The following is a 56,725-nucleotide window of genomic DNA, read 5'->3' as shown; positions in this document are numbered from 1 at the left end:
GAAATTCACGCCGACCGCTGGCGTGGTTGCAGGTCTTATAGATAATTTCCTAAAAACTTGCCATACCCGAGCACAGTCAAAATCGGACATTTTTTGACCCCGCTGCAAGCCGAAACCAGGAAAGAGCCGACGCATGCATCTCACCGCCGAAAATCTGGCTGCAAGGCGCGGTGAGGATCTCATTTTCGTTAACATTTCCTTTCACTTGGCGGCCGGCGAGGCGCTTGTCCTGACCGGAAAAAATGGATCGGGAAAGTCCACTTTGCTGCGTGTCGTCGCCGGCCTCCTCAGGCCGGAAAAAGGCACTGTCATATTTCACGGCGAAGAGAGCCTGGGAGGCAGGGATCCCGGCGAGGTCAGCCACTACCTTGGCCATCGAAATGCGATGAAGGGTGAACTTACGGTTGCAGAAAACCTCGATTTCTGGCGCACCTTTCTCGGCGATACAGGCTCCGCCGCCCTTTCCGTCGAGGACGCCACTGACGCCGTCGGTCTTTCCGGCATCACCCACCTTCCCTTCGGTTATCTCTCCGCCGGCCAGCAGCGCCGGATAGCCTTCGCCAAGCTGCTCGTCGCCCACCGCCCCGTCTGGATCCTCGACGAACCGACCGCCGCACTCGACGCCACCGCCGACCGGCTGTTTGCCGATTTGATCATGACGCATCTGGAAAAGGGCGGCATCGTGCTGGCGGCAACGCATCAGCCCTTGGGGCTGAGGAATGCGCAGGAATTGAAGATGACGGGCTTTGCCGGCGTGGATGCGGGGATATGGGGTTGATGTATCTCGGTGTGGCTACCCCCCTCTGCCCTGCCGGGCATCTCCCCCACAGGGGGAGAGATCACAAGCTGCTCAGCTTTCCCGCCTCGCAACCGGATTGCCGATTTGGATGGCCGATTGTTTGGGGAAGCAAGAGCATCCAGCCGATCTCCCCCCTTGTGGGGGAGATGCCCGGCAGGGCAGAGGGGGGTGCCCCGTCCACCGCACATCTAGAGAGCCGCCCCGCATGACCGCCCTCTTCTTCCGCGACCTGAAACTCTCGATTCGCGCTGGCGGCGGTGCGCTGATCGGCGTGCTGTTCTTCCTGACCATCGTCGCCGTCATTCCCTTCGGCGTCGGTCCCGATCTCAAACTGCTGTCGCGCATCGGCCCCGCCATTGTCTGGATCGGCGCGTTGCTCGCCGCCCTTCTCGGCCTCGACCGCCTGTTCCAGGCCGAGCGCGATGACGGATCGCTCGACTTGATGCTGATGCAGGAAACACCGCTCGTCCTCACCGTGCTGGTCAAATGCTTCGCCCATTGGACGGCCACCAGCCTGCCGCTGGTCATCGCCTCGCCGCTGCTCGGCCTCTTCATGAACATGGACGAGACCGCGATCGGCGCGACCATACTGACGCTGCTAGTCGGCTCGCCCGCCATCACCTTCATCGGCGCCGTGGGTGCTGCCGTTGCCGTGGCGCTGCCCCGCGGCGGCCTGCTGGTCTCGATCCTCGTGTTGCCATTGACCATCCCGGTGCTGATCTTCGGCGTCAGCGCCACCTATGCCGCAGTCGAGGATCCCGCCCCCTTCCTGCCGCCCTTCCTGATCCTCATTGCGCTGACACTCTTCTTCGCGGTCATCGGCCCGGCAGCCGCCGCCCTGGCGCTGCGAAACACAGCGGATTGATGGGCCATTCGATTGCGGGAAAAGCCGGATCAAGGTAAGGAAGCGGACATGAGCGAAACGAGCCTTGCCATCAGCAAATTCAGTGATCTCGCCAATCCGACGCGGTTTCTGGCGCTGGCGGCGCGCGCCATTCCGTGGCTGGCCGGCATCACCGCTCTCTGTTTCGCGGTCGGTCTCTATCTGAGCTTCGCCACCGAAGGCGATTACCAGCAGGGTGAGACCGTACGCATCATGTATGTGCACGTGCCCTCGGCCTGGCTTTCGATGATGTGCTATACGATCATGAGCGTCTCGGCGATCGGTACGCTGGTCTGGCGTCATCCGCTGGCCGATGTCTCCGCCAAGGCCGCAGCCCCGCTCGGGGCCGCCTTTACCCTGCTTGCCCTCGTCACCGGTTCGCTTTGGGGCAAGCCGATGTGGGGCACCTGGTGGGTCTGGGATGCGCGGCTGACCTCCGTCTTCATTCTATTCCTGATGTATCTAGGGCTGATTGCGCTCGGCCGCGCCATCGACGATCCGTCGAAGGCCGCGCGCGTCAGCGCCGTGCTCATCCTCGTCGGCTTCGTCAACATCCCGATCATCAAATTCTCGGTCGAGTGGTGGAACACGCTGCACCAGTCGGCAAGCGTGCTGCGCCTCGATGGCCCGGCGATCGATCCGGAATTCCTGCGGCCGCTCTTCATCATGGCGATCGCCTTCACCCTGCTCTTCTTCACGCTGCACATCATGGCGATGAGGAACGAGATCTGGCGCCGCCGCATTGCCGCCCAGCGCCGCCTTGCCGCCCGCATGGCGAGCCGGGAGGATTAATCGTGACGCATGCCTTCTACGTCTACGCTTCCTATGGCTTTGCAGCCCTGGTGACGATCGCCGTCACGGCCTGGACCTGGGCCGACGGCCGCGCCCGCCGCAGGGAACTTGCAGCCCTTGAGGCTGCCGGCATCCGCCGCCGTTCGGCGCGCCCCAAGGACAGTGTGGGGGATGGCGAATGAACGACACGCCGGAAAGCACCGCCGCCAAGCCGCGCGGGCTGAGCCGCTACGCATTGGCGCTGCTGCCGCTCGTCGTCTTCGGCGGCATTGCGGCAACGGCCGCAAAGATGCTCTACGACCAGGATTTCCATGGCAAGAACATCGCCGAAATTCCCTCCGCCCTGATCGGCACCAAGGCGCCGGCGCTCAACCTGCCGCCGCTCGACGGCGCCAACCTGCCGGCGCTGACCGATGCGGCAATCAAGGGCAAGCTGACCCTCGTCAACGTCTTCGCCTCATGGTGCCTCCCCTGCCGCGATGAACATCCGGTCTTGAAAGAACTGGCAAAGGACGGACGGCTGAATATCGTCGCCATCAATTACAAGGACCAGAGCGACAACGCCCTGCGTTTCCTCGGCGAGCTCGGCAATCCCTATCAGGCGATCGGCATCGATCCGAACGGCAAGGCGGCAATCGACTGGGGCGTCTACGGCATTCCGGAAAGCTATCTGGTCGGGCCTGACGGCACGATCCTTTACAAGCGCGTCGGCCCCTTCGACGATATCAGCCTGAAGGAAGGGTTGTTTCCAGCGATGGAAAAGGCGCTCGGCAAGCCGACTTCCTGAGTGAGTGATCCACAAAAGACCCCTCCTCACAAGGGCGAGGGACTTAACGTGCGGCTCTTGCCGTGCGTCCTATCGAACATCCAGTGAGTTGGTCTGGTTTGCGAGGCGGTGCCACGAGTTAGTCCCTCCCCCTTGTGGGGAGGGGTCTTAACCCCCGCCCTGCCAGACCTTGATCGCCTCCACCGGCCAGATCAGCATCACAATGTTGAGCGTCAGGTTGTCGCGGATTATGTAGCCGGTAAAAATCTCGAAGAAGATGGCAATCGCCACCGTCAGCGCCACCGGCGCGCGCCGCGCGAAGAAGAAGCCGACGCACATGAAGATGGTGTCCATCGCCGAATTCAGGATGCTGTCGCCGTAATAATCGAGCGCGATGGTCGCCGTGCGGTAGCGGTCGATGATGAGAGGTGAATTCTCGAGCAGCTCCCAGCCGGATTCGATGACGAGCGCCAGCAGCAGCTTTGCCGCCAACGGCTTGCCGCGCAGGATGAGATGGGCGAGCCCGTAGAACAGGAAGCCGTGGATGATGTGCGACGGCGTATACCAATCCGACAGATGCTGCGAATTGCCACTGGTATTGACCCCGCCCTCCCACAGCTTGACATAACCGCAGGCGCAGATCGGCACGCGGCCCATCATAAATTCGGCAGCGATCTGAATGACCAGGACCACAAGGCAGGCGACGAACCAGAAGTTCTGGTGTCTTACGCGAGATTCTAAGTCGACAGCGCTCACTTCTCGCCTTCCGTTTCCAGGTTGACGCTATGCTTCAGCACCAGCGGCATCTGCGCCAGCGTGAAGATGATGGTGATCGGCATCGTGCCCCAGACCTTGAAGGCGACCCAGGTACCGTCGGAAAAATTGCGCCAGACGACTTCATTCAGCACGGCAAGGAAGAGAAAGAAGATGCCCCAGCGGATAGTGAGCTTGCGCCAACCCTCGGCATCGAGCTGGAAGGCGGCGTTGAAGACATAGCCGAGCAGCGACTTGCCGAAGGCCAGCCCGCCGAGCAGCGCCACGCCGAAGAGCGCGTTGACGATGGTCGGCTTCATCTTGATGAAGGTCTCGTTCTGCAGCCAGATCGACAGCGAGCCGAAGATGACGACGACGATGCCCGATACAAAAGGCATGATCGGCAGATGGCCGAGCACGATCTTCGAAACGATCAACGAGATGATCGTCGCCGCCATGAAGAGCCCGGTCGCGACGAACAGCGGTCCGCCCAATTCGGAAAGAGCCGGAAAGGTCTCCACCAGCCACTGGCCGCGCAGATTGGCGAAGAAGAAGATCATCAGCGGCCCGAGTTCCAGCGCCAGTTTCAGCAGCGGGTGATGCCGGTCGGCAGCAGACGGGGTGATATCGCTTTCGGTGCTCATGCGTTCTTCAAACCTGTTTTCCTGGAAACCTGTTTCCGGCCGTGCCTTGCAGGCTTTCGGCGGCATATCTGTGGCATCATTGCCCAAGTCCGGCAATGGCATGGGCAAAATCCTCGGCCTCGAACGGCTCCAGATCCTCGACGCCCTCGCCGACACCGATGAAATAGACCGGCAGCTTGTGCTTGGCGGAGATGGCGACGAGAATGCCGCCGCGCGCCGTGCCGTCGAGCTTGGTCATGATCAGCCCGTTGACACCGGCGACGTTGCGGAAGATCTCGACCTGGCTGAGCGCATTCTGCCCCGTCGTGGCATCAAGCGTCTGCAGCACGGTATGCGGCGCATCGGGATCGAGTTTGCCGAGCACGCGCACGATCTTCTCGAGTTCGGCCATCAGCTCTGCCTTGTTCTGCAGGCGGCCGGCGGTATCGACGATCAGCACGTCGCATTTTTTCGCCTTTGCCTGTTCGAAGGCATCATAGGCAAGGCCGGCGGCATCGGCGCCGAGCTTGGTGCCGATGAATTCGGATTTCGTCCGGTCGGCCCAGATTTTCAGCTGCTCGATCGCCGCCGCACGGAACGTATCGCCGGCAGCCAGCATCACCTTCAGCCCGGCGCCGGAAAGCTTTGCCGCAAGCTTGCCGATCGTCGTGGTCTTGCCGGTGCCGTTGACGCCGACGACGAGGATGACATGCGGCTTGTGCGAGAGGTCGAGCTGCAGCGGCTTGGCGACCGGCTTCAGCACCTTGGCGATTTCCGACGCCATGATGCGGCTGACATCCTCGCCGGTGACATCCTTGCCATAACGCTCGGAAGCGAGCGTATCGGTGACGCGCATGGCGGTCTCGACGCCGAGATCGGCCTGGATCAGCAGGTCTTCGAGATCCTGCAGCGTCTCGTCATCGAGCTTGCGCTTGGTGAAGAGCGCGGTGATCTGGCCGGTCAGCTGCGAAGAGGTGCGTGCAAGGCCATTACGCAGGCGCTGGAACCAGCTGAGTTTTGGCTGCAGGACAACGGGCTCCGGCTCGACGACCTTCGGGCCGGTGGCAAAGCCTCTGGGGAGGATGGGAGAACCAATCTCCGGTTCTGCCATGGGGTTAACCCCCTCCGCCCTGCCGGGCATCTCCCCCACAGCTGGGGAGATTGGCTGGGAGGGCGAATCCAGCTCTGCGTCATCCTCAGTCGGAATCTCTTCCGGCTCGGTCGGAACCTCTTCCGGACGCTTTTCGACGATCTCTTCGAGGTCAGCCGGCTGTTCCAGCGCTCCGGTCTCCACAGGATCTGCCGCCTCGTGCGGGAGATGTTCCAGAGGGACAGAAGCGGGTATTTCCGTAACGGTTTCGGCGACCGTCTGGCTTTCAGCCTCCGCCTCCGCTGCTGCCTCGGCTTCCAGCAATGAAAGCGGCACGACACCCATATCGCTCAGCTGGTCGGCGGCGGGCAGGATTGAGGGTTCGACATCATCTTCAGCAACCGGTGCTTCGACCCCGCCCTCGCCGATATCGGCAGCCGGTCCGCCGGCCGTATCCATTTCTTCCGGAAGAACAGGATCATCCGCGATTGGCAGATCTTCGTCGCGCGAACGTGGTTCCAGCTCCCTTTCCACGGCCGCAGGCACAGGTTCTTCAGCCGGCTTGCCGAAGGTGAAGACCTTTTTGATGAAACTGAGCGCCATGAGGATTCCGTGAAAGTCAGGCCGCGGCTGCGGCCGTCAATTGCATGTCGAGATGCTTGCCATTGTGGCCGGTGATCGTGACCGGCACAAGTTCGCCGGGACGAAGGCTAGGGGCCGCGACCAGCGTGAAGTTCTCCGTGTGCGCCAGGCCGTTGTTTTCAACAAGCAGCCATTGCCGGGTTCCGATCATCTGATCGAGATGGGATTGATGCAGCCTATGTCCAGCGGCGCGCAGCCTTGCGGCGCGATCCTTGACCAGCGACCGGTCGAGCTGCGGCATGCGGGCGGCCGGTGTGCCGGGACGCGGACTGTAGGGGAAGACATGCAGATGGGCGATGCCAGCCTCTTCCGCCAGCCTCACGGCATTCTCGAACATCTCTTCGGTTTCGGTGGGAAAGCCCGCAATCATATCGGCGCCGAAGCTCATCTCGGGGCGAAGCCGGCGCGCATCCTCGATGAAACGCAACGCATCGGCACGTAGATGCCGACGTTTCATGCGCTTCAGGATCATATCGTCGCCATGCTGCAGCGACAGATGCAGATGCGGCATGAAGCGGGGTTCGTCGGCAATGAGATCCATCAGATGGGCGTCGGCCTCGATGCTGTCGATCGAGGAAAGCCGCAGGCGGCGGATATCGGGGATTTGTTTCAGCAGCGTCTTCGCCAGAAGCCCGAGCGTCGGGGCGCCGGGCAGATCGCCGCCATAGCTGGTTGCATCGACGCCGGTCAACACGATCTCGCGATAACCGCCGTCGACGAGATTGCGGGCCTGATCGACGACGGCTCCCATCGGTACGGAGCGGGAATTGCCGCGGCCATAGGGAATGATGCAGAAGGTGCAGCGATGATCGCAGCCGTTCTGTACCTGGATGAAGGCACGCACATGGCCGTCGATATGCCTGACCATCTGCGGCGCCGTCGCCTTGACACTCATGATGTCGTTGACCCGGAGCTTCTGTTCGGCCGAAACGCCGAAATCCGGCAGGCTACGATAGGAGGCGCTGGTCAGCTTCTCCTCGTTGCCGAGCACGGCATCGACCTCCGCCATCGCGGCGAAGGTCTGCTTTTCCGTCTGCGCGGCGCAGCCGGTGACGATGATGCGGGCATGCGGATTGTCGCGCCGCGCCCGGCGGATCGCTTGGCGGGCCTGGCGCACGGCCTCGCCGGTCACCGCACAGGTGTTGACCAGGATGGCGTTGTTGAGCCCGGCCTTTTCAGCCTGCGCCTTCATCACTTCGGATTCATATGTGTTGAGGCGGCAGCCGAAGGTAATGACCTCGACGCCGCTCACTGCGCCTCCGCCTCTCGGGTACCATCGCGCGACCAGAGACCGGTCGAAGGATCGACCCTGCCCGACCATTCCCATTCGGCCGGGCCGGTCATGATGACATGATCGTCGCGCTCGCGCCATTCGATGGAAAGCGTGGCCGGCGGCTTGGCGCTTGCCACATTGATCGTCACCTTGCGGCCGGTGCGGCCGGTGCGTGCAGCACTGACGGCGGCGGAACAGGCAGCCGAGCCGCAGGCGAGCGTCAGTCCCGCGCCGCGCTCCCAGGTGCGCGTCGTCACCGATGTCGGCGACGTCACTTGCGCCAGCGTGATATTGGCGCGCTCGGGAAACATCGGATGGTTTTCGAGCAGCGGTCCGAAGCGGGCGAGATCATAGGACATCACGTCCCTGTCCACCCAGAAGATCGCATGCGGATTGCCCATCGACATTGCCGACGGCGAATGCAGCACCGGATTGTCGATCGGACCGATCTGCAACTCGATGCGGCGGGTGTCGTGGAATTCTTCCGCCAGCGGGATCCTGTCCCAATCGAAGACCGGCCGGCCCATATCGACGGAGATCGTCCCGTCCTCGTGCTCGACGGCGTTGAGGATGCCGGCAACCGTCTGGAAGGTGAACGCCTTCCTGCCGGTCTCGGCGGCAAGCGCCTGCACGACGCAGCGCGTGCCGTTGCCGCAGGCCTGCGCCTTCGAGCCATCTGAATTCAGGATATCGATGAAGGCATCGGTGCCTTCGGCCTTCGGATCGTGGATCGCCATGATCTGATCGAACTCAGTCTGGGGATCGGCATTGAGCGCGACCGCCGCCGCCGGCGTCACCTTGTCCGGCCGGCCGCGCATGTCGACGACCAGGATCTTGTTGCCAAGCCCGTTCATCCTCGCAAATTCGACCGTTGCGCTCATGGGTATCATTCCGTCTGTCTTTCCGCTGTATATGGCGGAAATGCGAAGGAATTACCAGTGGGTGAGTGCCGGGCAGGTGTTGCGGCCCGCTGACCCTTCGAGGCAGCAGTTCAGCTTTTACCGCTGTGCACCGTCGGGATCGAAGGACGCAGCATGGGCTTCGACAATAGCTGCGGTGATGACCTTTCTCAGCTCGTAGACCAGCGAGCGGGACCGCTTGCGATCCAGATCCTGTGCCGCCTTGGCAAGATTCAGGCCTTCGTTCAGGACAATATGATGGGCCCGCGCCAGCGCCCAGCTCTCAATATCAGCATTTAGCATTCGATATCTCCGCCGATTCATTCGGCATCAAGGATATTCACGAATCATTTTACAGGACGCACTTAAGTAGAAAGTAGAATCATAAGCAGAATAATTTGCAACTGGCGTTGACAGCGAATTCGGCCGCCGGAGTGCCAATATTTGTCGGCAAAACCTGAAGCGTTGGCGGATTGCGCAAGCCACTACATCACTTTGTTTGAGTATGTACTTTTGCTGCAACCGCTGGATGAGACACTAGCGCCCTCTCGTCACCTGGGTTTTGAGACGGCGGTCATGCGGTCATTTGTCCGCATTGCCTTGACTTTCGCGCGGCTTTCCTGTTTATCGCGCCCAATCCGCGACGAGCCACACGACTCCGAGCCGCCGACCGGGAACCTTAAGATCCCGGAGGTCAACACCCGACAGCGCGATGCGCCCTCGGGTGCTTTTTGGCTTTGCGTCTTGTTTTCGTCAAGGAAAAGCACGACGTTTCCGGGCAGGTAAGAACCCGCCCGAAACGTATCAAGGAAGAGCCGATGTTTGAAAACCTCCAGGACCGTCTTGGATCCATTCTGAATGGACTGACAGGCCGTGGCGCGCTTTCGGAAGCCGATGTTTCCGCAGCGCTGCGCGAGGTTCGCCGTGCGTTGCTGGAGGCCGACGTCGCGCTCGACGTCGTCCGTTCCTTCACCGACCGCGTGCGTGAAAAGGCCGTCGGCGCCGAGATCCTGAAGTCGATCAAGCCCGGCCAGATGGTCGTCAAGATCGTGCATGACGAACTGATCGAGATGCTGGGCGGCGAAGGCGTTGGCGTCGACCTTCATGCCGCTGCCCCTGTCGTCATCATGATGGTCGGCCTGCAGGGCTCCGGTAAGACGACGACGTCGGCGAAGATCGCCCATCGCCTGTCGACGCGCGAGAAGAAGAAGGTGCTGATGGCATCGCTCGACACGCGCCGTCCGGCAGCCCAGGAGCAGCTTCGCCAGCTCGGCGCCCAGGCCAATATCGACACGCTGCCTATTATATCAGGCCAGTCGCCGACCGATATCGCTGCTCGTGCCGTTCAAGCCGCAAAGCTTGGCGGCCATGACGTCGTCATCCTCGATACCGCCGGCCGTACGCATATCGACGAGCCCCTGATGGTCGAGATGGCCGACATCAAGAAGCGCTCGAACCCGCATGAAATCCTGCTGGTCGCCGATAGTTTGACAGGTCAGGACGCCGTCAACCTCGCCCGCAGTTTCGACGAACGCGTCGGCATCACCGGTCTGGTGCTGACCCGCATGGACGGCGATGGCCGCGGCGGTGCCGCCCTTTCGATGCGCGCCGTCACCGGCAAGCCGATCAAGCTGATCGGCGTCGGCGAGAAGATGAGCGAGCTGGAGGAATTCCATCCCCGCCGCATCGCCGACCGTATTCTCGGCATGGGCGACATCGTCTCGCTCGTCGAGCGCGCGGCGGAAAACATCGACGCCGAGAAGGCGGCCGCCATGGCCGCCAAGATGGCCAAGGGCAAGTTCGATCTCGACGACCTCGCCGACCAGCTGCGCCAGATGCAGAAGATGGGCGGCATGGGCGGCATCATGGGGATGATGCCCGGCATGGCCGGCATGAAGGACAAGATGGCCGCAGCCGGCCTCGACGACAAGCTTTTCGGCCGCCAGATCGCCATCATCCAGTCGATGACCAAGGCCGAGCGCACCAATCCCGACCTGCTCAAGCATTCGCGCAAGAAGCGCATCGCCGCCGGTTCCGGCACCGATGCCGCCGCCATCAACAAGCTTCTGAAGATGCACCGCCAGATGGCGGACATGATGAAGATGATGGGCGGCAAGGGCAAAGGCGGCATGATGAAGCAGATGATGGGCGGCCTTGCCGGCAAGATGGGCCTCGGCGGCGGCATGGGCGGCATGGGTGGCGGCATGCCCGATCTCTCGAATATCGATCCCCGACAGCTCGAGGCCTTGCAGAAGCAGGCGGAAGCGGCGGGGCTTGGAAAACCGGGTGGGGGCATGCCCGGTCTCGGCGGTATGCCGGGTGGTTTGTCGGGCCTCGGCGGCGCCAAGCTGCCGGGCCTTGGCGGTGGTTTCCCGGGATTGCCCGGATTGCCGAAGAAGAAGTGAAAGGATCGCTTGCCCCATGATTGATCCAAACGTCAAAGCCCAGCTCGCGAGCTATCGTCAGTCGATCGACAATATCGACGCCGCTCTCGTGCACATGCTGGCCGAACGCTTCCGCTGCACCAAAGAGGTCGGCGTGCTGAAGGCCAAATACAATTTGCCGCCGGCCGACCCGGCGCGCGAGGAATACCAGATCGAACGCCTTCGCCAGCTGGCGAAAGCCGCCAATCTGGACCCGGATTTCGCCGAGAAGTTCCTGAACTTCGTCATCAAGGAAGTCATCCGGCATCATGAGCAGATCGCTGCGGATCACGCTGAACAGAGCGCTGCAGCCCGATAACCCGTACCGCTCAAAAAAGCGGTCAAGAAAAGCCCAAGGAGTAAAGAACATGGCACTGAAAATTCGTCTCGCCCGCGGTGGTTCCAAGAAGCGCCCGTATTACCACGTCGTTCTCGCCGATGCGCGCAGCCCGCGTGACGGCCGCTTCCTCGAAAACCTCGGTTCCTGGAACCCGATGCTTGCCAAGGACGATGAGAAGCGCGTTCAGCTGAACGCCGAGCGCATCAAGCACTGGATCGAACACGGCGCCCAGCCGACCGACCGCGTTCTGCGCTTCCTGGATGAGGCAGGCGTTGCCAAGCGCGAAGTCAAGAACAACCCGGTCAAGGCAAAGCCCGGCAAGCGCGCCCAGGAACGCGCCGCCGAAAAGGCTCAGAAGGTCACCGACGCCGCCGCTGCTGCTGCAGACGCCGCGGAATAATCGCGACACCCCCTTCGAACGGGCGGCATGGCGACATGCCGCCCGTTTTCGTTTCCAATCGCACGCACTTCGTTTATGAGAAACCTGTCTTTCGGCTTCACATGAAGGAACCCATGACCAAGCTTGAAAACCCCGTTCTGATGGCGACGATCGGTGGCGCGCAGGGCCTCCGGGGCGAGGTGCGCGCCAAGGCCTATACGGCCGATCCCGGTGCGCTTGGCGACTACGGCCATCTGCACAGCATGGACGGCCGCAGCTTCGAAGTCCTCGAAATCCGCGAGATGAAGAATGTCGTCGTCGTCCGTTTCCGCGGCGTCAACGACCGCAATGCCGCCGAGGCTCTGAACGGGCTTGAACTCTATATCGAGCGGGACAACCTGCCGGACGAGGAGCTGGAGGACGACGAGTTCTACTATGCCGATCTCGAAGGGCTCGAGGCACGCGACGACAAGGGCGTCAGCTATGGCACCGTCACCGGCGTCTTCGATTTCGGCGCCGGCGACCTGCTGGAACTCAAAGGTCCGGGCAAGCGCCCGGTGCTGATCCCCTTCTCCGAAGCCTCGGTGCTGGAGATCGACCTCGAGGCCGGCACGCTGCTGATCGATCCGCTGGCGGCGGGACTGGTCGAGGATCCCGAAGAGCTTTCGAAATTCACTCCCGACAAGCCGAAAAAGAAGAAGTAATGGCTTTCCGGGCGAGCGTGCTGACTCTTTATCCGGAAATGTTTCCGGGGCATCTGGGCTTCTCGCTCGCCGGCAAGGCGATGGAGCGGGGGCAATGGTCGCTGGACACGGTGCAGATCCGCGACTTCGCCACCGACAGGCACCGCACCGTTGACGACACCCCGGCCGGCGGCGGCGCCGGCATGGTGCTGAAGGCCGACGTTCTTGCGCGTGCGATCGACAGCGCCTCAGAAAACGATACCCGCCCACGGCTGCTGATGAGCCCGCGCGGACGGCCGCTGACGCAGGAGCGTGTGCGCGAACTCGCCGCGGGCGACGGCGTCATCATCGTCTGCGGCCGCTTCGAGGGTGTCGACCAGCGGGTGATCGAGGCGCGCGGACTGGAAGAGGTCTCGATCGGCGACTACGTCCTATCAGGCGGCGAGCCGGCGGCGCTGATCGTGCTCGATGCCATCATCCGCATCCTGCCTGGCGTCATGGGCAACGATCTTTCCGGCCTGCACGAAAGCTTCGAAGGCGGACTGCTGGAACATCCGCATTATACCCGGCCGCAGGAATGGGAAGGCCGGGAAATCCCCGCGATCCTCACCTCGGGCAACCATGGCGCCATCGAGAAATGGCGGCATCAGGAAGCGGTGCGGCTGACGCGGGAGCGGCGGCCGGATTTGCTGGAAAAGGCTGACGCATTGACCCCGAAATCGGGATCGAATTTCGGAAAGCACGATGCGTAGATTCAAAATGTTACAGCGTCCTTTGCGCCGTCTGAAAACACGCGCGGCGCTATAAAGTGAGAAAAACGGCTGATTTCGCAGCCCTTTTCACAAAAATGCCGTCCAAGGGATGACAAGCCGTGGCCTTTCGTGTATTGGCGCACGCGGAAATGGGGTTTATCCCCGTCTGCCAGCAAACAAAGAATGGCGAATCCGCTCCCGCCCTTGACGGGCAAAGTCCTGAGGCCAGTTCCGAAGGATCAGTGTTGAGCGCTCTGGCTGTTTCAGAAGAACCAAAGGTTAAGACGATGAACATCATTCAGCAGCTTGAGGCCGAACAGGCCGCCAAGATCGAAGCCAAGCGCACGCTTCCCGAATTTTCTCCGGGCGACACCGTCCGCGTCAACGTGAAGGTCACGGAAGGCACCCGTACCCGCGTTCAGGCCTATGAAGGCGTCTGCATCGCCCGCTCCGGCGGCGGCCTGCAGGAAAACTTCACGGTCCGCAAGATCTCCTACGGCGAAGGCGTCGAGCGCGTATTCCCGGTCTACTCGCCGATGATCGAAAGCGTCGACGTCGTTCGCCGCGGTAAGGTCCGTCGCGCCAAGCTCTATTACCTGCGCGACCGCCGCGGCAAGTCTGCCCGTATCGTTGAAGACACCGGCGTCCGCGCCCGCAAGCTCAACGACGCCGAGCGCGCCGCCATTGCCGAGGAAAAGGCACGCATCGAAGCTGAAAAGGTTGCAGCAGCTCAGGCGCTCGCCGCCGAGAGGGCAGCAGCAGAAGCTGCGGAAGCCAAGGCCGCCGCTGAAAAGGCCGCCGCAGAAGCAACCGCCGCTGCAGCGGAACCGGCAGCAGAATAAGATCTGCGCCACGCAAAATTCTTTGCTTGGAAAGGCGGCCTTCGGGTCGCCTTTTCTATTTTTTGCTTCGGTGCGCAGCCGACGGCCTTGCCTCAGGCCTATCTTCCGTGACAGTTTTTGCCGTTCAATTTTGGGGAACCGTTCAATGTTGTTTCGTCGTACCGTTCTTGCGAGCTTCGCCGCCCTTGCTCTTCTACCCCTCGCCGCATCGGCCGCCGAACTGCCGGATCTGGGCGGCAAGAGCGTCGTCGTCGTCACCGAGAATGCCTATCCGCCGCTGCAATTCGTCGATCCGAAATTCGGCAAGGCGATCGGCTGGGAATATGATGCGATGAACGAGATCGCCAAGCGGCTGAACTTCAAGGTCGAATACCAGAACACCAGCTGGGACGCTATGATCCAGGCGGTGTCCGACGGCCAGTACAACATCGGCATGACCGGCATCACCATCAAGGAAGACCGCAAGCAGAAGGTGGACTTCTCCGATCCCTATATGCGCTCGCAGCAGTTCATGCTGGTGCGCGGCGACGAGAAACGCTTCACCGATGCCAAATCCTTCGGCGAATTCAAGGATGGCCTGGTCGGCGCTCAGCCCGGCACCACGCCCTTCTACACCGCCGTCTATGAAGTGCTGGATGGCAACGAGCAGAACCCGCGCATCAAGCTCTTCGAAACCTTCGGCGCCACCGTCCAGGCCCTGAAGGCCGGCGATGTCGACGTCGTGCTGACCGACGGCACCGCCGGCAAGGGTTATGTCGATGCCTCGAACGGCGCCTTGAAGCTGATCGGCGAGCCGCTTGGCACCGAAGATTTCGGCTTCATCTTCCCGAAAGGGTCCGACCTCGTCGCCCCTGTTAATGCCGCCATCGCCGCACTCAAGACCGACGGCACGCTGGATGGGCTGAACAAGAAGTGGTTCCTCGACTACAAGATGGGCGAATGACGCCGAGCAACTATTGATGGCAGTGCGACCATCTCCCGACAGACACGTCAAGGACGACTATCCCTGGTGGCTGGTCGCCCTCGTCACGATCGGCATCGTGCTTGCCGTCGTCATCGTCGCCAACGATATCTATGCCCAGGTCTTCCGCACCGTCGTCAACGGTGTCGGCATCACCGTCTTCGTCACGCTGGTCGCCTTCGTGCTCGCCACCGTGCTCGGCCTCGGCGTCTGCCTGCTTGGCATGGCCGATAGCCAGGTGTTGCGGCAGATTGCGCGCTTCTACATCGAGATCATCCGCGGCATACCGATCCTCGTGCTGCTGTTCTACGTCGCCTTCGTCGGCGCGCCGGCTCTGGTTGCAGGCTATAATTTCCTGATTTCACCGCTGGTGACATCAGGCGTGGCCGAGCCCGTCCTGGTGCGTGATCTCTCGCTGATGTGGCGAGCGATCATCGCGCTGACGGTCGGCTATTCCTCCTTCATCGCCGAAATCTTCCGGGCCGGTTTCCAGTCGGTCGATCTCGGCCAGATCGAGGCGGCCAAGGCGCTTGGCCTGTCGCGCTACCGGCGCTTTCGCTCCGTCGTCTTCCCGCAGGCGATCCGGGTGATCTTCCCGCCGCTCTCCAACGATTTCGTCTCGATGGTGAAGGACAGCTCGCTCGTCTCGGTGCTCGGCGTCGCCGACATCACCCAGATGGGCAAGGTCTATGCCGCCGGCTCCTTCCGCTTCTTCGAGACCTATTCGATCGTCACCTATATCTATCTGATCCTGACGATCGGCCTGTCGCTGGCGCTGCGGCGGACGGAGAAATGGATGAAGTCGCGGTAAGCGATCAATCCCCGCCGCGCCGCCGAGAGGCCGCAGAGCGCCTGCTGATGATTCAAATTGAAGCCGCCGCGAAAAATCGCTATATGCAGGGCCATGGAATCCAAGTTCAGATGCATTGGTGCGCATATTTTCGTGCTGCAGGATCACTATCGCCTGCCGGCACGGTTTTTTGCGTGCGTGTCCGGTGCGCTCAACAGCCGACTTCGTTGATCGAATGACGGCCGGCGGAGCCTGATCTGCCATTTCTCGATTTTCCAAAAGCTTAGAAAAACGGACTTAACGCCATGAGCGCACCGCGTACCATCTACGACAAGATCTGGGACGATCATCTGGTCGACGAACAGGCAGACGGCACCTGTCTTCTGTACATCGACCGCCATCTGGTCCACGAAGTCACCTCGCCGCAGGCTTTCGAAGGCCTGCGCATGACCGGCCGCAAGGTTCGCGCGCCGGAAAAGACGCTCGCCGTCGTCGACCATAACGTTCCGACTTCGCCCGACCGCCACCTCGGCATCAAGAACGAGGAAAGCCGCATCCAGGTGGAAGCGCTGGCGACCAACGCCGCCGAATTCGGCGTCGAATATTATTCGGCAAGCGATAAGCGCCAGGGCATCGTCCACATCGTCGGTCCGGAACAGGGCTTCACCCTGCCCGGCATGACCATCGTCTGCGGCGACAGCCACACCTCGACGCACGGCGCTTTCGGCGCGCTGGCGCACGGCATCGGCACCTCCGAGGTCGAGCATGTTCTGGCGACCCAGACGCTGATCCAGAAGAAGGCGAAAAACATGCTGGTGCGGGTCGACGGCGTGCTTCCGCCGCACGTCACCGCCAAGGACATCATCCTTGCCATCATCGGCGAGATCGGCACGGCCGGCGGCACCGGCCACGTCATCGAATTTGCCGGCGAAGCGATCCGCGCGCTGTCGATGGAAGGCCGCATGACCATCTGCAACATGACGATCGAAGGCGGCGCCCGCGCCGGCCTGATCGCCCCGGATGAAAAGACCTTCGAATATATCAAGGGCAAGCCGCGCGCGCCGAAGGGCGAGGCGCTGGAACAGGCGATCGCCTACTGGAAGACGCTGCAGACCGACGAGGGCGCTCATTACGACCGCGTCGTCGTGCTCGACGCCGCCAGCCTGCCGCCGATCGTTTCCTGGGGCTCCTCGCCCGAGGATGTCATCTCCGTCCAGGGCATCGTTCCGAACCCGGACGACATTCCGGACGAAACCAAGCGCACCTCCAAATGGCGCGCGCTCGACTATATGGGCCTGAAGCCGGGCACGAAGATGACCGACATCACGCTCGACCGCGTCTTCATCGGCTCCTGCACCAACGGCCGCATCGAGGATCTGCGCGAAGTCGCCAAGGTCGTCGAAGGCAAGACGGTTGCCCCGACTGTCGACGCGATGATCGTGCCGGGTTCCGGCCTCGTCAAGGAACAGGCGGAAGCCGAAGGTCTCGACAAGATCTTCAAGGCCGCCGGTTTCGACTGGCGCGAGCCGGGCTGCTCCATGTGCCTTGCCATGAACGACGACCGCCTGAAGCCGGGCGAACGCTGCGCTTCGACCTCGAACCGCAACTTCGAAGGCCGTCAGGGCTTCAAGGGCCGCACGCACCTCGTCTCGCCGGCAATGGCAGCCGCAGCCGCAATCGCCGGCCACTTCGTCGATATCCGCGAGTGGAACTGATACATCAAAACGGATGACAATCAAAAGCCCACCGATGCCCCTGCGCATCGGTGGGCTTCGCATTTGTGGCACCCCCTGTCTTCGGCGCCTGGTGGGTATTGCTTTCTTGGGCTCGTCAGTGAATGACCCGCATTCTCGATTTCACCCGTTCGGGCAATCGACATCGGGGAATGCCTGTGGCTTCATCCAGATGGCGCTTTCAGACGCATCTCGCGCGACTTTCGACAGGCACGCTTTCGCGCGTCCATTGCCGGTTTCGGCGATCACTGGCCTGGCTGCGCTACAGCGCCGCGCGTCTTTTCAGACGCGCAAATGACGCTGTAACATTTTGAATTGCTGCATAATTTCATCCTTAAATCGATTCCGATTTAAGGAATTATGCATGAGCAAAGTTCCGCGTTGTGTGATCTGGGAGAATAGCCATGAGACAGAAAATGGCAGGACGCCTGCCGCAAACCATCCTGGGCGTGTTCGCGTCGCTGGCATCAATCGATGCCGCTGCGGCTGCGCCGATCCATCCGCCGGCACCGCCGATGACGGTCTCTTCCGGCTTGTGGCAACAGGTTGCGCAAGGCAAGGCACCAACTCTCAACGGATATCGCGGTTATAGCAGCGCGCGGCCCGGCTATATCAAGAGCTCGAACGGCTATTGGTATCCCTCGCGCGCCTTTGCTTCGGACGAATATACCGGCTCGATCGGACGGCCGCAGCGCCTGAACAATGCCTGCAACTACGGTTTTACCCCGACCAACGGCTCGTCCAAATGTAATTATTGAAGCGGCAGGCCCATCATAGAAAGGCCGCCGCGGGTGATCTCTCCCGAGGCGGCCGCTGATTGGCTTGGCAATGATTGGGACGACGCTTAGAAGGTCGCTGTGTGCGGGTCAGGTCCCATGCGGGCACCGGCGCTGTCGAGCTTGGCGATCGCGGCCATATCGTCGGCATCAAGCTTGAAGTCGAATACCTGGAAATTCTCCTCGATACGCGACGGCGTCACCGATTTCGGGATGACGACGAGGCCGGTGTCGATGTGCCAGCGAATGATGACCTGGGCCGGCGTCTTCTGATGCTTCTTGGCGATCTTGCCGATATCCGCGTTTGAGATGAACTTGCCCTGGCCGAGCGGGCTCCAGGATTCGGTGGCGATGTTCAGCTTTTTGTGAGCTTCCTGCGCCACTTTCTGCTGGAAGTCGGGATGCAGCTCGATCTGGTTGATGACGGGAACGACGCCGGTTTCGCCGATGATACGCTCGAGATGTTCAGGATAGAAATTCGACACGCCGATCGAGCGGGCGCGGCCCTCTTCCCGGATCCGCGCGAAAGCCTTCCAGGTCTCGGTATAAAGGCCGCGATGCGGCGACGGCCAGTGAATGAGATAGAGGTCGACATATTCGGAACCGAGCTTCTTCAGGCTGCCGTCGAAGGCGCGCAGTGTATTGTCATAGCCCTGATCGGTATTCCTGAGCTTGGTGGTGACGAAGATGTCTTTGCGGCTGAGGCCGGAAGAGCGGATGCCTTCGCCGACGCCCTCTTCGTTGTCGTAGCCGGAAGCCGTATCGATGTGACGATAGCCGGCGGCGATCGCCGTGCGCACGGTGGGAGCGGCAATATCCTGCGGCGTCTGCCAGACGCCGAGGCCGATTTGTGGAATGGAATGTCCGTCATGGAAAGTGATGATAGGTTGAGCGGTCACAATATATCTCCGGGAGTTTGAAGAATTGGACGAGGCATGAATTGCGCCCGCGCTTGCGGACGTCCCTGAACGCATTTCAGCCGGAGCGTTCGGTCACCGGAAACATATAGGTGACCGCATCCGGAAGACAATCAGACGACGCGGACAATCGTTCCCTTTCGAATGTGTGGCAGCAGGCGGCGCATGTCGCGCAGGCTCACCGCCACGCAGCCCGCCGTCGGCTCGTAGCCCGGCCGGATGAGATGGAAGAAGATCGCCGAGCCGCGATTGCGCGCACGCGAGGAGATGTTCCAGTCCATCACCAGGCAGATATCGTAGAGCCAGTCGCTGCGCCGCATCTCCTCGTGACTTGCGCTGAACGGCGCCCGGACGAGGCGGTTGTAGCTGGCATTGTCAGATTGATCGCACCAGAGCATGTCGGGCCGGATGCGGCGGATGGAAAGCGGAGTGACGAGCCGGCCGTTCCGCTCGCCACGCCGGAAGCCCGATATCAGCCTCATCGAGGCGATCGGCGTGGCGCCGTCGCCCTCGCGTTTCATCACGGTGCGGCCGGAGCGGCCGATCGCAGCGGGCACGGTGATGGCGCCGAACCGGACGATCGCCCGGCTCTTGCGCCCCGGCGCAGGACGCACCACGATCGTCGACGGCGTCATACCTCGCCTCTGCCTTGCTTTTTCCATTTTTCTCGCATGTCGTGCCTTGTCTGGGGCTTCGATTGAAATCATATCGAAACCGACCCGGCAACAGCCCGCTGCCCGATCCTTGCCAAACCAGGAATTTGGCGTAGGACTAGGGGACTTAACATGAGGACGCAAACGGCATGACCGCACGCACCATTCTTCTGGTGGATGACGACGATGACCTTCGGCAGACGCTGACGGAGCAATTGTCGCTGTATGAGGAATTCACGGTTCTGCAGGAAGCCAACGCCGGCAAGGGTGTCGCGACCGCCCGCGCGACGCCGATCGACCTGCTGATTATGGATGTCGGCCTGCCCGATATGGACGGCCGCGAGGCAGTGAAGCTGCTGCGCAAGGGCGGTTTCAAGGCGCCGATCATCATGCTGACTGGCCACGATACCGATTCGGACACGATCCTCGGTCTCGAAGCCGGCGCCAACGATTATGTCACCAAGCCTTTCCGCTTCGCCGTGCTGCTCGCCCGCATCCGCGTGCAGCTGCGCCAGCATGAGCAGAGCGAGGACGCGACCTTCACCGTCGGCCCCTACCTCTTCAAGCCGAGCCAGAAGCTCCTGACCACCGATAACGGCCAGAAGATCCGGCTGACGGAAAAGGAAGCGGCAATCATCCGCTATCTCTACCGCGCCGAACAGAAGGTCGTTACCCGCGACGTGCTGCTCGAAGAGGTCTGGGGCTATAATTCCGGGGTGACGACGCATACGCTGGAAACCCACGTCTATCGCCTGCGCCAGAAGATCGAGCGCGATCCCTCCAATGCTGAAATCCTCGTCACGGAAAACGGCGGCTACAAGATCATACCCTAGAGCATTTCCGTTTTTCCAAATCACGGAAGTGCTCTATCTCTTTGTTTTCACGCAATTCTCGGCAAAAGCGTTTCACGCTTTTCCTGGCAAAACCGCTAGACACTTCTGCTGGAATTGCTCTAAGGCGAAAAGCCCGCATGGCGCTGACCGACGACATCCACATGCTCGCGCAGCTTCCTCTGTTCAAAGACATGAACGAGGATCAGCTGCGGTTGATCGCCTTTGGCGCCGACCGGCGCATGATCGCTGCAGGCCAGATGCTGTTTCGCCAGGGCTCGCCCGCCGAGAGCGCCTATGTCATCCTCAGCGGCAGCCTGGAGCTGAGCGCAACGAGCAGCGACGGCATGCAGAGGACAGGGGGGATCGCCGGCCCCGGAACCCTGGTTTCTGAACTGGCGCTGGTGACCTTGGTAGAGCGTAAGTTCACCGCGGTAGCGCGCGAGGACACCAGCATCATCCGCATCACCCGCGCCCTCTTTCACCGGCTGATCGAGGAATATCCGGACGCAGCCCGACTGATCGAGAACCGGATCCGCGACAATCTTGCCGAACTCGCGGCAAAGGCCGCAAGCCAGTTCTACCGCTTCAACTGATCCCGGTTAGAGCAGTTCTCCGCTTTACGAAAAGCTGAACCGCATCGCCCTAGAAATCGAAATGCGCCGTCACCGGTACGTGGTCGGAGGGCCGGTCCCAGCCGCGCGCCTCCTTCAGGATTTCTATCCGCTTCAGATGCGGCCCGAGATCCGACGACGACCAGATATGGTCGAGACGACGGCCGCGATCGGCGGCCTCCCAATCCTTGGCGCGGTAGCTCCACCAGGTGTAGAGTTTCTCGCTGGCAGGCACATGCTGGCGCATCAGATCGAGCCAGGCGCCGCGCTTCATCACCTCGAGCAGCCCCTCGGTTTCGACGGGCGTATGGCTGACGATCTTCAGAAGCTGCTTGTGCGACCAGACATCATGCTCCAGCGGCGCGATGTTGAGGTCACCGACGAGGATGGCTGAGGTGTTGGCCTCGCCATTGGCTTTCAGCAGCTTCATCTCCTCGATGAAATCGAGCTTGTGGCCGAATTTCGGATTGATCGTGCGATCCGGCTCGTCGCCGCCGGCCGGGACATAGAAATTGTGCAGCCGAACGCGGCGATTGCCGTGCTCGAAGATCGCCGAGATGTGGCGCGCATCGCCGACGCCGCAATAATCCTGCCGGTGATCCTCGGTCAACGGAATGCGCGAGGCGATCGCCACGCCGTGATAGCCCTTCTGGCCATGGATGATGATGTGATTATAGCCCATCGCCCTGAGCGGTGCCGCGGGAAACAGGTCGTTCGTCACCTTGGTTTCCTGCAGGCAGAGGATATCGGGCCTGTGCTTGAGAACGAGCTGCTCGACGATGGGCATGCGCAGCCGCACCGAATTGATGTTCCAGGTGGTGATCGAAAAGCCCATGCCCCATACCCTCTCGCGTCCAATGCCCGCATGCCGGCCGAACCCCGGCTCGACGCGATGCGCTTTATGAAAGGGCTTTAAAACAAAGGTGGACGCGAGGGAACCGGCCGCTAGCGCAATTCCAGCAAAAGTGCGCAGCGGCTTTGCGTCCGGAATTGCGTGGAAACAAAGAGATAGAGCATGATGCCGAAAAGTGTGAGCGGTTTTCGGACGACATCATGCTCAAATCTTTGATTGAGATCCGGATGTTTTCAACCTAATCCGGCCTGAAAACATCTGGATCTGGTAAAAGCGGCCGGCGATCAACCGAAAAGCTCTCAGTCGCGCGACTGAGGCGTGCCGGGAATGGTCTCATAGGGCACGCGGAAGACGCGATCGTCGAACTGCATGCCGGTTTTGACGTTGAAGATCATCACCGAGGTATCCTTGCCCTGATTGTCGGTGATCGTCCACTGGCGCAGGTCGTAGGTCTTCGGGTCGAACATCATGGTGATGGTCGAGTTTCCAAACACCGTATTGTTGCCGAGCGCGATCGTCGTCAGGTCGGACTCTTCCTTCACGCCCTTCACCATGCCGGCCGACAGGTCGATACGCTGCGCCAGGAGCAGGCTGAGCGGGGTCTTGGAGAGCGGATAGAGATCCCAGGTCTTGAGCTTCGTATTGCCGATGGCGACGTTCTTGCCGTCGGCAATTACCCGCATCGGCGACGGATCGTCATAGTTGAAGCGCAGCTTGCCGGGGCGCTGAATGAAGAACTTGCCGCCGGTCTGTTCGCCGCGCGGGCCGAACTGCACGAATTCGCCCTGCATTGTCGTGACACCGGAAAAATGATCGGCGATCGCCTGCGCTTTGCCGGAGGCGGGAGCCGCCGCCTGCGCGTAAGCGCCGAAGGGAATAGCGCTCGTTATCGCAGCGACGGCGAAGGCGCCGAGAAGGTCGCGGCGCGTTACCGTCAGGCCGGAGAGGAAGGTATCGGAGTGACTCATCTAAATCTCCTTTATGCGATCTGCATGCTGCCGAAAGGCGGCGTCTTCAAGGCGTTGCGATCGGCCTGCGAGAGGTAACGGCTTCGACGCTATCAGGTTTCCGCAAAAGCGGCTGTATTGGAAATATATGCCTGTTCTGTCAGCGGTCGAGGATGTCGCCTTCGGTCGGAACAAGGATCTCGCGTTTGCCGGCATGGTTGGCCGGTCCGATGATGCCCTCCTTCTCCATGCGCTCGACGAGCGAGGCGGCACGGTTGTAGCCGATGCCCAGCCGGCGCTGGACGTAGGAGGTCGACGCCTTGCCGTCGCGCAGCACGATGGCGACCGCCTGGTCGTAGGGATCTTCCGATTCGGAAAGATTGGACGTGCCGGCCGGGCCACCGCCGCCGTAATCGCCGTCTTCATCGTCATCGGCGGTGATCGCGTCGAGATATTGCGGCGAGCCCTGGGTCTTCAGGTAGGAGACGATCTCTTCCACCTCGACATCCGAAACGAACGGGCCGTGCACGCGCTGGATACGCCCGCCGCCCGCCATGTAGAGCATGTCGCCCATGCCGAGCAGCTGTTCGGCGCCCTGTTCGCCGAGAATGGTGCGGCTGTCGATCTTCGAGGTCACCTGGAAGGAGATGCGGGTCGGGAAGTTCGCCTTGATCGTGCCGGTGATGACGTCGACCGACGGACGCTGTGTCGCCATGATCACATGAATGCCGGCCGCACGCGCCATCTGCGCCAGACGCTGGACGGCGCCTTCGATATCCTTGCCGGCGACCATCATCAGGTCGGCCATCTCGTCGATGATCACGACGATATAGGGCATCGGCCGCAGATCGAATTCTTCGGTCTCGTACATCGCCTCGCCGGTATGGCGGTCGAAGCCGGTCTGCACCGTGCGCGAGATCGCCTCGCCCTTCGACAGCGCCTGCTCGACGCGGGTGTTGAAGCCGTCAATGTTGCGCACGCCGATCTTCGACATCTTCTTGTAGCGCTCTTCCATCTCGCGCACCGTCCATTTGAGCGCGACGACGGCCTTTTTCGGATCGGTGACGACAGGCGAAAGCAAATGCGGGATGCCGTCATAGACGGAGAGCTCGAGCATCTTCGGGTCGATCATGATCAGCCGGCACTGTTCCGGCGTCATACGATAGAGCAGCGACAGGATCATCGTGTTGATGGCGACCGACTTGCCGGAACCGGTGGTGCCGGCGACGAGCAGATGCGGCATCTTGGCGAGATCGGCGATCACGGCTTCGCCGCCGATCGTCTTGCCGAGCGCCATGGCGAGCTTCGCCTTGCTGCCTTCGAAATCCCGGGAGGCGACGAGTTCGCGCAGATAGACGGTCTCACGCGTCTGGTTCGGCAATTCGATGCCGATCGCGTTGCGGCCGGGCACGACGGCGACGCGGGCGGCAATGGCGCTCATCGAGCGGGCAATATCGTCGGCAAGGCCGATGACGCGCGACGACTTGATGCCGGGCGCCGGCTCCAGTTCGTAGAGCGTGACGACAGGGCCGGGGCGGACATGGATGATCTCGCCCTTGACGCCGAAATCTTCGAGCACGCCCTCGAGCATCCGGGCATTCTGTTCCAGCGCATCGGCCGAAAGCGTGGAGTCGCGCACGACATTCTTCGGTTCGGCGAGCAGATGCATCGACGGAAGCTGGAAACCCTCGGGACGAATGAACGAGCCCTGCGCTTCCCGCTCGATGCGGGCGCTGGGCTTCGGACGCGCGACCACCGGGACGACGCGTGGTTCCGGCTTGCCGGCGGCCTTTGCCGGCGCGCGGATCATCCAGTCGTCATCATCGTCGTCGGGCAGGATATCGGCCGGGCGCGGCGGCATGTCGTTATCGAAGGGCAGGTCGTCGTCATTATCGTCATCGTCATCGATGGACATCGACGGCGCCGAGACGATGCGCCGCGGTGATGCCGCCCTTGCTCCCATCGATGGCTCCATCGACGGTTCCATGCGCTCGCCGCGGACGGTCAGCGCCTTGGCACGAACGGGTTCGTTCAGCGTGCCGAATTCGTCATCGTTGAAATCATAAGGTGATTCGTAATCGCCCTGACGGCGCTTGCGCGGTCCCATGCCGAAGAGCCGGCGCAGCCGACCCTGGCTCATGTACCAGGCATGCGTCACGGCACCGCTGAAAGCGACCCAGCGGGACTCGTCCTCCTCCTCGTCCTCGTCTCCGACGACGCGAGCCTTGCTACGGGTATCAACGTAGTCCTCCTCGATCTCGTCGTCTGCGTCGCTGCGGCCGACGAGGCCTGAGGCAAAGAGCATCATCCAGGCGGTCGGCGCGGCAAAGATGCAGCCGACCACCATGGCGAAGGTGCCGGTGGGATAAGCGCCGACGAAGAGTGCGGGAAAACGCAGGATCATATCTCCGATCACACCGCCGATGCCGTTCGGGATCGGCCAGGTGAGCGGCGGCGGAAAGCAGCCGAGTACGGCGCAGGAAAGCACCGAACCGCCGAACCAGGCGCCGGCACGGGCGGGAATACGGCTGAAGCGGCGGCCCGAGATCAGCGTCAGCGCCCAGGCGACGATCGGCAACATCGAAACGACGCTGGCAAGCCCGAGGAACTGCATGACGATATCGGCAAAAGCAGCACCGGTGTAACCGAGAATATTCGTCGGCGAGTTGGCGGTCGCATAGGAATAGCTCGGATCCGCAACATTCCATGTCGCCAGCGCCGCGACGCAGAACGCCAGCAGCAGAAAGATCGCAAAGCCGATGAGCGCCTGGATCTGCCGTAGCATGAATGCCGAGAAGGAGAACCGATCCGGACGGCCATCCATTGCCGGCGACGTGCTTCTTGCCATGTGTCTAACCCGTCCAATGCCTGAGGACACGCGAATCGCTGAAGCTTCGCCGTGCCAAAATGCGTCCGCTCTACCTAATCAGAGCCGGGTTAAAGCGATGTTAACCATGCATGCCTGGACGTGCATTCCGAACCGGGAAATGAAAAAAGCCCGAACCTTGAAAGGTCCGGGCCAAATGCGGTCTATGGTTAGATAGGCCGCGACGGGCCGTGAAGCGGCGCCCTTCTGCCGGGCGCCGCAAACCCTGTGATCAGGAAGAGTGGTAGGCGGCTTCGCCGTGGGTCGAAAGGTCGAGACCTTCGCGTTCGGCTTCGACGGTCACACGCAGGCCGATGACGACGTCGACGATCTTGTAGAGGATCGCCGAGCCGATGCCCGACCACAGCAGCGTCGTCAGCACGCCCTTGGCCTGAGCCCAGACCTGGGTTGCCGTGCCGGCATAGGAGGCTGCGAAATCCGCGGTGGAATAATCGACGATGCCTGCACCGCCGAGTGCCGGGTTGACGAGGATACCGGTGCCGAGAGCGCCGATGATGCCGCCGACGCAATGGACGCCGAAGACGTCGAGACTGTCGTCGTAGTTGAACTTGTTCTTCACGACGTCAACGAAGAAGTAGCAGGCCGGCGAAACGATCAAGCCGAGAACGATCGAGCCCATCGGGCCGGCAAAGCCTGCCGCCGGGGTAATGGCGACGAGACCGGCGACGGCGCCGGAAGCGCCACCCAGCATGGAAGCCTTGCCGCGGGTGAGGGTTTCGACGATGCACCAGGACACAGCGGCGGCAGCCGTGGCGACGAAGGTGTTGATGAAGGCAAGCGAGGCATAGGAATTGGCTTCGAGGTTGGACCCGGCATTGAAGCCGAACCAGCCGACCCAGAGCAGCGAGGCACCGACCATGGTCAGCGTCATCGAGTGCGGAGCCATGATTTCCTTCTTATAGCCCGTGCGCTTGCCGAGCATGATGGCGCCGACGAGACCCGCGATACCGGCATTGATATGAACGACCGTGCCGCCGGCAAAGTCGATTGCGCCATAGGAGAAGATCAGGCCGGCCGGCGAGGTGTAGGAGCTCGGACCGCCCCAGAACCAGACCATGTGTGCCATCGGGAAGTAGATGAAGGTGACCCAGAGCACGACGAAGAGCATGACGGCCGAGAACTTGATGCGTTCGGCGAACGCGCCGACGATCAGGCCGGGGGTGATGCAGGCAAACGTCATCTGGAACACGATGAAGGTGTATTCCGGAATTGCGACGCCCTTCGAGAAGGTTTCAGCGAGCGACGAGGTATTGACGCCGGCGAGGAACGCCTTGGAGAAACCGCCGACGAAGCTGTTCAGCGAGCCACCGTCGGTGAAGGCGAGCGAATAACCGTAGGTCACCCAGAGCAGCGCCACGACGGCCGTGATCATGAAAACCTGCATCAGCACCGAGAGCATGTTCTTGGCGCGGACGAGACCGCCGTAGAAAAGCGCAAGGCCGGGAATGGTCATCAAAAGGACGAGCGCCGAGGAGACGAGCATCCAGGCATTGTCACCCTTGTCCATGGTGAAAGCAGGAGCAGCAGCAGCGGTGGCGGCAGCTGGTGCAGCCTCCTGCGCGAAAGCAACGGCCGGCGCCAGAAGGGCAGCCGTTGCTGCGCAAAGCCGCGCAAAGGTGGAAGAAAACTTCGAAATTGACATTGGAAAAAGCTCCTTGATCTGCCGTTCTTACAGCGCTTCTGAATCGGTTTCGCCCGTACGGATGCGCACGGCATGGTCGATTGAATAGACGAAGATCTTGCCGTCGCCGATCTGGCCGGTCTTGGCCGATGCCGCAATGGCCTCGACCGCCCTGTCGACGAGTTCTGATGCAACCGCGATTTCGATCTTGAGCTTCGGCAGGAAGCTGACTGCATATTCGGTGCCGCGATAGATTTCGGTGTGCCCCTTCTGGCGCCCGTAGCCCTTCACCTCGGTTACGGTCAGCCCCTGAATACCGATCGCCGTAAGGGCTTCGCGGACCTCATCGAGCTTGAACGGCTTGATAATGGCCATCACAATTTTCATCTGGTTTCCCATCCTTCGTTATCCTCGGCGCGGAGCCGACTCTCCTTGCCGCTGACGTTCCTGAACAGCGACCGGCCAATACACATTCAAGGGACGTGCCAGATTCGAGGCTGGTGGTAAGTTATTGAAAAGTAAAGGTTATAATAAAGAGTGCCAATAAACAGGCAAATGATTGGCCAATAAGCGCACAAATAACGCGCAAATTTATAAAGTTGCACAATTTTTATTCATTTGCCTTTTTCCGAATCAGGCCTTCCTGCGCGACCGATGCGATCAGGCTACCGGATCGTGTAAACAGGCTACCCCGGGTTAATCCCCTGGCGCCTGAAGCCGACGGACTGTCCTGCGTATAAAGCAGCCAGTCGTCGAGCTTGCAGGGTCTGTGGAACCACATGGAGTGATCGAGGCTCGCCACCTGCAGGCTCTGGTCGAAGATGGACGTTCCGTGCGCATAGAGCGACGTATCGAGCAGCGTCATGTCCGAAAGATAGGCAAGCACCGCCGCCTGATAGAGCCGGTCGTCGGGAACCGGACCGGTGGCGCGCACCCAGACATCCTGCTTCGGATCGAGTTTCCTGTCGGAAAAATAATGCGTCAGCGAGACCGGACGGATCTCGATCGGCCGCTCACGCTGCCAGTATTTTCGGATCGCTTCCGGCGCGTGGGCCAGATACTGTTCCTTGATCTGCTGCTCGCCGAGCAGCGCCTCCGGCATCTCGACCTCGGGCATCGCGATCTGGTGCTCGAAGCCCGGCTCCTCCACCTGGAAGGAGGCCGACAGCGCGAAGATCGCCTTGCCGTGCTGGATGGCGACGACACGCCGCGTGTTGAAGCTCGATCCGTCGCGGATGCGCTCCGCCTGATAGATGATCGGCACCGTGGGATCGCCGGGACGCATGAAATAAGCATGCAGCGAATGGACGAAACGCTCGCCCTCGATGGTGCGCTGCGCCGCCATCAGCGCCTGGCCGATCACCTGGCCGCCGAAGACCCGCTGCCAGCCGACCTTGGGGCTGCGGCCGCGGAAGATATCGACCTCGATCGGCTCGAGGTCGAGCGTCGAAAGCAGCGTCTCCATCGCCGAAGGCCATGATGTCTCGCCCGTCATTTCTATGTCTCCCAGCGGTAGGAAGTGAGGTTGCGATGATCTATATAGAGCACATCTGAGGCATAAGGTACGGGAGCGGCGCGATGCTGGACATGCTGGTTGTGGGCGGGGGTTATGTCGGCCTTTCCGCCGCTGTCGCGGTCAAACAGGCCGCGCCGCATCTGAATGTCGCCGTCGTCGAGGCGGCCCCCGAGCATGTCTGGAAAAACGATACGCGCGCTTCCGCCATCATCGCTGCGGCGGCGAAGATGCTCGAGGTCTTCGGCATCTGGAACGAGATCGAACCGGAAGCCCAGCCGATCACCAAAATGATCGTCACCGATTCCAAAACCTCCGATCCGGTGCGTCCGGTTTTTCTGACCTTCGACGGCGAAGTGGCCGACGGCCGGCCCTTCGCCCACATGATACCGAATGTCGCGATGGTCGCAGCCCTGCGCGGCGCCTGCGACCGGCTCGGCATCGATATCCGCCACGGGCTCGGCGCCACGGAGCTGAAGACCCATGACACCCATGTCACTGTCACGCTTTCGGACGGCAGCGCGCTGGAAACCCGGCTGCTGGTTGCCTGCGACGGCGTGCGCTCGACGCTGCGCGATCTCGCCGGCATCAGGACCGTCACCTGGGACTACGGCCAGTCCGGCATCGTTGCAACCGTCGAACACGAGCGGCCGCATGACGGCTGCGCCGAGGAACATTTTCTGCCGGCCGGCCCTTTCGCCATCCTGCCGCTCAAGAACAACCGCTCCTCGCTCGTCTGGACGGAGCGCACGCAGGATGCCAACCGGCTGGTCGCCGCCGACGACCTGATCTTCGAGGAAGAACTCGAACGCCGCTTCGGCCACAAGCTTGGGAGCCTGAAAGTGATCGGCGACAAGCGCGCCTTCCCGCTCGGCCTGACGCTCGCCCGCTCCTTCGTCGCGCCGCGTTTCGCGCTTGCCGGCGACGCCGCCCACGGCATCCACCCGATTTCGGGTCAGGGCCTCAATCTCGGCTTCAAGGATGTGGCGGCACTTGCCGAAACCGTCGTCGAGGCCGACCGCCTCGGCCTCGATATCGGCTCGATCAATATTCTCGAGCGCTACCAGACCTGGCGGCGCTTCGACACTTTCCGCATGGGGGTGACGACCGACGTGCTGAACCGGCTCTTCTCCAACGACGCGACGCCGATCCGCATCGCCCGCGACGTCGGCCTCGGCATCGTCGACCGGCTGCCGCGTCTCAAATCCTTCTTCATCGGCCAGGCGGCCGGAACGACGGCAAAGGACAATCCGCGGCTGCTTGCCGGCCAGACGATTTAACCCTTGTTCTTACGAAAATCCGAACGGAAAACCGCGACGCCCTTTAGTCGTCGAGACGACGGGCTTCGGACACCAGCATGATCGGAATGCCGTCGCGGATCGGATAGGCAAGCCGCGCCTTTTCCGAGACAAGCTCATTGTGTTCGCGATCATAGGAAAGCCGGCCCTTAGAGAGCGGGCAGACCAGGAGATCGAGCAGCTTTGGATCGACGCGGCTGAGTTTTTCGTCCATGGCTGAAGTCTACTGCAGAACCGTGTCGGAGTCACCGAAGACGCGCGCCAGCACGATTTCGGTAATGGCGATCAGCGTCTCGGCCCGCGTCTTCAGGTCGGGCGCCTCCAGCAACGCCTGTTTTTCCGCCGGCCCGAAGGGCGACATCATCGCCAGCGAATTGACGAGCGTCAGATTGCTCGCCCGCTCGACGCTCTCCCAGTCGGCCTCCAGCTTGTTGGCATCGAGATAGGCCTTGAAGGCGGTGAGAAGCGCTGCGCGGTCGACCGCCTCCTCCTCGTTTGCGGCCGAGAGATCGGCGATGAACGGGGCGATACGGAAGATGCGGAAGGGATCGCTGGTCGATTTCTCTTCCAGCAGCCGGAAACGGCAGACGCCGGTCAGCGATACGATATAGCGCCCGTCGCCGGTCTCGGCGAAGGAGGTGATGCGGCCGAGGCAACCGACAGCGGCAAGGTTGGGCTCGCCGCCCTTGTCCTCATGTTCGCCGAGTGCTGGCTGCACCATGCCGATCAGCCGGTTTCCGGTCAGTGCCGCATCCAGCATCGCCAGATAGCGCGGCTCGAAAATGTTGAGGGGAAGCTGCCCGGCCGGCAGGAGAAGGGCGCCGGTCAGGGGGAAGACAGCGATCGCATCAGGCAGATCGCCCGGCTTCAGGTATCTGGCATTCCCGACTTGCATGAAACCGTCCCGCATTCTTGTAAAACGGGCATGCCCGTCTTGACGAGAATGTGGTGCCCTCGCCCGAAAACGCAAGGGCAGATGCTCGAACTTACAGCGCCGCGCGTCTTTTTAGACGCGCAAAGGACGCTGTAACACTTTGAATCACTGCATAATTTAAACCTTAAATCGATTCCGATTTAAGGAATTATGCAGTTGCGAATACCCCGAAAATCGGAATCGACTTTCGGAAAAGATCATGCACGGATTCAATGCGATAGACCGTCCGTGGTGCGCCCTACGAGAACAGCATCGCCGAAAGCTTGCGACGCGCTGCAACCGTCGCCGGATCCTTGAAGCCCCAGACCTCGAAGAACTGCAGCAGCTGGCGGCGGGCGCCATCATCGTCGAAAGCGCGGTCCTTGCGCATGATCAGCAGCAGATGGTCGGCCGCCTCGTCGCGCCGGCCTTCGACATTGCGAATCTTGGCAAGCTTGATCCGTGCCTCGTGATCGTCGGGATTGGCGGCCAGTTCGCGCTCGAGCGCAACAGGATCGCCGAGCTTGCGGGCCTCCTCGATCTGCTCAAGCTTCATCAGCACAGCCTGGATGCCGGCGTCTTTCGCCAGCTCTTCCGGCAATTCCGTCAGGATTTCGCGTGCCCGCTGATGCTGGTTGGCGGCGATCATGCATTCGGCCATGCCGGCAAGCGCCTTGGCGTTCTCGGGATCGGCCTGCATGACGGCGCCGTAGAGCTGAGCGGCCTCGTTGATATTGCCGGCGGCAAGCAGTTCCGCCGCTTCCGCAAGCACCGCTTCGATTTCGGCCGCCTCGTCGGCGCCGGCCGGACCGGCGATCCGGTCGATGAACTGCTGGATCTGGCTTTCCGGCACCGCGCCCATGAAACCGTCGGCAGGACGGCCGTTGACGAAGGCGATGACAGCGGGGATCGACTGGATGCCGAGCTGGCCGGCGATCGAGGGATGATCGTCGATATTCATCTTGACGAGCCGAACGCGGCCCTTGGCTTCGTTGACTACCTTTTCCAAGACCGGCGTCAGCTGCTTGCACGGACCGCACCAGGGCGCCCAGAAATCGACCAGCACCGGCTGCTTGCGCGATTCCTCGATGACGTCCTTGGCGAAACTCGCGGTCGTCGTATCCGTGATATAGCTGCCGGCCGCAGCCGCGGGTTCCGGCGCAGCACTAAAGCTTGTCGTCGCCGTCATCTGATTTCCGAAGGAACCGTTATAGGGGTTGTCGCTGCCGCTCATAGGTATCTCCCGCCGCGCCGATCCTGCCGGCGTCTTTGCTAAAGCATGTCGCGCAAAACTGTGTGGCGGTTTTGCGATAAAGACATGCGCAAAACCAAAGACTAAAGCGCGGCAAGCGAATCTAAAAGATCGCGACGCGCTTTAGCGCTAAAATCGTATGTCAGGACGTCACTTTCAAGACAAGCGGCTTATGTCCCGTCGCTTCCATGAAGCGGATAAGGTCGCTGCTCGCAATCGAGGTCGTCGCATCATTGGATAGCGGATGGCAGTTGACGATCTCGTGCGCCATCAGCTCCGCGTCGAGCACGAAGGTGACATTCTCCGCGGTATCGTTGATCGCGCCGAAAGCGGTGACCGCCCCAGGGATGACGCCGAGATATTCCATCAGCTTTTCCGCCCTGCCGAAGGAGACCCGGCCGGACCCGCCGATCAAATTATGCACCTGCTTGAGATCGACTTCGGCATTTTCCTCCACGGTCAGCAGAAAATACCTGTCCTTCTTGTCCTTGATGAAGAGGTTCTTGGTGTGGCCGCCGGGGATCTCGTCGCGCAAGGCGACCGATTCCGCCACGGTGAAGACCGGCGCATGATCGATCGTCTTATGGGCAATGCCGAGCCCATCGAGAAAGGCAAACAATTCTTCTCTTGTCTTCGGGGCATTTTCTGACATGGGGCAATCCATTGGGCAGGAAGGGAAAAAAGCGAGGCGTCCTGATTAAGTCGGTCCACATCGTTTGGCAATCTTTGCGACCGACGCTTTGCCCCGCATTTGCGGCCTTTCCGCCGGGCGTCTGCGAACACCAGAATTTTTCTTCGCCTCTCCGTCATTTCCCTGTTGCATTTGAAAACCCGTTAGGCCATATAGCGCCGGTCGCCGCGAGGCGGCGCCCACGGTCCAACAACTACCCCGGACCGATGCGGATTGAGCGGGTGTAGCTCAGGGGTAGAGCACAACCTTGCCAAGGTTGGGGTCGAGGGTTCGAATCCCTTCGCCCGCTCCAGTTTTCCAATTTCCCATACCGAAGACATAGGTAACGGATTGTTCCTAAGACATGGGTGACAACCTCGTGCCGAACGGGTTTTCTATGGTTTGCAAGCCCTCTGCTCCAGATCGATGTATCCCAGATCATAGTGCATGAAGCTGACAAGCCAAATATCATCATCGACCTCCTTGATTCCCAGTTTCTGTCCGGCCAGATTTTGATCTTCTTGCGATGCACGCAGATGCGTCCGCAATTAGTCACAGCACCTCGCGATCATGGAAGGGATAGTCGATCTCGGCCAGTGGGGACCGTTCTGCTGCCGATGGCCGGGCTTGATACGTTCGATACCTGCCGAGCCTCGGCCACTGGACCGACAGCTTCGCAGGTTGTAGAGCCGTTGGGGCTGGCAAAGGGCAGGCCTTTTAAGCCAGGGTCATACCGCCATCGACATGAAGCTCGACCCCGTTGACAAAGCTTCCTGCATCGGAGGCGAGGAAGAGTGCGGCGCGCGCCAACTCTTCCGGTCGGCCGAGACGGCCGGCGGGGATCAGGGAAGCCATGTAATCTTCGAATGCCGGCCGCTCGGCCTCCGATACGCCCAGCTTGGCGAGGATTTCCGTCTCGACCGGTCCCGGGCTCAGGATGTTGACGCGGATCCGCCGCGACTTGAATTCGATCGCCCAGTTTTTCGCAAAGGCGGCGGTTGCTGCCTTTGAACCGGCATAGGCGGCATGGTCCGGGAGGACCTTCGTGGCCGCAAGCGAGCTCGTAACGATGATGTTTCCGCCGTCGCGGATCAGAGGGGCGATCGTCTGCACGCCGAAGAACACGCCGCGCGTATTGATTGCGAAATGCCGGTCATAGTCTGCCGGAGTCACCTCGGCGGAGGTGGTGAGATTGATGATCCCAGCATTGGCCATGTAGATGTCGATCCCGCCGAAGCGGCTCCTCACGGTGTCCGCCAGCCTGCGATGATCTTCCAGGTCGGCGGCATCACCCACGAAGCCGATAGCCGACGGACCGATTTCTTGCACGGCGCGGTCGACAGCATCCTGCCGGCGCCCGGAAATGATGACCTGCGCTCCTTCTTCCGCGAACAGCCGAGCGGTCGCCTTGCCGATGCCGCTATTGCCGCCGGTGATGACGGCGACCTTGTCTTTGAGGTGTTGCATTGTTTATCTCCTTTCAACGAGAAATTAGATAAACGCTGCCACCCTTCGTCATTAGATCATGGGCGGGCACATGATCTGTGCCGCGGAGGTGCAAATGCCGAATCTGCTCAACGAGATGCCCGGATTGATGGCTTTTGTGCGGACGGTAGAGGCCGGATCGTTCAGCGCCGCGGCCCGCGATCTGGCGACGACACCGTCAGCGGTGTCGAAGAGCGTGGCGCGGCTGGAAAAGAAGATTGGCGCCCGGCTGTTCCTGCGCTCCACGCGCGCCCTGATGCTTACCCAGGACGGGCAACTTTTCTTCGACCGCGTTGCGCCGCTGTTGCGGGACCTGGATGCAAGTGAAGAGGCTATCAGGTCCGACGTTGCGCCCTCGGGTCGCTTGCGCATCAGCATGCCTAGCGAAATGGCGCCTCTATTGCTGCCGCGCCTCTTCGGAAGCTTTGCAGCCGACTATCCGAACCTGCATCTCGAAGTCGGGCTTACGGATCGGTTCGTCGATCTGATCAGGGAGGACTACGACGTTGTGCTGCGCGTTGGAAATCCCGCACCGGGGGACCTCATGGTTCGTCACCTGGCCGACCTGCCGATGGCGATCGTCGGGTCTCCGACCTTTCTGAAGACCTGGGGCAATCCTGCAACTGCCGAAGCGCTGGCCGCTCTGCCCTTTGCCCGCTATGCACTGGGTGGTATCACGCAGCCTCTGCGCCTGCCGGACGGGACGAGCTTCATTCCCTTCGGGCGCGTCGATTGCGACTCAGGGGCCGCACTCATTCAGGCTGCCCTCAGTGGGCTGGGAGCAGCCTATCTTCTGCGATGTCTGGTCGCGAAAGACCTGGCAGGCGGCACGCTTGTTACACTCGCGGCGGGGTTTGCGTTCCCGAGCGCTCCCTTTAATGCACTGCACGCCTTTGGTCGCACTGTGCCGTTGCGCGTAAAACTGGTCTGCGATTTCATCGCCGGGGAAGCAAAAGCCCTCGAAGCCATCTGAGCTTGACCGTGACGCCGCTGATGCGGAGGTCGAAAGCGATCTGTTTGTTGAGGCGTCCGCGCGTCACCACCTCGCGTAGGATCTCGCGCTCGCGATGCGTCAGCAGCCAGACCCCCACCATAATCTATATAGCACTTCGGAATCCCGAAATTGGTTGCGGTGTTGAAATCATTGGATGTTTCCCCGTGGCGACACCGCCCAAAACGCGACGAATTTCGGAATCCCGAAGCGGGGGGATTTCGGGATCCCGAAGTGGGATTTTTTCTTTATGGCGACGCTGATGTTTGTCGGCAGCAATCGGCCCGCGGCATCCGACGGCAGAAACTGAGCAGGTCGGAGGCTTACTGATTATGGCACGTCCACGTCCACACCGGCTTAGAAGATCAAGTTTGTAATTTATTTTGGTTGATTGGTTCGTTTGTAAACTTATTGTCGAGGCAAAAGGACGCGTCTTCGGATCGGACCCTGAATGTTCAGTTTATCGCAGCACGAACTCCTTCGGGCGATACCGGTCCGTATCCAACGCATCGCCGCTCATAACGTCCTGATTGCTCCCAATATCAACTGAGGTTTCCCATGCGCATCGCCGTCGGTGGCATTCATATCGAATGCAGCACATACAATCCCGTCCTGAACGAGGAGAAGGATTTTCGCGTCGTGCGCAGCGAGGCGCTGCTGGAAGCGCCGTATTTCGCCTTTCTCAGGGATTACGATGCCGAGTTCCTGCCCACGATCCATGCGCGCGCCATTGCGGGCGGCCCGGTTTCGCGCGCCACCTATGAGGCCTTCAAGAGTGAATTCCTCGAGCGGTTGAAGCCGATGCTGCCGCTCGACGGTCTCTACCTCGCCATGCACGGCGCCATGTATGTCGAGAGCATGGAGGATGCCGAAGGCGACTGGATCAGCGCGGCCCGGGCGCTGGTCGGCAAGGATTGTACGGTTTCGGCAAGCTACGACCTGCACGGCAACGTCACCCAGCGCATCATCGATGCACTCGACATCTATTCCACCTACCGCACCGCGCCGCATATCGATGTCGAGGAGACGATGCGCCGTTCCGTCTCCATGCTGGTGAAGAGCCTCAAAACCGGCGAGCGGCCGAGCCTCCTCTGGGCGCCGATCCCTGTCGTGCTGCCCGGCGAGCGCACCAGCACCGTCGATGAGCCGGCAAAGAGCCTCTATGACATGTTGCCCGGGATCGACGCGCTCGACGGCGTCTGGGATGCATCGCTGATGGTCGGCTATGTCTGGGCCGACGAACCGCGCGCCACGGCTGCCGCCATCATGACCGGCACCGACCGCGCCGTGCTGGAACGCGAGGCCAAACGTCTCGCGAGGGCTTATTGGGATGCGCGCGAAGACTTTGTCTTTGGCTGCGAGACCGGCTCGCTCGAAGAATGCGTCGCGAGAGCAATCGCAAGCCCGACCGCCCCTGTTGTGCTTGCCGAATCCGGCGACAATCCGACCGGCGGCGGCGTCGGGGACCGGGCCGATGTGCTGGCGGAACTGATCGCCAGGGATGCCACCGGCGTCGTCTTTGCCGGCATCGCCGACACGGCGGCGACCGGGGCCTGTTATGCTGCCGGCGTCGGCGCGGAACTGGAGCTCAGCGTCGGCGCCTCGCTCGACACCAAGGGTAGCAAGCCGGTCATCGCCCGCTTCACGGTCAAGTTCCTGCACGAAACTTCAGATCCCGCCGACCGCCAGGCGGTGGTTTCGGTCAGTGGTATCGATCTGGTGCTCTCCGCCAAACGCCGGCCCTATCACAATATCGCCGATTTCACCCGGCTCGGCCTCGACCCGCACCAGGCGAAGATCATCGTCGTCAAATCGGGCTATCTCTCGCCGGAACTGGCGCCGCTCGCCAATCCGAACCTGATGGCGCTATCAACAGGTGTCGTCGACCAGTTCGTCGAGCGTCTGCCACGGCTGCGCAAGCAGCATCCGACCTACCCCTTCGACAAGGATTTTGACTTCGAGCCGCAGGTCTTTCTCTCCGCACGCTCGACGCCGGACTGAGTTTCACCTGAACCAATTGCATTTTTCTGGATGACATTGTCGATCGCGCCGCCGCCCTGTCGGCGCGATCGACCGTTTTCCCGTATCGCGGCAATAGCGGGATTTGAGCAAAAAACGGGCAGATTTCCATTTGCACAAAAAAGCGCTTGACGGTCGGCGCGATTTGGTTTGCACTGAACCAATAGAAAATTGGTACGGACCATTTAAGCGAATGCCGATAGATGAGACGCAGGGCAATTCGAATTATGCGCTGGAGAGGCTGAGGGCTCTCCTGCGGTCCGACAGTCTCGACGCCGACGGTAAGCTGCCGACCGAGCGCACCCTCTCGGAAATGCTTGGCGTCGGCCGCCGTGCCGTCCGTCGCGCCCTCGAAGTGCTGGAGGCCGAGGGCCGCATCTGGCGCCGCCAAGGCTCCGGCACCTATGCCGGGCCGCGCCCCGACGGCTGGAGCGATCATGTCGGCTCGATCGTTGCCGGCACCGATCTCATGGAAGTCATGGAAGTGCGCCTGCGCATCGAGCCGCAGCTCGCCCAGCTTGCCGCCATGCGCGCCAAAGCCGCCGATATCGAGCGCATGTATGATCTGGTGAAGAAGATCTACGAAAGCACCGATGCCGACGGGCGAGAGCTCTGGGACGGGGCGCTGCACCGCCAGATCGCCCAATGTGCCGGCAACGGTTTCTTCCTCACCATCTTCGACGTGATCAACCGCGTGCGCCAGGACGAGGCCTGGCAGACGATCCGCGAGCGCGCCCGCAGCGCCAGCCGGACGCGGCCCGTCACCTTTAACCAGCACACGGCGATCGTCGATGCGATCGCCGCCCGCGATCCGGCCAGGGCGGGCGAAGCGATGCGCCAGCATCTGCTGACGCTACAGGAAAGCCTCGTCCGCATCACCTCGCTCGATCACAGCGAAACGGAGGCCGACAAGACCCTCGCCTGAACAGGGCAGGTGAGCCGGGAGAAAAAACACAGGCGGGCCATAACCGCCGGAATGGAAGCAAAAACCAAACAAAAATAGACAGAGGAGAATGGAATGAAGATCGCCAAATTGCTGACCACCGCCGTTGCCGGCGCACTGTTTGCACTTCCTGCCTTCGCCGTCGACCTGAAGATCGGCCTGCAGGACGATGCCGACGTGCTCGATCCCGCGCAGTCGCGCACCTTCGTCGGCCGCATCGTCTATACCGCGATGTGCGACAAGCTGGTCGACGTCTCACCGGATCTGAAGATTGTGCCGCAGCTTGCCACCGAATGGAGCTGGTCGGCCGATGGCAAAGAGCTCACCATGAAACTGCGCCAGGGCGTCAAGTTCCATGACGAGACTCCGTTCAACGCCGAAGCCGTCGTCGCCACCATCGAGCGCAACATCACCCTGCCGGAATCACGCCGTAAGAGCGAACTGACCTCGGTCGCAAAAGTCGAGGCGACAAGCGAATACGAGGTCAAGTTCACTCTAAAGGCGCCCGACGTCACCCTTCTTGCCCAGCTTTCCGACCGCGCCGGCATGATCGTCTCGCCGAAGGCCGCCAAGGAACTCGGCGCCAAGTTCGGCGATCACCCGGTCTGCGCCGGTCCGTTCAAGTTCGTCGAGCGTGTCCAGCAGGACCGCATCGTGCTCGAAAAGTTCCAGGACTACTGGAACAAGGACAAGATCTTCATCGACAAGCTCACCTATCTGCCGATCCCGGATACGACGGTGCGCCTCGCCAATCTGCGGTCCGGCGATCTCGACATGATCGAGCGTCTGGCCGCGACCGATGCTGAAGCCGTGAAGTCCGATTCGAGCCTCGTCTATGCCGACGCCGTCGGCACCGGCTACATGGCGCTCTACACCAATATCGGCAATGGTGCGCGCGCCGACAATCCGTTCGGCAAGGACAAGCGCCTGCGCCAGGCCTTCTCGCTGGCGATCGACCGCGATGCCGTCAACCAGATCGTCTATGAGGGTACGGCGGTTGCCGGCAACCAGCCCTTCCCGCCGAGCAGCCCGTGGTTCGACAAGGATATTCCCGTGCCCGCCCGCGATCTCGACAAGGCCAAGGCGCTGATCAAGGAAGCCGGTTTCGACCGCGTGCCGATCGAGCTGCAGATCCCGAACAATCCCGTTGCCATGCAGATGATGCAGATCATCCAGTCGATGGTCGGCGAAGCCGGCTTTGACGTCAGCCTGAAATCGACGGAGTTCGCCACGCTGCTGAGCGAACAGACGGCCGGCAACTATCAGCTCAGCCGTTCCGACTGGTCCGGCCGCGTCGATCCCGATGGCAACATCCATCAGTTCATCACCTGTAAGGGCGGCATCAACGACACGAAATACTGCAATCCCGAGGTGGACAAGCTGCTGAACGAAGCCCGTGCGTCGACCGACGACGCCGTGCGCAAGCAGAAATACGATGCCGCCGCCGTCATCCTCAACGATGATCTGCCGATCATCTATCTCGGCCATCAGTCCTGGATCTGGGCGCTGCACAAGAACATCACCGGCTTCGTTCCCTCGCCGGATGGCATGATCCGCCTCGTCGGCGTCAAGAAAGCCGGCTGATCCCTAGAGCATGATGCCGAAAAGTGTGAGCGGTTTTCGGACGGCATCATGCTCTACTTTTTGATCCAGCAAATCACGCGGCGGAAATCCTCCGCCGCATGATCCCAGTCGTGTCAGGATCGCCCATGTACACCTACATCGCCAAACGGCTCTTGGTCGCCATACCGACGCTTTTGATCATTTCGGTCTTCGTCTTCTCGCTGCAGAAGCTGCTGCCCGGCGACCCGATCCTTGCCATGGCCGGTGAGGAACGCGACCCGCAGGTTCTCGAATTCCTGCGCGAGAAATACCGGTTGAACGATCCCGTGCCTTATCAATATGTCCGCTGGCTGGGTGCGGCACTGCAGGGCGACCTCGGCATCTCGCTGCGCACCAACCAGCCGGTTCTGCATCTCATCGGCGAAAAGCTGCCGGTCACCATCCAGCTTGCCATCATGTCGATGATCTTCGCCTTTGTCATCGGCGTGCCGATGGGCATCCTGGCGGCCGTCAAGAAGAACACGATGATCGACTATCTCGCCAACATCATCGCGCTGACCGGCCTGTCGATCCCGAATTTCTGGCTCGGCATCATGCTGATCCTACTGGTTTCGGTCAATCTCGGCTGGCTGCCGGCATCCGGCTACGAACCATTCTTCAGCAACCCGTTGCGTTCGCTGGAGACCATGCTGATGCCCTCCTTCGTGCTCGGCAATGCGCTGGCAGCGACCCTGATGCGGCATACACGCTCGGCGATGCTGAGCGTCCTCAGCACCGATTACATCCGCACCGCCCGCGCCAAGGGGCTTGCTGAAAGCTCGGTCGTGCTCGAACACGGCTTCCGCAACGCGATGCTGCCGATCGTGACGCTGACTGCCTTGCTCTTCGGCGAACTGCTTGCCGGTGCCGTGCTAACCGAGCAGATCTTCACCATTCCGGGTTTCGGAAAGCTCATCGTCGACGCCGTCTTCAACCGTGACTACGCCGTCGTCCAGGGTGTGGTGATTTGCACGGCGATCGGCTTCATCCTGATGAACCTCTTGGCCGATATTCTCTATGTCCTGCTTAATCCACGCATGAGGGCCGCCCTATGACCGCGATCGGAGAGACCGTCATTCCCTCTGCGATCGACCGCACGCCGAGCCGCGCCTGGCGCAAGCTGAAGGCCAACAAGGGCGCCCTCGTCGGCCTTGCGATCATCGCCTTCTTCGCCATTCTCGCCATTGCCGCCCCCCTCCTTCCGATTCCCGATCCGAACGCCACAAGCTGGTCGGCGATCCGCAAGGCGCCCTCCGCCGCCCATTGGCTCGGCACCGACGACATCGGCCGCGACATTCTTTCCCGGATGATCTGGGGTGCGCAGGCCTCGCTGATGGCCGGCGTCTTTTCGGTCGCGATCGCCGTCGTCATCGGCGTGCCCTTCGGCCTGATCTCCGGTTATTTCGGCGGCTGGATCGACATGGTGATCTCCCGCATCACCGAAGCCTTTCTGGCCATGCCTTTCCTGATCACCGCCATCGCGCTTGCAGCCTTTCTCGGCCCGAGCCTGACCAATGCGATGATCGCGATCGGCCTTTCGGCCATGCCCGTCTTCGTGCGGCTGACGCGCGGCCAGGTGCTCTCGGTAAAGACCGAGGAATATGTCGAGGGCGCCCGCTCGATCGGCCTCCGGTCCTCAAGCATCATCACCCGGTATATCCTGCCGAACGTCTTTGCACCGATCCTCGTCCAGGCGACGCTGACGATCGCCACTGCGATCATCGCCGAGGCGAGCCTCTCCTTTCTCGGCCTCGGCCAGCAGCCGCCGGCGCCGAGCTGGGGCTCGATGCTGAACGTCGCCAAGAATTTCCTCTCCCAGGCGCCATGGATGGCGATGTGGCCGGGTGCAGCAATCTTCCTCGTCGTCATCGGCTTCAATCTCTTAGGCGACGGCCTGCGCGATGCGCTCGATCCGCGCGAAGCATGATTTCTCGAAAGGACATTTGACATGACCGCATTCACGACCCGTCCCGAGATCCTCGGCACCTTCGGTGTCGTCACCTCGACGCACTGGATCGCCTCGGCCGTCGGCATGAGCATTCTCGAAAAGGGCGGCAACGCTTTCGACGCGGCAGTGGCGACGGGCTTCGTGCTGCAGATCGTCGAGCCGCATCTTTGCGGTCCGGGCGGCGATATGCCGGCGGTGATCTATTCGAAGAAAAAGGACAAGGTCGAGGTCATCTGCGCGCAGGGCCCCGCCCCCGCCGGCGCGACGATCGAACACTATACGGCGGAAGGCCTGAGCCTGATCCCCGGCGACGGGCTGCTTGCGACCGTCATCCCCGGCTCCTTCGATGGCTGGATGCTGATGCTGCGCGACTATGGCTCGATGAGCGTGCGCGATGTGCTGGAGCCGGCGATCTATTACGCCGAGCACGGCCATCCGATGCTGCCGCGCGTCTCCGCCACCATTAAGGGGCTCGCCGCCTTCTTCGAGAAGGAATGGCCGACCTCCTACGAGACCTGGCTGCCAGGCGGCAGCGCCCCCCAAGCGCATGCGAATTTCAGGAATCCGGTGCTTGCCGAAACCTGGAAGCGCCTCATCGCCGAGGCGGAAGTGAAAAGCGGCCGAGAAGCTCAGGTGCAGGCGGCCCGCGACGCCTTCTATCGCGGCTTCGTCGCCGAGAAGATCGACGATTATCTCAAGACCGCAGAGGTGATGGATGCAAGCGGCAACCGCCACAAGGGCGTTTTGACCGCCAACGACATGGCCAACTGGTCGGCGACGATCGAGGAGCCGCTGACCTATGATTATCATGGCTGGACCATCGCCAAGATCGGCCCCTGGGGCCAGGGTCCGGTCTTCCTGCAGACCCTGTCAATCCTCAAAGGCTTCGATCTCGCTTCGATGAACCCCGCTGGCGCCGATTTCGTCCACACCGTCGTCGAGGCGATGAAGCTCGCCTTCGCCGACCGCGAAGTCTATTACGGCGATCCGAATTTTTCGGAGGTTCCCATCGCGCATCTGCTGTCGGAGACCTATGCCGCCGAGCGCCGCAAGCTGGTCGGCACAGATGCCTCCTTCGATCTTCGCCCCGGCATCGTGCCTGGCTTCGAAGCGCAGCATGATCTGACGATGAAGATGCTCGGCACAGATTCCAAGACCGGCGCCGTCTACGAGCCGACCATGGCGCATCTCTCCGAAAAGCGCGGCGATACCGTGCATATCGATGTCATCGACCGCGACGGCAACATGGTTTCCGTCACCCCATCAGGCGGCTGGCTGCAATCCTCGCCGACCGTGCCCGGCCTCGGCTTCTGCCTCAATTCCCGTGCCCAGATGTTCTGGCTGAAATTAGGCCTACCGACGTCGCTTGCGCCCGGCAAGCGGCCGCGCACGACGCTGACACCGTCGCTCGGCCTCTATGAGGGCCGCCCGACGCTCGCCTTCGGCACACCGGGCGGCGATCAGCAGGAGCAGTGGCAGCTCTCCTTCTTCCTGCGCTATATCAATCACAAGCTGAACCTGCAGGCGGCGATCGACCAACCGCTGTTCCACACTTCGCATTTTCCGGGCTCTTTCTATCCGCGCACCCGCGAGCCCGGCAGCCTGATGGCGGAAGCGAATTTCGGCCCCGATGTCCTTGATGCCCTGCGCCGCAAGGGCCACAAGCTGACGGTCGCCGATCCCTGGACGATCGGCCGGCTGACCGCCGCGAGACGCGATGCCGACGGGCTGTTGCGCGCCGCAGCCACCCCGCGCCTGATGCAGGCCTACGCGATCGGGAGATAGTCATGACCTGGTCCATCGTCGCCCGTGATCCCTTGACCGGTCATCTCGGCATCGCCGTCGCCAGCCGCTTCTTCGCCGTCGGCGCCCTTGTGCCGCATATTCGCGGCGGCATCGGCGCCGTCGCCACCCAGGCCTTCGTCAGCCCGCTTTACGGCGTCGACGGCCTGTCGCTGCTTGCCGCCGGCAGGGCACCGGAGGAGATCATCGCCGAGCTGACCGCGCGTGACGCCGGCCGCAATCAGCGGCAGTTGCACCTCATTGACGCGAAGGGGCGCAACGCCACCTTCACCGGCGCAGCATGCATCGACTGGGCAGGGCACCTGATCGACGAAAACGTCTCGGTCGCCGGCAACATGCTCGCTGGTCCCGACGTCATCACTGAGACGCTTGCCACCTACAACAAGGCGATGGACAAGCCGCTGGCCGAACGCCTGCTGTTGGCGATGCAGGCAGGCGAAGATGCCGGTGGTGACAAGCGCGGCAGGCAGTCCGCCGCCCTCGTCATCCACCGCGATCAGGATTATCCCTGGCTGAGTATCCGCGCCGACGATCATCCCGATCCGCTCGCCGAACTTGTCCGCCTCCATGCGGTGGCGGGTGAACGCTACCTGCATGTCGCCGAGACGATGGCGACGCGGCAAAATCCGAACGGCATGACCGACAGGCGCGAGATCGATGAAAAGATCGCGGCGCTGGAAGCGGCCCGCATCGCTGAAGGCAGGCCTTCCGCCTCCTTCACCACGCCTTTGAAGACGTGAAGCAGATAAAACTAAGGGAACGATATGAGTGATGTTTCTTCGGCCCCCGCCTCTCCGGTTCTCTCCGTCCGGAACCTGACGACCTCCTTCCTCGTCGATGGCGACTGGAAGCGGGTGGTGCGTGACGTCTCCTTCGACGTCCTGCCTGGCGAGACGGTTGCAATCGTCGGCGAAAGCGGCTCGGGCAAGAGCGTCACCTCCCTCTCGATCATGCGATTGCTCGCCAAGGGATCGAGCCGCATCGATGGCGCCATCACCTTGAACGGCAAGGATGTTCTCACCCTTTCGGAAAGGGAGATGCGCCGGGTGCGCGGCAACGACGCCGCCATGATCTTCCAGGAGCCGATGACATCCCTCAACCCGATCTTCACCATCGGCCGCCAGATCTCCGAAGCGCTCACCTGCCACGGCGAGATCGGCAAGGCCGAGGCGCGGGCCGAGACCGTGCGCCTGCTGGAAAAGGTCCGCATTCCCAACGCCGCCTCGCGCTTCGACGAATATCCGCACCAGTTCTCAGGCGGCATGCGTCAGCGCGTGATGATCGCCATGGCGCTCGCCAGCCGGCCGAAATTGCTGATCGCCGATGAGCCGACGACGGCGCTCGACGTGACGATCCAGGGCCAGATCCTCGACCTGATCAAGATGCTGCAGGAAGAAGAGGGCATGTCCGTGCTCTTCATCACTCACGACATGGGCGTCGTCGCCGAAATCGCCGACCGCACCATCGTCATGTATCGCGGCGAAGCGGTGGAAACCGGCACGACCGACGACATCTTCCATCGCGGCAGGCATCCCTATACCCGCGCTTTGCTCTCGGCCGTGCCACGCCTCGGCTCGATGGCCGACCGGAAATGGCCGCTGCGTTTCCCCGTCGTCGATACCACGACTGGTGAACGGCGCGAGCCGGTCGAGGTGGCCGATACCGTCGACCGCCGCCGGACGCCGATCCTCGAAGTCAAGAACCTCGTTACCCGTTTCGATATCCGCGGCGGGCTGCTTGGCGGCAAGACGGGCGCGATCCATGCGGTCGAGGACGTCTCCTTCGATCTCTTCCAGGGCGAGACGCTGTCGCTCGTCGGCGAATCCGGCTGCGGCAAATCGACCACCGGCCGCTCGATCACCCGCCTCGTCCAGCCGAACGGCGGCAGTGTCAGCCTCGACGGTTATGACGTGCTGAGCCTTGACGCAGTCAGTCTCAGACGGATGCGCCGCAGCATCCAGATGATCTTTCAGGATCCCTTCGCCAGCCTCAACCCGCGCATGACCGTCGGCGCCGCCGTCGCCGAACCGATTACGGAGCACGGCCTCGGCACTGGCGCCCAGGCTCGCGACAAGGCGGCCGATCTTCTCGAACGCGTCGGGCTGAAATCCGACATGATGAAACGCTATCCGCACGAATTCTCCGGCGGTCAGCGCCAGCGCATCTGCATCGCCCGCGCGCTCGCACTCGATCCGAAGGTGATCGTCGCCGACGAAAGCGTTTCGGCCCTCGATGTCTCGATCAAGGCGCAGGTCTGCAATCTGCTGATGGACCTGCAGCAAAGCCTCAACCTCGCCTTCCTATTCATTTCTCACGATATGGCGGTGGTCGAGCGCGTCAGCCACCGTGTCGCGGTGATGTATCTCGGCGAAGTCGTCGAGATCGGCCCGCGCGCGGAACTGTTCAGCAACCCGCAGCACGCCTACACGAAGAAGCTGATGGCAGCTGTGCCGGTTCCCGACCCCTCACGGCGCGGCATCAAGCGCAACCTCGGAACCGACGAGCTCAAGAGCCCTGTCCGCCCGGTCGGCTACGTCGCGCCGCCACGCCGATACCGGGAAGTGACGGCAGGCCATCTGGTGCGGGTCGATGAAGCCGCCTGAACGCGAAAAAACCACTCTCCAAAGCATCAGAAAAACAAGTATTGCGGGAAAATAACCCGCGCCGGTGGCGCGCGGACCGTCTTTTTTGCTGCACCGCTTATATGACTTCTGCTAGATATTATTTTACCGATAATTATTAACGACCGATTCCACCCTTTTGTGTTCTCTTATCCTTGCGAATCAAAAAGGTTTGATTTGCCCGGGGACGGCCCCCATGTTGAAGCATGGGGCGATGCAACAGTTGGGTAGGAGCCTATGCTGCAACGGATTGAAGACATTGATGCAGCGCTCGTCGACAGGCTGCAGCATTCGGCATTCAAGTACTTCCTGAAATATACCAATCCCGAAAACGGCCTTGTGGCGGATACCTCGATCGGCGGGGTCCCGTGCAGCATCGCAGCCGTCGGCTTTGCGCTTTCCTCCTATCCTGTTGGTGTCGAGCGTTTATGGATCAGCCGCGAGGAGGCAGCCGAACGCACGGTCAATACGCTGCGGTTCTTCGCCGAGGCGCGCCAGGGCGAGGAACGCCACGCCACCGGCCACCGCGGCTTCTTCTATCATTTCCTGCACATGGATACCGGCCATCGCGCCTGGAACAGCGAGCTTTCGACCATCGACACGGCGCTGCTTGTCGCCGGCATCCTCACGGCCGCGCAATATTTCAATCGCGAAGACGACGAGACGGAAACCGAAATCCGCGAACTCGCCACCTTCATCTACGAACGCGTCGACTGGCGCTGGGCGCTGAACAAGGGCGACACTATTGCCATGGGTTGGAAGCCCTCTTCCGGCTTCCTGCGCTGGCGCTATCACGGCTTCGACGAGGCGATCATCCTCTATACGCTGGCGCTCGCCTCGCCGACGCACCCGATCCCGCAATCGAGCTACGACGCCTTTACGTCAAGCTATTCCTGGATGCTGCATGGCGAGCAGTCCTATCTCTATGCGGGGCCGCTGTTCATCCACCTCTTCTCGCATGCCTGGATCGATTTCCGCACCATTCAGGACAAGCCGATGGCGGAGCGGAACTGGGACTATTTCCGCAATACGCAGGTGATGATCAACGTCCAGCGTGACTATGCCGAGCGCAATCCCGGCCAGTTCGTCGGCTATAACAGGAATATCTGGGGTTTCTCCGCCTGTGACGGCCCGCCGCCGACACGGCGCATGCGCGGCGGCCGCCAGCCGAAGGTTCTGGGTTATGCCGCCCGCGGCGCACCGCTCGGCCCCGATGACGGCACGATCGCACCCTGGGCTGCACTTGCCTGCCTGCCCTACGACCGGCAGGCGGCTCTCGACGGCACCAAGGCGCTTCTGACCACCTATCCGAACCTGCTCTTGGAAGGCGGCTTCCCCGGCGGCTTCAACCCGACGGTCAAGACCAAGCGGCCGGAAGGCTGGGTGGACGACCGCACCGTCGGCATCGACCAGGGGCTTGTCGTCATGACCATCGAGAACGACCGTTCGGATTTCATCTGGAAACTGATGCGGCAATCGCCGGTCATCCGCCTCGGGCTCGAGCGCGCCGGCTTTACCGGTGGCTGGCTCGAAGGCATCGAGCCGGAAGAACTGGTACGCAAGGTCGGCTAGGTCTAGAGCTGTCGCGCGGTATCAGTTCTCGAAGACATGCGCCTTGCCGGCGATATCGAGGCGAACGAGGTCTCCCCGCGCTGGAAGCGCGACGCTCGAGGTCTTGATCAGGATCGGCGGCAGCGCCACGCCGTCGAGCGAGACGGCGACCGTGCAGACCGCGCCGCCGAATTCCACCTCGACGACACGCCCGCCATAGTCGCGATCGCTTTCATCGGCGACGACACGGATCTGCTCGGGCCGCAGCATGATTTCCGCTTTCCCCTGACGACTGCCCTCGACGGCTACACGGCCGAGGGCACAGTCTGCGAGGCCGTTTCGGATGATGGCGGGAAGCAGCACGGCATCGCCGAGGAACAGCGCCGTCTCGCGATCGCGCGGATGCAGATACAATGATTGCGGCGACCCGGCCTGGATCAGCCGTCCCTCCCTGAGCACCGCCACCTGATCCGCAAAGGTCAGAGCCTCTTCCTGGTCATGGGTGACGAGAATGGTGGTAATGCCGGCCGCCTGCAGCACACGCGCAACCGCCTTGCGCATGTTTTCACGCAGGCCGGTATCGAGTGCCGAGAAAGGTTCGTCGAGCAGCATCAGCCGCGGCTTACGGCCGAGCGCGCGGGCCAGCGCCACACGCTGCTGCTGCCCGCCGGAAAGCTGATGCGGACGCCGGACCAGCATGCCGCGGTCGAGCTCGACCATGTCGAGCAACTCGACGATGCGCTTCTCGCGATCGGGTGCGCCTCGTTCAAAGCCGAAGCCGATATTCTCGGCAACGCTCAGATGCGGAAACAGCGCACCGTCCTGCGAGACGATGCCGATGCCGCGCTTGTGTGCCGGTACTGTCGCCGGACCGTCCGCGAGCAGGTCGCCATCCAGCGTCACCCGGCCGACATCGGGTTGCTCGAAGCCGGCAATGATGCGCAGCAGCGTCGTCTTGCCCGAACCGGACGGGCCGACGACCGCCGTGCGGCTGCCCGCCGCGACGTCGAGCGAAATATCCTTCAACGCCTGGACGGGGCCATAGCGCTTGCTGATGTTCTCGATCGTAAGCAGCGTCATTGGCCGGCGGTCCGTTTCGATTGGGTATAGAGCATCAGGGTCAGCGGCAGCGACAGCACGACCATCATGAAGGCGTAGGGGGCGGCCGAGACATAGTCGATCTCGCTGGTCAGCGACCAGAATTTCGTCGCCAGCGTATCGACGCCGTTGGGCGACAGCATCAGTGTCGCCGTGAGTTCATTGGTGATGCCGAGTGCGGCCAGCGCGACGCTGGCAGCCGCTCCCGGTGCTGCAAGCCGCATGGTGATCTGCCGCACTGCCTGACCCGGAGTGCGGCCGAGGCCCATCGCGGCGCGCTCCAGCTCCACCGGCGCCTGGGCGATGCTGGCGCGCAGCCCGACCATGGCGCGCGGCAGGAAAAGCATCACATAGGCGACGAGCAGCGTTGCGAAGGTCTGATAGAGCGGCAACACGAGACGCACGGTGATCGTCACCAACGCTAGCGCCACGACGACGCCCGGCAGCGAGCCGACATAATAATGGCAGGCTTCGAGCACCCGCTGGAAACGGCCGGGCGCACGCACGGAAAGCCAGGCCATCGGTGCTGCGGCAATCGTCGCCAGCACGCCGCCGACAACGGCAAGCACGATGGTCTGCAGGAAGGCGCTGCCGACTTCGATGCGCCAGATATCGATGCCGCCGAGATAGAGCCAGCGGCCAAGCGTCACCAGCGGCACGCCGAGCGTCAATACCGCCAGGATGACAGGCAGCAAAACGGCGGGCACCATGAACCAGCCCAGCCGGCGGCGGTCTGTGGGGCGTGGCGAGCCGGAGCCGACGCGGGCATAACGTTCGTTGCCGCGCACCAGCACCTCGAAGCCGAGCAGAAAAAGACAGCAGGCGACGAGCACGCCGCCGAGCATGTTGGAGGCCGGGCTGTTGTAGGAGGACTGGAACTGGTCGACGATCGCCGTCGCGAACGTGTCGAACCGGATCATCACGAACAGGCCGTACTCCGAAAGCAGATGCAGCGCGATCAGCAGAGAACCGCCGCAGATGGCGAGCCTGAGCTGCGGCAGCACGGCGCGGAAGAAGACGCGCCAGGGATTAAGGCCCAGCGAGGCCGCGGCATCCTCGATAGCCGGATCGAGACGGCGCAGCGCTGCGGCGACCGGCAGGTAGAGGAACGGATAGTAGGCGATGACCGAGACGAAGACGCCGCTCTGCAGGCCGCGCATGCCGGGAACGAGGCTGACCCAGGCATAGCTGTGCACGAAGGCAGGCACGGCGAGCGGAGCGATCGCCAGCCAGGCCCAGAGCCGGCCGAAAGGAATGTCCGTCCGCTCGGTCAGCCAGGCGAGCGTCACGGCGAGTGCGATCGACACCGGGATGGTGATCGATTCCAGCAGAACCGTATTGACGAGAAGTTCACCGACGCGTGGCCGGAAGACCAGGGTCTTCACCGTTTCCCAGCCGACATCGTAGGTTACCCAGCCGATGAAGCCGAGCGGCACGAGACTGAAGATCGCGACGACGGTTGCAAGCAGGATCACCGAAGCGTGCGGCATGCGTCCGCGCGGCAAAACCATTCGCGTGGCCCTCGGCGCGACCGGCGCCTGGTTGCCGGATGCGAGCAATCTGTTGTCCTGCAGCAAGGCCGATGCCTTTACACGCTGAAAAAGGAAGGCAACCGCCTTTGAAAGGCGGTTGCCGGATGTCGTCATGCCCTAAGGTTTTCTTGAGCCAAATGCAATAGTTTTGGCCGGAAGACGCCTGCGGCAGAAAGGTCAAAGCATGTCGCGCAAAAGTGTGCCGCGGTTTTGCGACGACGACATGCGGAAAACCAAAGATCTAAAGTGTGGCGCGCCACGCTTTAGATCAGGCCGGCGGCCGTCATCAGCTCGACGACCTTCTTGCTGTCGAGGGTCGAAGCTTCGACCTTCGGCGCGTTGAGGTCGGCAAGCGGCGTGAGCTTGTCGTTGGAAGGCGCATCCTTGCCGATGGCATATTCATAGGAGGTGCCGTCCTTGAGAACTCCCTGGCCTGCCTTACCGGTGACGAACTTCAGGAAAGCCTGGGCTTCCTTCATGTGCTGGGTAGACTTCAGGACGCCGCCGCCCGAAACGCTGACGAAAGCGCCCGGATCCTGGTTCTTGAAGTAATGCATGCCGACATTCTTGCTGTTCTCGCCGGTTTTCGCCTGATCGCCGAACCAGTAGTAGTGATAGATGACCGCGCCTTCGACTTCGCCCGCATTGACGGCCTTCATGGCGACGCTGTTGCCCTTGTAGGGGGTGGCGTTGTCCTTGAGGCCCTTCAGCCATGCCTTGGTGGCATCTTCGCCCTTCAGCTGCAGCAGGGCTGCGACGATAGCCTGGAAGTCGGCGCCGGCAGGTGCCGCACCCCAGCGGCCCTTCCAGGCCGGATCCTGGAGGTCGAGCAGCGACTTCGGCAGCTTGTCTTCGGTGAGCTTCGTCTTGTCATAGGCAAAAACGGTGGTGCGGGCGGCAATGCCGGTCCACATGCCGTCAGCCGGGCGATACTGATCCGGAACCTGATCCAGCGTTTCCTTTTCGATGGGAGCGAAAAGGCCCGCGCCATCGACCAGCGTCATCGCCGGCGAATTCTCGGTCAGGAATACGTCGGCCGGAGAGGCGTCGCCTTCCTGGATGATCTGGTTGGCGAACTGCATGTCGCTGCCCTGGCGCATGGTGACCTTGATGCCGGTCTCCTTGGTGAAGGCATCGATCCATTCGCGGCCGAGGCTTTCGTGCTGGGCATTGTAGACGACGAGACCTTCATCCTGCGCATTGGCGCTGCCTGAAAGCGCGGTGGCGGAAAGAAGCGAAGCGGCAAGCGCGAGGGAAAAACGGTTAAGAGCAATTTTCATGATGGCCTCCGTAGCGATGTCACCCGAGCTCTCCAAGGGCGATCAGAGGCGTATATTTTTCCTGACTGGCAATTTCAAGTTTGGCTTGGCAGGAAAAGACATCACAATATCTTGACTAAATATTTCATATTACAAGGGAATAAGTCTCGATTTGAACAAAAAGGCGGCACTCCCGAGCGCCGCCTCTCTTTCAGCCCGCCTATTCGACGTCGAACTTGACGCCTTGCGCCAGCGGCAGCGTCCTGCCGTAATTGATCGTATTGGTGGAGCGGCGCATATAGGCCTTCCAGGCATCAGAGCCGGATTCGCGGCCGCCGCCAGTCTCCTTCTCGCCGCCAAAGGCGCCGCCGATTTCGGCACCCGATGGCCCGAGATTGACGTTGGCGATGCCGCAATCCGAACCGCGCGCCGAGACGAAGGTTTCAGCCTCGCGCATGTCGTTGGTGAAGATCGACGACGACAGCCCTTGCGGCACGGCATTGTGCAGCGCCAGCACTTCGTCGAAATCGCTGTATTTCATCACATAGAGGATCGGCGCGAAGGTCTCATGCTCGACCGGTCCGGTCTGATCGGGCATTTCGACAAGCGCCGGGCGAACGTAGAAGGCCTCGGTCGAGCCGGTTTCGACGCGGTCGCCGCCGGTCACCGTGCCGCCGGCCGACTTCGCCTCGCCAAGCGCTGCCTGCATGTTCTTAAAAGCCTGGCCGTCGATCAACGGTCCTACAAGCGTGCCGGTCTCCAGCGGATTGCCGATGGTGACGGAGCCGTAGGCCTTCTGCAGGCGCGGCACCAACTGGTCGTAGATGCTGTCATGCACGAAGAGACGGCGCAGCGTCGTGCAGCGCTGGCCGGCCGTGCCCATGGCGGAGAAGGCGACGCCACGCAGCGTCAGGTCGAGATCGGCGCTCGGGCAGACGATCGCCGCATTGTTACCGCCGAGCTCAAGAATGGCGCGGGCAAAACGCTGCGACAGGCGCGGACCGACGGCGCGGCCCATGGCCGTCGAGCCCGTGGCGGAAACGAGTGGGATCTTCGGATGGTCGACCAGCACTTCGCCGACCTCACGGCCGCCGATGATCAGCGTCGACAGATTGGCCGGTGCGGTACCGCCCTCGGCGACGAAACGCTTCAGCGCCTTTTCGAACAGAGCCTGCACGGCAAGCGCCGTCAACGGGGTCTTTTCCGAGGGCTTCCAGACGGTGGAATTGCCGCAGACCATCGCAAGTGCTGCATTCCACGACCAGACGGCAACGGGGAAATTGAAGGCGGAAATGATGCCGATCACGCCGAGCGGATGCCAGCTTTCCATCATCCGGTGCTCGGAGCGTTCGGTGGCGATCGTCAGGCCGTAAAGCTGACGGGATAGGCCGACGGCGAAATCGCAGATGTCGATCATCTCCTGCACTTCGCCCAGACCTTCCGAAGTGATCTTGCCAACCTCGATCGAAACGAGACGGCCGAGCGCCGCCTTGGAGGCGCGCAGCTCTTCGCCGAGCAGGCGGACCAGTTCGCCGCGCTTCGGCGCCGGCACGGCACGCCATTCGAGGAAGGCCTGGTGCGCCGCTTCGATTGCCGCCTTCGTCTCGGAAACGGAATGTTCCCTGAGTTTGCCGATTTCCTTGCCGGTGACCGGCGAGGTGACGGAAAGCGTGCCGCCGTGATAGCGGCCGGCATCGACGCCGAGTTCGGCAAGCAGCTTGGCGGTTTCGGTGGCGAGATCGAGGACGGCGATGGTCATTGTCGTGTTTCCAATCTTATTGTGCTTTAGAAGCGGGCATCGGCGAAATGGGCAACCTGAGCGCCGGCTTCGTACCATATTTCCTTGAGCGCGCGGAAGCTCGGTTCGGTGGGCGCAGTCAGCGGTAGCGGCAGATCGGCTTCCGGAAGCCGGCCGAGGATATGCTCTGCCAGCGTGCGACCAAAGACCGTGCCGGGTGCAATGCCGCGGCCATTGTAACCCGAAAAGCCGACGACCCCAGGCGCGAATTTGTGGAAGCGCGGTAGCGCATTGTCGGTCATGCCGATCTGGCCATACCATTCGCACTCGAATTCGACATCGCCGACCACAGGGAAAAGCCGCTTCAATGCGCGTTTGGCCCAGCCCTTGTGTACGGCAAGCCCGGTATTGCGCAGCGCCCCGACACTGCCGAAAACGAGCCGGCCGGCCTGATCCATGCGGAAAGAGGAGAGGATTTCCTTGGTATCCCATGCGCCTTCCCGCCCTGGCAGGATCGACTGACGCAGATTGTGGCCCAGCGGCACGGTGGCGAAATTGAAATAGGGCAGATGCACCTGTTCGCTGCGCACCTGCTCCCACGGGCCGGTGCTGTAGGCATCCGTTGCGACGATGATCCACTCGGCGCTGACTTCGCCGCTTGCCGTCTTCACGGTCCAGCGGCTGCCATTGCGCTCCGTCGCGATGACCGGGCTGGATGTGTGAATGGCGACGCCGGCCTTGACGGCGGCATGGGCAAGGCCGCGCGCATAGGCAAGCGGCTGCAGCGTGCCGGCGCGTTTGTCGAGCAGCGAGCCGGTATAGGCATCGCTGCCGATGCGTTTTGCCGTTTCCGCCGCATCGAGCAGCGTCACGGCTGCGCCGCGGGCGGACCATTGCGCCGCGCGATCCTCGATTTCCTTCAGCCCGTCCGCGCCGACCGCGCAATGCAGCGTGCCGTTCCGTTCGAGTTCGCAGGCAATCTGATGTTTGTCGATCAGCTCCATGACGAGCTTCGGCGCATTGCCGAGCAGATCGAGCAGACGTTCGCCATGCACCGGGCCGAGCACGTTGGGCAGATCGTTCGGCATCACCCACATGCCGGCATTGATCAGCCCGACATTGCGCCCGGCGCCGCCGAAGCCGATCTCCTTGGCCTCCAGCAGCACCACCTTCGACCCGGCCTCGGCAAGATGCAGGGCGGAAGAGAGGCCGGTGTAACCGCCGCCGACGATGACGACGTCGGCCGACATCGCACCGTCGAGAGGCGAGGTCGTCGGCGCTTCGGGCGCTGTCTTTTCCCAGAGGCCGTGGGAGCGCGGATCATTCAGCATGGCTCAGTCCGATCGGAGCGAAATCGCGGGTACTCTAATGCAAAAAAGAAAGTGTTGAACCTGGCATTCACGCAACGGTCTTCAACGGCAGGCCCGCAAGGCCGAGCGCGGCCAGCGCCGAATCCAGCGATGCCGCCTGGCGTTCGGCGTAAAGTGCCAGCTCGTCCTGAACGGTAGCGCCAAGTGCTGCCTCGAAGGCGTCACGGTTCGAGCGGGTCGCGTAGTTCTGCTGCTGGTCGGTGCCGAGGTTCGACTGGAAGATGCCGGCCGCGCTGACGGGCAGGAAGTCTTCGTAGACGATCGGGGTGAAGGCGAGGTAACCCTTGGCAATCAGCGACTCCGGATCGCCGGGCAGCGTGCTGCCGGCCGCAGCGGCAATGCCCGCAGGCGTCGCGGCATAGCGGAAGAAGGCCAGATCCTCGTTGCGCAACTCATCCCAGCTGTCCGGCAGTGCCCTGAAACGTGCGGCGAGTTCGTCGTCGTAGGCACCGGCCTTGGCGCCGCCGGCGCCCACCTGCACCTCGCCGCGAACCGAGGCGAGCAGCTGGTCGTAGAGCGCCCGGCCCTTCGCCGTCAGCGCCACGCCGCGCTGTTCGATCTCGCCGAAGCGGGCGGTATGTGTCCCTTGAATCGCACCGTCATCACCGGAAAAGGCGATCATTTCTTCCAGCGCCTTGAAACTCGTCTGTCGCAGCAGGATATCGCAATGACGGCGCGGCGGCCCTTCGATGACGGCCTTCGGCGTGATGCCGCGTTCCGGCATGCGCGCCTGGACCGCGTCGATATCGAGCGTGCGCGGCGTCAGATGGTTGATATGCGGCCCTTTGAAGCTGACGACGTCGGCGATCAGCCGGTGGGCATCATGCAGGCGCTTATAGGTTTCGGCGCTGACTGTCGCTTCACCATGCCAGCGGAAGGTTTCCAGCGCCTCGGCAACGAATTCCGTCGCCTCTGCATCGGTCAGGCCGCCGTTCTGCTCGTGGCGCTCGATCAGCGTGACGGCGCGCGGCGTATAGATCCGCCGTTTCGCCAGAAGGGCTTCGGCCTCGCGGCGCAGCCCTTCGTCCTCGATCAGCTCCAATCGCAGCAGCGAGGTGAAGACCCGGAATGGATTGACGTTGAGCGCTGCCTCGTCGATTGGCCGGAAGCTGGTGGAATGAACCGGCACACCGGCGACCGAAAGATCGTAATAGCCGACCGGCTGCATGCCCATGACCGCAAACAGCCGGCGAATGGTGAAGAGCTCGTCAGCCGTACCGAGCCGGATGGCGCCGTGGCGCTCGACATCGATGCGCTCCAGCTCGCCGGCTTGAGCCAGACGTTCGCGCAGATCGGGATCGTTTTCGAGGCAGCCGGCATTCACATCCGCCACCAGTTCGATCAGCGTGCCGTATTGCGGCACCTCCGCCCGGTACATCTGCGACATCGCCTCGGTGAACAGCGATCGGATGCGGTCTGGGGAAACGAAGGCTTGCGGCATTGAGAAACTCCGGATCATTCCGTTTTTGCAGGATGAACCTCTTTACACGCGCGACAAAGCCTCAAATATCGCTATTTCGGAAATAGCCCATTCTGAAACGGAATGACCATGCTGACGTCCAGACGTTTTCTGCCATCGATTTCGCATCTCGCCGCCT

Annotated in this window: 54 protein-coding genes, 1 tRNA gene and 2 pseudogenes; 30 read left to right on the top strand and 27 right to left on the bottom strand. The window is 61.9% G+C overall.

All coding sequences use genetic code 11. The features are described from left to right. Positions 1–133 precede the first annotated feature (133 nt). The 5 genes from ccmA (at position 134) to HX899_RS14555 (ending at position 3,261) form a co-directional block, all read left to right on the top strand. A complete protein-coding gene (gene ccmA / locus HX899_RS14575; protein ID WP_181292726.1) occupies positions 134–778 on the top strand; it encodes a heme ABC exporter ATP-binding protein CcmA in 645 nt (214 codons plus the stop codon). 226 nt (positions 779–1,004) lie between these two features. Then, complete coding sequence (ccmB, locus tag HX899_RS14570) at positions 1,005–1,664, top strand: heme exporter protein CcmB (RefSeq protein ID WP_171600215.1); 660 nt, start codon at positions 1,005–1,007, stop codon at positions 1,662–1,664. A gap of 48 nt (positions 1,665–1,712) precedes the next feature. Further along, a complete protein-coding gene (locus HX899_RS14565) occupies positions 1,713–2,474 on the top strand; it encodes a heme ABC transporter permease (protein WP_062941328.1) in 762 nt (253 codons plus the stop codon). 2 nt (positions 2,475–2,476) lie between these two features. Then, a complete protein-coding gene (gene ccmD, locus HX899_RS35085; RefSeq protein WP_012759361.1) occupies positions 2,477–2,656 on the top strand; it encodes a heme exporter protein CcmD in 180 nt (59 codons plus the stop codon). Beyond that, the gene (locus HX899_RS14555; protein ID WP_181292725.1) at positions 2,653–3,261 is read left to right on the top strand and encodes a DsbE family thiol:disulfide interchange protein; all 609 of its coding nucleotides are present in this window, start codon (positions 2,653–2,655) and stop codon (positions 3,259–3,261) included. Before ccmD ends, HX899_RS14555 begins: the two co-directional genes overlap by 4 nt. A gap of 147 nt (positions 3,262–3,408) precedes the next feature. On the opposite strand, the gene HX899_RS14550 is transcribed toward HX899_RS14555, so the two are convergent. The 6 genes from HX899_RS14550 to HX899_RS14525 all read right to left on the bottom strand — a co-directional run bounded on the left by HX899_RS14550 (position 3,409) and on the right by HX899_RS14525 (position 8,844). Beyond that, positions 3,409–3,996 (bottom strand): DUF2585 domain-containing protein, encoded by a 588-nt coding sequence (locus tag HX899_RS14550; RefSeq protein WP_138331843.1) that lies wholly within the window; start codon positions 3,994–3,996, stop codon positions 3,409–3,411. After that, complete coding sequence (locus tag HX899_RS14545) at positions 3,993–4,637, bottom strand: septation protein A (RefSeq protein WP_003543660.1); 645 nt, start codon at positions 4,635–4,637, stop codon at positions 3,993–3,995. The genes HX899_RS14550 and HX899_RS14545 overlap by 4 nt, the downstream gene beginning before the upstream one ends. A gap of 76 nt (positions 4,638–4,713) precedes the next feature. Beyond that, positions 4,714–6,309: a signal recognition particle-docking protein FtsY gene (ftsY, locus tag HX899_RS14540; protein ID WP_181292724.1), complete on the bottom strand. Its 1,596-nt coding sequence runs from the start codon at positions 6,307–6,309 to the stop codon at positions 4,714–4,716. Between the two features lie 16 nt (positions 6,310–6,325). Then, complete coding sequence (gene mtaB, locus HX899_RS14535) at positions 6,326–7,600, bottom strand: tRNA (N(6)-L-threonylcarbamoyladenosine(37)-C(2))-methylthiotransferase MtaB (protein ID WP_180194871.1); 1,275 nt, start codon at positions 7,598–7,600, stop codon at positions 6,326–6,328. After that, on the bottom strand, positions 7,597–8,502 hold the full coding sequence (gene dapF / locus HX899_RS14530) for a diaminopimelate epimerase (RefSeq protein WP_171600220.1): 906 nt from the start codon (positions 8,500–8,502) through the stop codon (positions 7,597–7,599). Before dapF ends, mtaB begins: the two co-directional genes overlap by 4 nt. Before the next feature lie 117 nt (positions 8,503–8,619). Continuing rightward, positions 8,620–8,844 carry a hypothetical protein gene (locus HX899_RS14525; protein ID WP_017962453.1) on the bottom strand — a complete coding sequence of 75 codons (225 nt, stop codon included), beginning with the start codon at positions 8,842–8,844 and terminating at the stop codon, positions 8,620–8,622. A gap of 494 nt (positions 8,845–9,338) precedes the next feature. On the opposite strand from HX899_RS14525, the gene ffh reads away from it, so the two are divergent. The 11 genes from ffh (at position 9,339) to HX899_RS14470 (ending at position 18,181) form a co-directional block, all read left to right on the top strand. Then, a complete protein-coding gene (gene ffh / locus HX899_RS14520) occupies positions 9,339–10,925 on the top strand; it encodes a signal recognition particle protein (RefSeq protein ID WP_138331848.1) in 1,587 nt (528 codons plus the stop codon). 16 nt (positions 10,926–10,941) lie between these two features. Further along, the gene (locus HX899_RS14515; protein WP_003543666.1) at positions 10,942–11,262 is read left to right on the top strand and encodes a chorismate mutase; all 321 of its coding nucleotides are present in this window, start codon (positions 10,942–10,944) and stop codon (positions 11,260–11,262) included. A gap of 49 nt (positions 11,263–11,311) precedes the next feature. Further along, complete coding sequence (rpsP, locus tag HX899_RS14510; protein WP_012759371.1) at positions 11,312–11,683, top strand: 30S ribosomal protein S16; 372 nt, start codon at positions 11,312–11,314, stop codon at positions 11,681–11,683. Between the two features lie 113 nt (positions 11,684–11,796). Next, entirely contained in the window at positions 11,797–12,366 is a 570-nt protein-coding gene (gene rimM / locus HX899_RS14505; protein ID WP_012759372.1) for a ribosome maturation factor RimM, read from the top strand. Next, a complete protein-coding gene (trmD, locus tag HX899_RS14500) occupies positions 12,366–13,097 on the top strand; it encodes a tRNA (guanosine(37)-N1)-methyltransferase TrmD (protein ID WP_094087177.1) in 732 nt (243 codons plus the stop codon). Before rimM ends, trmD begins: the two co-directional genes overlap by 1 nt. Positions 13,098–13,384: 287 nt before the next feature. Beyond that, positions 13,385–13,939: a 50S ribosomal protein L19 gene (gene rplS, locus HX899_RS14495; protein WP_181292723.1), complete on the top strand. Its 555-nt coding sequence runs from the start codon at positions 13,385–13,387 to the stop codon at positions 13,937–13,939. A gap of 145 nt (positions 13,940–14,084) precedes the next feature. Next, entirely contained in the window at positions 14,085–14,882 is a 798-nt protein-coding gene (locus HX899_RS14490) for a transporter substrate-binding domain-containing protein (RefSeq protein WP_181292722.1), read from the top strand. A 16-nt stretch (positions 14,883–14,898) separates the two neighbouring features. Then, complete coding sequence (locus tag HX899_RS14485) at positions 14,899–15,711, top strand: amino acid ABC transporter permease (RefSeq protein WP_181292721.1); 813 nt, start codon at positions 14,899–14,901, stop codon at positions 15,709–15,711. Then, a complete protein-coding gene (locus HX899_RS14480; protein WP_180194879.1) occupies positions 15,693–15,929 on the top strand; it encodes a hypothetical protein in 237 nt (78 codons plus the stop codon). Before HX899_RS14485 ends, HX899_RS14480 begins: the two co-directional genes overlap by 19 nt. A gap of 66 nt (positions 15,930–15,995) precedes the next feature. Then, on the top strand, positions 15,996–17,405 hold the full coding sequence (gene leuC / locus HX899_RS14475; protein WP_138331850.1) for a 3-isopropylmalate dehydratase large subunit: 1,410 nt from the start codon (positions 15,996–15,998) through the stop codon (positions 17,403–17,405). A 422-nt stretch (positions 17,406–17,827) separates the two neighbouring features. After that, complete coding sequence (locus HX899_RS14470) at positions 17,828–18,181, top strand: cell surface protein (RefSeq protein WP_180194880.1); 354 nt, start codon at positions 17,828–17,830, stop codon at positions 18,179–18,181. 86 nt (positions 18,182–18,267) lie between these two features. Here HX899_RS14470 and HX899_RS14465 read toward each other — a convergent pair whose 3' ends face one another. Both HX899_RS14465 and HX899_RS14460 read right to left on the bottom strand, forming a co-directional pair. Then, complete coding sequence (locus HX899_RS14465) at positions 18,268–19,098, bottom strand: aldo/keto reductase (protein WP_181292720.1); 831 nt, start codon at positions 19,096–19,098, stop codon at positions 18,268–18,270. Positions 19,099–19,229: 131 nt separating this feature from the next. Then, the gene (locus HX899_RS14460) at positions 19,230–19,751 is read right to left on the bottom strand and encodes a L,D-transpeptidase (protein ID WP_138331853.1); all 522 of its coding nucleotides are present in this window, start codon (positions 19,749–19,751) and stop codon (positions 19,230–19,232) included. 167 nt (positions 19,752–19,918) lie between these two features. On the opposite strand from HX899_RS14460, the gene HX899_RS14455 reads away from it, so the two are divergent. After that, positions 19,919–20,602 (top strand): response regulator transcription factor, encoded by a 684-nt coding sequence (locus HX899_RS14455; RefSeq protein WP_017995455.1) that lies wholly within the window; start codon positions 19,919–19,921, stop codon positions 20,600–20,602. A gap of 137 nt (positions 20,603–20,739) precedes the next feature. Next, positions 20,740–21,195 (top strand): cyclic nucleotide-binding domain-containing protein, encoded by a 456-nt coding sequence (locus HX899_RS14450; RefSeq protein WP_029870886.1) that lies wholly within the window; start codon positions 20,740–20,742, stop codon positions 21,193–21,195. A 49-nt stretch (positions 21,196–21,244) separates the two neighbouring features. Here the strand turns inward: HX899_RS14450 and HX899_RS14445 are convergent, their stop codons facing one another. The 6 genes from HX899_RS14445 to tesB form a co-directional block, all read right to left on the bottom strand. Beyond that, positions 21,245–22,048: an exodeoxyribonuclease III gene (locus HX899_RS14445; RefSeq protein WP_026160043.1), complete on the bottom strand. Its 804-nt coding sequence runs from the start codon at positions 22,046–22,048 to the stop codon at positions 21,245–21,247. 317 nt (positions 22,049–22,365) lie between these two features. Then, positions 22,366–23,034 carry an outer membrane lipoprotein carrier protein LolA gene (locus HX899_RS14440; protein WP_138331854.1) on the bottom strand — a complete coding sequence of 223 codons (669 nt, stop codon included), beginning with the start codon at positions 23,032–23,034 and terminating at the stop codon, positions 22,366–22,368. Positions 23,035–23,173: 139 nt separating this feature from the next. Continuing rightward, entirely contained in the window at positions 23,174–25,861 is a 2,688-nt protein-coding gene (locus HX899_RS14435) for a DNA translocase FtsK (protein WP_138331855.1), read from the bottom strand. A gap of 250 nt (positions 25,862–26,111) precedes the next feature. Further along, the gene (locus HX899_RS14430) at positions 26,112–27,542 is read right to left on the bottom strand and encodes an ammonium transporter (RefSeq protein ID WP_138331856.1); all 1,431 of its coding nucleotides are present in this window, start codon (positions 27,540–27,542) and stop codon (positions 26,112–26,114) included. A gap of 27 nt (positions 27,543–27,569) precedes the next feature. After that, the gene (locus tag HX899_RS14425) at positions 27,570–27,920 is read right to left on the bottom strand and encodes a P-II family nitrogen regulator (protein WP_003543684.1); all 351 of its coding nucleotides are present in this window, start codon (positions 27,918–27,920) and stop codon (positions 27,570–27,572) included. A gap of 211 nt (positions 27,921–28,131) precedes the next feature. Next, positions 28,132–29,016: an acyl-CoA thioesterase II gene (gene tesB, locus HX899_RS14420; protein ID WP_138331857.1), complete on the bottom strand. Its 885-nt coding sequence runs from the start codon at positions 29,014–29,016 to the stop codon at positions 28,132–28,134. An 83-nt stretch (positions 29,017–29,099) separates the two neighbouring features. On the opposite strand from tesB, the gene HX899_RS14415 reads away from it, so the two are divergent. Further along, positions 29,100–30,314: a ubiquinone biosynthesis hydroxylase gene (locus HX899_RS14415; RefSeq protein WP_138331858.1), complete on the top strand. Its 1,215-nt coding sequence runs from the start codon at positions 29,100–29,102 to the stop codon at positions 30,312–30,314. A 43-nt stretch (positions 30,315–30,357) separates the two neighbouring features. On the opposite strand, the gene HX899_RS14410 is transcribed toward HX899_RS14415, so the two are convergent. The 4 genes from HX899_RS14410 to HX899_RS14395 form a co-directional block, all read right to left on the bottom strand. Next, entirely contained in the window at positions 30,358–30,546 is a 189-nt protein-coding gene (locus tag HX899_RS14410; RefSeq protein ID WP_017962471.1) for a Trm112 family protein, read from the bottom strand. A gap of 9 nt (positions 30,547–30,555) precedes the next feature. Further along, positions 30,556–31,242, bottom strand: coding sequence for an LON peptidase substrate-binding domain-containing protein (locus tag HX899_RS14405; RefSeq protein WP_181292719.1), 687 nt, complete (start codon positions 31,240–31,242; stop codon positions 30,556–30,558). Between the two features lie 262 nt (positions 31,243–31,504). After that, a complete protein-coding gene (gene trxA / locus HX899_RS14400; protein WP_138389426.1) occupies positions 31,505–32,479 on the bottom strand; it encodes a thioredoxin in 975 nt (324 codons plus the stop codon). A gap of 160 nt (positions 32,480–32,639) precedes the next feature. Further along, positions 32,640–33,149 carry a prolyl-tRNA synthetase associated domain-containing protein gene (locus tag HX899_RS14395; protein ID WP_138389425.1) on the bottom strand — a complete coding sequence of 170 codons (510 nt, stop codon included), beginning with the start codon at positions 33,147–33,149 and terminating at the stop codon, positions 32,640–32,642. A gap of 256 nt (positions 33,150–33,405) precedes the next feature. Here HX899_RS14395 and HX899_RS14390 point away from each other — a divergent pair. After that, positions 33,406–33,480, top strand: a tRNA-Gly gene (locus HX899_RS14390). Positions 33,481–33,524: 44 nt separating this feature from the next. Here the strand turns inward: HX899_RS14390 and HX899_RS35665 are convergent. Together HX899_RS35665 and HX899_RS14385 are read right to left on the bottom strand one after the other, a co-directional pair. Beyond that, positions 33,525–33,764 (bottom strand): annotated as a pseudogene (locus tag HX899_RS35665) (IS481 family transposase); the annotation flags it as partial. 120 nt (positions 33,765–33,884) lie between these two features. Continuing rightward, positions 33,885–34,634, bottom strand: coding sequence for an SDR family NAD(P)-dependent oxidoreductase (locus HX899_RS14385; protein ID WP_181292718.1), 750 nt, complete (start codon positions 34,632–34,634; stop codon positions 33,885–33,887). A 58-nt stretch (positions 34,635–34,692) separates the two neighbouring features. Here HX899_RS14385 and HX899_RS14380 point away from each other — a divergent pair, with 58 nt between their 5' ends. Further along, positions 34,693–35,625, top strand: a complete 933-nt coding sequence (locus tag HX899_RS14380; RefSeq protein WP_171600227.1) for a LysR family transcriptional regulator — start codon at positions 34,693–34,695, stop codon at positions 35,623–35,625. Here HX899_RS14380 and HX899_RS14375 read toward each other — a convergent pair. Beyond that, positions 35,624–35,728 (bottom strand): annotated as a pseudogene (locus tag HX899_RS14375) (LuxR C-terminal-related transcriptional regulator); the annotation flags it as partial. The gene HX899_RS14380 and the pseudogene HX899_RS14375 overlap by 2 nt on opposite strands. 473 nt (positions 35,729–36,201) lie before the next feature. Here HX899_RS14375 and HX899_RS14370 point away from each other — a divergent pair. The 9 genes from HX899_RS14370 (at position 36,202) to HX899_RS14330 (ending at position 48,151) form a co-directional block, all read left to right on the top strand. Beyond that, on the top strand, positions 36,202–37,644 hold the full coding sequence (locus HX899_RS14370; RefSeq protein ID WP_171600228.1) for a M81 family metallopeptidase: 1,443 nt from the start codon (positions 36,202–36,204) through the stop codon (positions 37,642–37,644). 211 nt (positions 37,645–37,855) lie between these two features. After that, positions 37,856–38,587 carry a FadR/GntR family transcriptional regulator gene (locus HX899_RS14365; protein ID WP_171600229.1) on the top strand — a complete coding sequence of 244 codons (732 nt, stop codon included), beginning with the start codon at positions 37,856–37,858 and terminating at the stop codon, positions 38,585–38,587. Between the two features lie 93 nt (positions 38,588–38,680). Continuing rightward, on the top strand, positions 38,681–40,189 hold the full coding sequence (locus tag HX899_RS14360) for an ABC transporter substrate-binding protein (RefSeq protein WP_171600230.1): 1,509 nt from the start codon (positions 38,681–38,683) through the stop codon (positions 40,187–40,189). A gap of 125 nt (positions 40,190–40,314) precedes the next feature. After that, positions 40,315–41,262: an ABC transporter permease gene (locus tag HX899_RS14355; RefSeq protein ID WP_171600231.1), complete on the top strand. Its 948-nt coding sequence runs from the start codon at positions 40,315–40,317 to the stop codon at positions 41,260–41,262. Beyond that, on the top strand, positions 41,259–42,134 hold the full coding sequence (locus HX899_RS14350) for an ABC transporter permease (RefSeq protein ID WP_138389418.1): 876 nt from the start codon (positions 41,259–41,261) through the stop codon (positions 42,132–42,134). Before HX899_RS14355 ends, HX899_RS14350 begins: the two co-directional genes overlap by 4 nt. 21 nt (positions 42,135–42,155) lie before the next feature. Then, positions 42,156–43,940, top strand: a complete 1,785-nt coding sequence (locus HX899_RS14345) for a gamma-glutamyltransferase family protein (protein WP_181292717.1) — start codon at positions 42,156–42,158, stop codon at positions 43,938–43,940. Between the two features lie 2 nt (positions 43,941–43,942). Then, complete coding sequence (locus HX899_RS14340; protein WP_180194886.1) at positions 43,943–44,698, top strand: DUF1028 domain-containing protein; 756 nt, start codon at positions 43,943–43,945, stop codon at positions 44,696–44,698. Between the two features lie 24 nt (positions 44,699–44,722). Beyond that, entirely contained in the window at positions 44,723–46,561 is a 1,839-nt protein-coding gene (locus tag HX899_RS14335; protein ID WP_181292716.1) for an ABC transporter ATP-binding protein, read from the top strand. A gap of 255 nt (positions 46,562–46,816) precedes the next feature. Then, the gene (locus tag HX899_RS14330; protein ID WP_180194888.1) at positions 46,817–48,151 is read left to right on the top strand and encodes a glucoamylase family protein; all 1,335 of its coding nucleotides are present in this window, start codon (positions 46,817–46,819) and stop codon (positions 48,149–48,151) included. Between the two features lie 21 nt (positions 48,152–48,172). Here the strand turns inward: HX899_RS14330 and HX899_RS14325 are convergent, their stop codons facing one another. The 6 genes from HX899_RS14325 to HX899_RS14300 all read right to left on the bottom strand — a co-directional run bounded on the left by HX899_RS14325 (position 48,173) and on the right by HX899_RS14300 (position 56,586). Continuing rightward, entirely contained in the window at positions 48,173–49,210 is a 1,038-nt protein-coding gene (locus HX899_RS14325) for an ABC transporter ATP-binding protein (protein ID WP_180194889.1), read from the bottom strand. Further along, complete coding sequence (locus HX899_RS14320; protein WP_138331872.1) at positions 49,207–50,874, bottom strand: iron ABC transporter permease; 1,668 nt, start codon at positions 50,872–50,874, stop codon at positions 49,207–49,209. Before HX899_RS14320 ends, HX899_RS14325 begins: the two co-directional genes overlap by 4 nt. A 149-nt stretch (positions 50,875–51,023) precedes the next feature. Beyond that, the gene (locus HX899_RS14315) at positions 51,024–52,040 is read right to left on the bottom strand and encodes an iron ABC transporter substrate-binding protein (RefSeq protein ID WP_138331873.1); all 1,017 of its coding nucleotides are present in this window, start codon (positions 52,038–52,040) and stop codon (positions 51,024–51,026) included. Positions 52,041–52,239: 199 nt separating this feature from the next. Continuing rightward, complete coding sequence (locus tag HX899_RS14310; RefSeq protein WP_138331874.1) at positions 52,240–53,778, bottom strand: aldehyde dehydrogenase family protein; 1,539 nt, start codon at positions 53,776–53,778, stop codon at positions 52,240–52,242. 26 nt (positions 53,779–53,804) lie between these two features. Continuing rightward, positions 53,805–55,088: an FAD-binding oxidoreductase gene (locus HX899_RS14305; RefSeq protein WP_138331875.1), complete on the bottom strand. Its 1,284-nt coding sequence runs from the start codon at positions 55,086–55,088 to the stop codon at positions 53,805–53,807. A 67-nt stretch (positions 55,089–55,155) separates the two neighbouring features. Beyond that, positions 55,156–56,586, bottom strand: a complete 1,431-nt coding sequence (locus HX899_RS14300) for a VOC family protein (RefSeq protein ID WP_138331876.1) — start codon at positions 56,584–56,586, stop codon at positions 55,156–55,158. Positions 56,587–56,725 lie beyond the last annotated feature (139 nt).

This window comes from Rhizobium sp. WYCCWR 11146, from assembly GCF_013591995.1.
Lineage (GTDB): Bacteria > Pseudomonadota > Alphaproteobacteria > Rhizobiales > Rhizobiaceae > Rhizobium > Rhizobium indicum.
The sequence above is the reverse complement of the archived record's forward strand: the minus strand, read 5'-3'. Positions and strand labels throughout refer to the sequence as shown.

Bases quoted from the DNA above. Each gene is read 5' to 3' on its own strand.
- HX899_RS14470 (WP_180194880.1), top strand. From the start codon at position 17,828: ATGAGACAGAAAATGGCAGGACGCCTGCCGCAAACCATCCTGGGCGTG.
- HX899_RS14415 (WP_138331858.1), top strand. From the start codon at position 29,100: ATGCTGGACATGCTGGTTGTGGGCGGGGGTTATGTCGGCCTTTCCGCC.
- HX899_RS14460 (WP_138331853.1), bottom strand. From the start codon at position 19,751: ATGACGCCGTCGACGATCGTGGTGCGTCCTGCGCCGGGGCGCAAGAGC.
- HX899_RS14315 (WP_138331873.1), bottom strand. From the start codon at position 52,040: ATGAAAATTGCTCTTAACCGTTTTTCCCTCGCGCTTGCCGCTTCGCTT.
- tesB (WP_138331857.1), bottom strand. From the start codon at position 29,016: ATGACGGGCGAGACATCATGGCCTTCGGCGATGGAGACGCTGCTTTCG.
- HX899_RS14355 (WP_171600231.1), top strand. From the start codon at position 40,315: ATGTACACCTACATCGCCAAACGGCTCTTGGTCGCCATACCGACGCTT.
- HX899_RS14320 (WP_138331872.1), bottom strand. From the start codon at position 50,874: ATGACGACATCCGGCAACCGCCTTTCAAAGGCGGTTGCCTTCCTTTTT.
- HX899_RS14310 (WP_138331874.1), bottom strand. From the start codon at position 53,778: ATGACCATCGCCGTCCTCGATCTCGCCACCGAAACCGCCAAGCTGCTT.
- HX899_RS14385 (WP_181292718.1), bottom strand. From the start codon at position 34,634: ATGCAACACCTCAAAGACAAGGTCGCCGTCATCACCGGCGGCAATAGC.
- HX899_RS14445 (WP_026160043.1), bottom strand. From the start codon at position 22,048: ATGGGCTTTTCGATCACCACCTGGAACATCAATTCGGTGCGGCTGCGC.
- HX899_RS14365 (WP_171600229.1), top strand. From the start codon at position 37,856: ATGCCGATAGATGAGACGCAGGGCAATTCGAATTATGCGCTGGAGAGG.
- dapF (WP_171600220.1), bottom strand. From the start codon at position 8,502: ATGAGCGCAACGGTCGAATTTGCGAGGATGAACGGGCTTGGCAACAAG.
- HX899_RS14360 (WP_171600230.1), top strand. From the start codon at position 38,681: ATGAAGATCGCCAAATTGCTGACCACCGCCGTTGCCGGCGCACTGTTT.
- HX899_RS14545 (WP_003543660.1), bottom strand. From the start codon at position 4,637: ATGAGCACCGAAAGCGATATCACCCCGTCTGCTGCCGACCGGCATCAC.
- HX899_RS14300 (WP_138331876.1), bottom strand. From the start codon at position 56,586: ATGATCCGGAGTTTCTCAATGCCGCAAGCCTTCGTTTCCCCAGACCGC.
- ftsY (WP_181292724.1), bottom strand. From the start codon at position 6,309: ATGGCGCTCAGTTTCATCAAAAAGGTCTTCACCTTCGGCAAGCCGGCT.
- ffh (WP_138331848.1), top strand. From the start codon at position 9,339: ATGTTTGAAAACCTCCAGGACCGTCTTGGATCCATTCTGAATGGACTG.
- HX899_RS14515 (WP_003543666.1), top strand. From the start codon at position 10,942: ATGATTGATCCAAACGTCAAAGCCCAGCTCGCGAGCTATCGTCAGTCG.
- HX899_RS14440 (WP_138331854.1), bottom strand. From the start codon at position 23,034: ATGAGTCACTCCGATACCTTCCTCTCCGGCCTGACGGTAACGCGCCGC.
- HX899_RS14485 (WP_181292721.1), top strand. From the start codon at position 14,899: ATGGCAGTGCGACCATCTCCCGACAGACACGTCAAGGACGACTATCCC.
- HX899_RS14405 (WP_181292719.1), bottom strand. From the start codon at position 31,242: ATGCGGGACGGTTTCATGCAAGTCGGGAATGCCAGATACCTGAAGCCG.
- HX899_RS14525 (WP_017962453.1), bottom strand. From the start codon at position 8,844: ATGAATCGGCGGAGATATCGAATGCTAAATGCTGATATTGAGAGCTGG.
- rimM (WP_012759372.1), top strand. From the start codon at position 11,797: ATGACCAAGCTTGAAAACCCCGTTCTGATGGCGACGATCGGTGGCGCG.
- HX899_RS14450 (WP_029870886.1), top strand. From the start codon at position 20,740: ATGGCGCTGACCGACGACATCCACATGCTCGCGCAGCTTCCTCTGTTC.
- HX899_RS14425 (WP_003543684.1), bottom strand. From the start codon at position 27,920: ATGGGAAACCAGATGAAAATTGTGATGGCCATTATCAAGCCGTTCAAG.
- HX899_RS14305 (WP_138331875.1), bottom strand. From the start codon at position 55,088: ATGCTGAATGATCCGCGCTCCCACGGCCTCTGGGAAAAGACAGCGCCC.
- HX899_RS14395 (WP_138389425.1), bottom strand. From the start codon at position 33,149: ATGTCAGAAAATGCCCCGAAGACAAGAGAAGAATTGTTTGCCTTTCTC.
- HX899_RS14380 (WP_171600227.1), top strand. From the start codon at position 34,693: ATGGGCGGGCACATGATCTGTGCCGCGGAGGTGCAAATGCCGAATCTG.
- HX899_RS14480 (WP_180194879.1), top strand. From the start codon at position 15,693: ATGGATGAAGTCGCGGTAAGCGATCAATCCCCGCCGCGCCGCCGAGAG.
- HX899_RS14350 (WP_138389418.1), top strand. From the start codon at position 41,259: ATGACCGCGATCGGAGAGACCGTCATTCCCTCTGCGATCGACCGCACG.
- HX899_RS14340 (WP_180194886.1), top strand. From the start codon at position 43,943: ATGACCTGGTCCATCGTCGCCCGTGATCCCTTGACCGGTCATCTCGGC.
- HX899_RS14345 (WP_181292717.1), top strand. From the start codon at position 42,156: ATGACCGCATTCACGACCCGTCCCGAGATCCTCGGCACCTTCGGTGTC.
- HX899_RS14430 (WP_138331856.1), bottom strand. From the start codon at position 27,542: ATGTCAATTTCGAAGTTTTCTTCCACCTTTGCGCGGCTTTGCGCAGCA.
- HX899_RS14555 (WP_181292725.1), top strand. From the start codon at position 2,653: ATGAACGACACGCCGGAAAGCACCGCCGCCAAGCCGCGCGGGCTGAGC.
- HX899_RS14325 (WP_180194889.1), bottom strand. From the start codon at position 49,210: ATGACGCTGCTTACGATCGAGAACATCAGCAAGCGCTATGGCCCCGTC.
- HX899_RS14410 (WP_017962471.1), bottom strand. From the start codon at position 30,546: ATGGACGAAAAACTCAGCCGCGTCGATCCAAAGCTGCTCGATCTCCTG.
- HX899_RS14335 (WP_181292716.1), top strand. From the start codon at position 44,723: ATGAGTGATGTTTCTTCGGCCCCCGCCTCTCCGGTTCTCTCCGTCCGG.
- rpsP (WP_012759371.1), top strand. From the start codon at position 11,312: ATGGCACTGAAAATTCGTCTCGCCCGCGGTGGTTCCAAGAAGCGCCCG.
- HX899_RS14435 (WP_138331855.1), bottom strand. From the start codon at position 25,861: ATGGCAAGAAGCACGTCGCCGGCAATGGATGGCCGTCCGGATCGGTTC.
- HX899_RS14455 (WP_017995455.1), top strand. From the start codon at position 19,919: ATGACCGCACGCACCATTCTTCTGGTGGATGACGACGATGACCTTCGG.
- HX899_RS14565 (WP_062941328.1), top strand. From the start codon at position 1,713: ATGAGCGAAACGAGCCTTGCCATCAGCAAATTCAGTGATCTCGCCAAT.
- trxA (WP_138389426.1), bottom strand. From the start codon at position 32,479: ATGAGCGGCAGCGACAACCCCTATAACGGTTCCTTCGGAAATCAGATG.
- HX899_RS14490 (WP_181292722.1), top strand. From the start codon at position 14,085: ATGTTGTTTCGTCGTACCGTTCTTGCGAGCTTCGCCGCCCTTGCTCTT.
- leuC (WP_138331850.1), top strand. From the start codon at position 15,996: ATGAGCGCACCGCGTACCATCTACGACAAGATCTGGGACGATCATCTG.
- ccmA (WP_181292726.1), top strand. From the start codon at position 134: ATGCATCTCACCGCCGAAAATCTGGCTGCAAGGCGCGGTGAGGATCTC.
- rplS (WP_181292723.1), top strand. From the start codon at position 13,385: ATGAACATCATTCAGCAGCTTGAGGCCGAACAGGCCGCCAAGATCGAA.
- ccmB (WP_171600215.1), top strand. From the start codon at position 1,005: ATGACCGCCCTCTTCTTCCGCGACCTGAAACTCTCGATTCGCGCTGGC.
- trmD (WP_094087177.1), top strand. From the start codon at position 12,366: ATGGCTTTCCGGGCGAGCGTGCTGACTCTTTATCCGGAAATGTTTCCG.
- HX899_RS14370 (WP_171600228.1), top strand. From the start codon at position 36,202: ATGCGCATCGCCGTCGGTGGCATTCATATCGAATGCAGCACATACAAT.
- HX899_RS14330 (WP_180194888.1), top strand. From the start codon at position 46,817: ATGCTGCAACGGATTGAAGACATTGATGCAGCGCTCGTCGACAGGCTG.